Source organism: Cyanobium sp. ATX-6F1, from assembly GCF_047395825.1.
Taxonomy (GTDB): domain Bacteria; phylum Cyanobacteriota; class Cyanobacteriia; order PCC-6307; family Cyanobiaceae; genus ATX-6F1.
This window is the reverse complement of the sequence record NZ_JBCEBF010000001.1, coordinates 1623219-1680723: the sequence shown is the minus strand read 5'-3', so window position 1 is coordinate 1680723 and position 57505 is coordinate 1623219. Positions and strand designations below refer to the sequence as shown.

The 57505-nt window shown below is 67.9% G+C and carries 33 protein-coding genes, 2 tRNA genes and 33 pseudogenes (2 of these 68 only partly in view); 38 read left to right on the top strand and 30 right to left on the bottom strand.

Annotated features, from left to right (window positions below):
• The 4 genes and pseudogenes from AAF143_RS09635 to rpsT all read right to left on the bottom strand — a co-directional run.
• Window positions 1–1334: pseudogene (locus AAF143_RS09635) on the bottom strand (DNA-directed RNA polymerase subunit gamma) (its annotated part extends 570 nt beyond the left edge of the window); the annotation flags it as partial.
• 80 nt (window positions 1335–1414) lie between these two features.
• Window positions 1415–4703, bottom strand: a pseudogene (gene rpoB / locus AAF143_RS09630) (DNA-directed RNA polymerase subunit beta).
• A 208-nt stretch (window positions 4704–4911) separates the two neighbouring features.
• Window positions 4912–5732 (bottom strand): annotated as a pseudogene (locus AAF143_RS09625) (TatD family hydrolase).
• Between the two features lie 96 nt (window positions 5733–5828).
• Complete coding sequence (rpsT, locus tag AAF143_RS09620; protein WP_414026857.1) at window positions 5829–6137, bottom strand: 30S ribosomal protein S20; 309 nt, start codon at window positions 6135–6137, stop codon at window positions 5829–5831.
• 256 nt (window positions 6138–6393) lie between these two features.
• Here rpsT and AAF143_RS09615 point away from each other — a divergent pair.
• The 3 genes and pseudogenes from AAF143_RS09615 (at window position 6394) to AAF143_RS09605 (ending at window position 7603) form a co-directional block, all read left to right on the top strand.
• Window positions 6394–6785 (top strand): annotated as a pseudogene (locus AAF143_RS09615) (histidinol dehydrogenase).
• A pseudogene (locus tag AAF143_RS09610) lies at window positions 6739–7164 on the top strand (histidinol dehydrogenase); the annotation flags it as partial. The pseudogenes AAF143_RS09615 and AAF143_RS09610, both read left to right, overlap by 47 nt.
• A gap of 73 nt (window positions 7165–7237) precedes the next feature.
• A complete protein-coding gene (locus AAF143_RS09605; RefSeq protein ID WP_414026856.1) occupies window positions 7238–7603 on the top strand; it encodes a histidinol dehydrogenase in 366 nt (121 codons plus the stop codon).
• Between the two features lie 10 nt (window positions 7604–7613).
• Here AAF143_RS09605 and rpiA read toward each other — a convergent pair.
• Together rpiA and AAF143_RS09595 are read right to left on the bottom strand one after the other, a co-directional pair.
• Window positions 7614–8329, bottom strand: a pseudogene (rpiA, locus tag AAF143_RS09600) (ribose-5-phosphate isomerase RpiA).
• Window positions 8330–8366: 37 nt separating this feature from the next.
• A pseudogene (locus AAF143_RS09595) lies at window positions 8367–9449 on the bottom strand (trypsin-like peptidase domain-containing protein).
• Window positions 9450–9768: 319 nt separating this feature from the next.
• On the opposite strand from AAF143_RS09595, the gene AAF143_RS09590 reads away from it, so the two are divergent.
• From AAF143_RS09590 to AAF143_RS09570, 5 genes and pseudogenes are all read left to right on the top strand, one after another.
• On the top strand, window positions 9769–10005 hold the full coding sequence (locus AAF143_RS09590; protein ID WP_414026918.1) for a hypothetical protein: 237 nt from the start codon (window positions 9769–9771) through the stop codon (window positions 10003–10005).
• 136 nt (window positions 10006–10141) lie between these two features.
• Window positions 10142–10615: a ribosome maturation factor RimP gene (gene rimP, locus AAF143_RS09585; RefSeq protein WP_254988502.1), complete on the top strand. Its 474-nt coding sequence runs from the start codon at window positions 10142–10144 to the stop codon at window positions 10613–10615.
• A 43-nt stretch (window positions 10616–10658) separates the two neighbouring features.
• Window positions 10659–12038, top strand: a pseudogene (gene nusA / locus AAF143_RS09580) (transcription termination factor NusA).
• A gap of 27 nt (window positions 12039–12065) precedes the next feature.
• Window positions 12066–12282: pseudogene (locus AAF143_RS09575) on the top strand (YlxR family protein); the annotation flags it as partial.
• A gap of 118 nt (window positions 12283–12400) precedes the next feature.
• Entirely contained in the window at window positions 12401–12649 is a 249-nt protein-coding gene (locus tag AAF143_RS09570; protein ID WP_414026855.1) for a translation initiation factor IF-2 N-terminal domain-containing protein, read from the top strand.
• A 402-nt stretch (window positions 12650–13051) separates the two neighbouring features.
• On the opposite strand, the gene AAF143_RS09565 is transcribed toward AAF143_RS09570, so the two are convergent.
• The gene (locus AAF143_RS09565) at window positions 13052–13243 is read right to left on the bottom strand and encodes a hypothetical protein (protein ID WP_414026854.1); all 192 of its coding nucleotides are present in this window, start codon (window positions 13241–13243) and stop codon (window positions 13052–13054) included.
• Between the two features lie 1427 nt (window positions 13244–14670).
• On the opposite strand from AAF143_RS09565, the pseudogene AAF143_RS09560 reads away from it, so the two are divergent.
• The 3 genes and pseudogenes from AAF143_RS09560 to AAF143_RS09550 form a co-directional block, all read left to right on the top strand.
• A pseudogene (locus tag AAF143_RS09560) lies at window positions 14671–14814 on the top strand (hypothetical protein); the annotation flags it as partial.
• Window positions 14815–15025: 211 nt separating this feature from the next.
• A complete protein-coding gene (locus AAF143_RS09555) occupies window positions 15026–15676 on the top strand; it encodes a hypothetical protein (protein ID WP_414026853.1) in 651 nt (216 codons plus the stop codon).
• 337 nt (window positions 15677–16013) lie between these two features.
• A complete protein-coding gene (locus tag AAF143_RS09550; protein ID WP_414026931.1) occupies window positions 16014–16436 on the top strand; it encodes a hypothetical protein in 423 nt (140 codons plus the stop codon).
• On the opposite strand, the gene AAF143_RS09545 is transcribed toward AAF143_RS09550, so the two are convergent.
• The gene (locus AAF143_RS09545) at window positions 16366–16620 is read right to left on the bottom strand and encodes a DUF3493 domain-containing protein (RefSeq protein WP_094561566.1); all 255 of its coding nucleotides are present in this window, start codon (window positions 16618–16620) and stop codon (window positions 16366–16368) included. The genes AAF143_RS09550 and AAF143_RS09545 overlap by 71 nt on opposite strands.
• Window positions 16621–16669: 49 nt before the next feature.
• Here AAF143_RS09545 and AAF143_RS09540 point away from each other — a divergent pair.
• A tRNA-Thr gene (locus tag AAF143_RS09540) sits at window positions 16670–16741 on the top strand.
• Window positions 16742–17342: 601 nt separating this feature from the next.
• Here AAF143_RS09540 and psbA read toward each other — a convergent pair.
• Window positions 17343–18420: pseudogene (gene psbA, locus AAF143_RS09535) on the bottom strand (photosystem II q(b) protein).
• 280 nt (window positions 18421–18700) lie between these two features.
• Between psbA and AAF143_RS09530 the strand changes: the two are divergent.
• Together AAF143_RS09530 and AAF143_RS09525 are read left to right on the top strand one after the other, a co-directional pair.
• On the top strand, window positions 18701–19051 hold the full coding sequence (locus AAF143_RS09530; RefSeq protein ID WP_094561168.1) for a hypothetical protein: 351 nt from the start codon (window positions 18701–18703) through the stop codon (window positions 19049–19051).
• A gap of 57 nt (window positions 19052–19108) precedes the next feature.
• Window positions 19109–19501 carry a hypothetical protein gene (locus tag AAF143_RS09525; RefSeq protein WP_094561167.1) on the top strand — a complete coding sequence of 131 codons (393 nt, stop codon included), beginning with the start codon at window positions 19109–19111 and terminating at the stop codon, window positions 19499–19501.
• Here AAF143_RS09525 and AAF143_RS09520 read toward each other — a convergent pair.
• Window positions 19480–20445, bottom strand: coding sequence for an aspartoacylase (locus AAF143_RS09520; RefSeq protein WP_094561166.1), 966 nt, complete (start codon window positions 20443–20445; stop codon window positions 19480–19482). The genes AAF143_RS09525 and AAF143_RS09520 overlap by 22 nt on opposite strands.
• Window positions 20446–20587: 142 nt before the next feature.
• Here AAF143_RS09520 and AAF143_RS09515 point away from each other — a divergent pair, with 142 nt between their 5' ends.
• The 6 genes and pseudogenes from AAF143_RS09515 to AAF143_RS09490 all read left to right on the top strand — a co-directional run bounded on the left by AAF143_RS09515 (window position 20588) and on the right by AAF143_RS09490 (window position 24916).
• Window positions 20588–21502, top strand: a complete 915-nt coding sequence (locus tag AAF143_RS09515; RefSeq protein ID WP_414026917.1) for a glutathione S-transferase C-terminal domain-containing protein — start codon at window positions 20588–20590, stop codon at window positions 21500–21502.
• A gap of 14 nt (window positions 21503–21516) precedes the next feature.
• Window positions 21517–22169: pseudogene (locus tag AAF143_RS09510) on the top strand (DUF2301 domain-containing membrane protein).
• A 62-nt stretch (window positions 22170–22231) separates the two neighbouring features.
• Window positions 22232–22345: pseudogene (locus AAF143_RS09505) on the top strand (ATP-binding cassette domain-containing protein); the annotation flags it as partial.
• Between the two features lie 20 nt (window positions 22346–22365).
• Window positions 22366–23523: pseudogene (locus tag AAF143_RS09500) on the top strand (ABC-F family ATP-binding cassette domain-containing protein); the annotation flags it as partial.
• Between the two features lie 361 nt (window positions 23524–23884).
• Window positions 23885–24070 carry an ABC transporter C-terminal domain-containing protein gene (locus AAF143_RS09495; RefSeq protein ID WP_414026916.1) on the top strand — a complete coding sequence of 62 codons (186 nt, stop codon included), beginning with the start codon at window positions 23885–23887 and terminating at the stop codon, window positions 24068–24070.
• Between the two features lie 627 nt (window positions 24071–24697).
• Window positions 24698–24916 carry a CP12 domain-containing protein gene (locus AAF143_RS09490; RefSeq protein WP_254927535.1) on the top strand — a complete coding sequence of 73 codons (219 nt, stop codon included), beginning with the start codon at window positions 24698–24700 and terminating at the stop codon, window positions 24914–24916.
• 24 nt (window positions 24917–24940) lie between these two features.
• Here AAF143_RS09490 and obgE read toward each other — a convergent pair whose 3' ends face one another.
• Entirely contained in the window at window positions 24941–25951 is a 1011-nt protein-coding gene (obgE, locus tag AAF143_RS09485; RefSeq protein WP_094561161.1) for a GTPase ObgE, read from the bottom strand.
• Window positions 25952–25989: 38 nt separating this feature from the next.
• On the opposite strand from obgE, the pseudogene AAF143_RS09480 reads away from it, so the two are divergent.
• Window positions 25990–27217, top strand: a pseudogene (locus AAF143_RS09480) (ABC transporter ATP-binding protein).
• 6 nt (window positions 27218–27223) lie between these two features.
• Here AAF143_RS09480 and AAF143_RS09475 read toward each other — a convergent pair.
• The 5 genes and pseudogenes from AAF143_RS09475 to AAF143_RS09455 all read right to left on the bottom strand — a co-directional run bounded on the left by AAF143_RS09475 (window position 27224) and on the right by AAF143_RS09455 (window position 32096).
• A pseudogene (locus AAF143_RS09475) lies at window positions 27224–29630 on the bottom strand (endonuclease MutS2).
• A gap of 130 nt (window positions 29631–29760) precedes the next feature.
• A pseudogene (locus AAF143_RS09470) lies at window positions 29761–29991 on the bottom strand (VOC family protein); the annotation flags it as partial.
• A 77-nt stretch (window positions 29992–30068) separates the two neighbouring features.
• Window positions 30069–31069: pseudogene (gene hemB, locus AAF143_RS09465) on the bottom strand (porphobilinogen synthase).
• A gap of 25 nt (window positions 31070–31094) precedes the next feature.
• A pseudogene (locus AAF143_RS09460) lies at window positions 31095–31843 on the bottom strand (J domain-containing protein).
• 79 nt (window positions 31844–31922) lie between these two features.
• On the bottom strand, window positions 31923–32096 hold the full coding sequence (locus tag AAF143_RS09455) for a DnaJ domain-containing protein (RefSeq protein ID WP_414026852.1): 174 nt from the start codon (window positions 32094–32096) through the stop codon (window positions 31923–31925).
• Window positions 32097–32499: 403 nt separating this feature from the next.
• On the opposite strand from AAF143_RS09455, the gene AAF143_RS09450 reads away from it, so the two are divergent.
• Window positions 32500–32733 carry a hypothetical protein gene (locus AAF143_RS09450; RefSeq protein ID WP_414026851.1) on the top strand — a complete coding sequence of 78 codons (234 nt, stop codon included), beginning with the start codon at window positions 32500–32502 and terminating at the stop codon, window positions 32731–32733.
• Between the two features lie 609 nt (window positions 32734–33342).
• A pseudogene (locus AAF143_RS09445) lies at window positions 33343–34502 on the top strand (THUMP domain-containing class I SAM-dependent RNA methyltransferase).
• A gap of 153 nt (window positions 34503–34655) precedes the next feature.
• Here AAF143_RS09445 and AAF143_RS09440 read toward each other — a convergent pair.
• Window positions 34656–35072, bottom strand: coding sequence for a phage holin family protein (locus AAF143_RS09440; protein WP_094561155.1), 417 nt, complete (start codon window positions 35070–35072; stop codon window positions 34656–34658).
• Window positions 35069–35491, bottom strand: a complete 423-nt coding sequence (locus AAF143_RS09435) for a glycine zipper domain-containing protein (protein ID WP_094561154.1) — start codon at window positions 35489–35491, stop codon at window positions 35069–35071. The genes AAF143_RS09440 and AAF143_RS09435 overlap by 4 nt, the downstream gene beginning before the upstream one ends.
• Window positions 35492–35589: 98 nt before the next feature.
• Between AAF143_RS09435 and smc the strand changes: the two are divergent.
• Window positions 35590–39196: pseudogene (smc, locus tag AAF143_RS09430) on the top strand (chromosome segregation protein SMC).
• Between the two features lie 149 nt (window positions 39197–39345).
• Window positions 39346–40307 (top strand): annotated as a pseudogene (locus AAF143_RS09425) (PRC-barrel domain-containing protein).
• A gap of 34 nt (window positions 40308–40341) precedes the next feature.
• Here AAF143_RS09425 and msrB read toward each other — a convergent pair.
• The 3 genes and pseudogenes from msrB to AAF143_RS09410 form a co-directional block, all read right to left on the bottom strand.
• The gene (gene msrB / locus AAF143_RS09420; RefSeq protein WP_094561152.1) at window positions 40342–40785 is read right to left on the bottom strand and encodes a peptide-methionine (R)-S-oxide reductase MsrB; all 444 of its coding nucleotides are present in this window, start codon (window positions 40783–40785) and stop codon (window positions 40342–40344) included.
• 28 nt (window positions 40786–40813) lie between these two features.
• Window positions 40814–42083, bottom strand: a pseudogene (locus AAF143_RS09415) (glycosyl transferase).
• A 25-nt stretch (window positions 42084–42108) separates the two neighbouring features.
• Window positions 42109–42190: transfer RNA gene (locus tag AAF143_RS09410), tRNA-Leu, on the bottom strand.
• 132 nt (window positions 42191–42322) lie between these two features.
• On the opposite strand from AAF143_RS09410, the pseudogene accC reads away from it, so the two are divergent.
• Window positions 42323–43672: pseudogene (gene accC / locus AAF143_RS09405) on the top strand (acetyl-CoA carboxylase biotin carboxylase subunit).
• Window positions 43673–43674: 2 nt separating this feature from the next.
• On the opposite strand, the gene AAF143_RS09400 reads toward accC, so the two are convergent.
• Window positions 43675–44019, bottom strand: coding sequence for a YggT family protein (locus AAF143_RS09400; protein ID WP_094561149.1), 345 nt, complete (start codon window positions 44017–44019; stop codon window positions 43675–43677).
• 90 nt (window positions 44020–44109) lie between these two features.
• Between AAF143_RS09400 and psbX the strand changes: the two genes are divergently transcribed.
• From psbX to AAF143_RS09375, 5 genes and pseudogenes are all read left to right on the top strand, one after another.
• Window positions 44110–44232 carry a photosystem II reaction center X protein gene (psbX, locus tag AAF143_RS09395; protein WP_094561148.1) on the top strand — a complete coding sequence of 41 codons (123 nt, stop codon included), beginning with the start codon at window positions 44110–44112 and terminating at the stop codon, window positions 44230–44232.
• Window positions 44233–44285: 53 nt separating this feature from the next.
• Window positions 44286–45177, top strand: a pseudogene (locus AAF143_RS09390) (Ycf66 family protein).
• Window positions 45178–45275: 98 nt separating this feature from the next.
• The gene (locus tag AAF143_RS09385) at window positions 45276–45509 is read left to right on the top strand and encodes a hypothetical protein (protein ID WP_414026849.1); all 234 of its coding nucleotides are present in this window, start codon (window positions 45276–45278) and stop codon (window positions 45507–45509) included.
• Window positions 45510–45538: 29 nt separating this feature from the next.
• Window positions 45539–45715, top strand: a complete 177-nt coding sequence (locus AAF143_RS09380; protein WP_414026848.1) for a hypothetical protein — start codon at window positions 45539–45541, stop codon at window positions 45713–45715.
• A gap of 132 nt (window positions 45716–45847) precedes the next feature.
• Window positions 45848–46258, top strand: a complete 411-nt coding sequence (locus AAF143_RS09375; RefSeq protein WP_414026846.1) for a TolB family protein — start codon at window positions 45848–45850, stop codon at window positions 46256–46258.
• Here AAF143_RS09375 and AAF143_RS09370 read toward each other — a convergent pair whose 3' ends face one another.
• From AAF143_RS09370 to AAF143_RS09360, 3 genes and pseudogenes are all read right to left on the bottom strand, one after another.
• On the bottom strand, window positions 46259–46450 hold the full coding sequence (locus AAF143_RS09370) for a chlorophyll a/b-binding protein (RefSeq protein ID WP_094561144.1): 192 nt from the start codon (window positions 46448–46450) through the stop codon (window positions 46259–46261). It abuts the gene before it with no gap.
• A 4-nt stretch (window positions 46451–46454) separates the two neighbouring features.
• Window positions 46455–48447, bottom strand: a pseudogene (locus AAF143_RS09365) (ABC transporter ATP-binding protein/permease).
• A 39-nt stretch (window positions 48448–48486) separates the two neighbouring features.
• Window positions 48487–48848 (bottom strand): annotated as a pseudogene (locus AAF143_RS09360) (histidine triad nucleotide-binding protein).
• A gap of 125 nt (window positions 48849–48973) precedes the next feature.
• Between AAF143_RS09360 and AAF143_RS09355 the strand changes: the two are divergent.
• Window positions 48974–50057: pseudogene (locus tag AAF143_RS09355) on the top strand (YifB family Mg chelatase-like AAA ATPase); the annotation flags it as partial.
• A gap of 39 nt (window positions 50058–50096) precedes the next feature.
• On the top strand, window positions 50097–50495 hold the full coding sequence (locus AAF143_RS09350; RefSeq protein ID WP_414026915.1) for a hypothetical protein: 399 nt from the start codon (window positions 50097–50099) through the stop codon (window positions 50493–50495).
• Between the two features lie 33 nt (window positions 50496–50528).
• Here the strand turns inward: AAF143_RS09350 and rpsU are convergent.
• The 4 genes and pseudogenes from rpsU to def form a co-directional block, all read right to left on the bottom strand.
• Window positions 50529–50700: pseudogene (rpsU, locus tag AAF143_RS09345) on the bottom strand (30S ribosomal protein S21).
• Between the two features lie 77 nt (window positions 50701–50777).
• Window positions 50778–51319 (bottom strand): annotated as a pseudogene (locus AAF143_RS09340) (DUF3747 domain-containing protein).
• Window positions 51320–51456: 137 nt separating this feature from the next.
• Window positions 51457–51654: a hypothetical protein gene (locus tag AAF143_RS09335; protein WP_094561141.1), complete on the bottom strand. Its 198-nt coding sequence runs from the start codon at window positions 51652–51654 to the stop codon at window positions 51457–51459.
• Between the two features lie 9 nt (window positions 51655–51663).
• Window positions 51664–52304 (bottom strand): annotated as a pseudogene (gene def, locus AAF143_RS09330) (peptide deformylase).
• A 200-nt stretch (window positions 52305–52504) separates the two neighbouring features.
• Between def and AAF143_RS09325 the strand changes: the two are divergent.
• From AAF143_RS09325 to AAF143_RS09305, 5 genes and pseudogenes are all read left to right on the top strand, one after another.
• Window positions 52505–54374, top strand: a pseudogene (locus tag AAF143_RS09325) (prolyl oligopeptidase family serine peptidase).
• Between the two features lie 337 nt (window positions 54375–54711).
• Window positions 54712–55449, top strand: a complete 738-nt coding sequence (locus AAF143_RS09320; protein ID WP_414026845.1) for a hypothetical protein — start codon at window positions 54712–54714, stop codon at window positions 55447–55449.
• Window positions 55403–55723 carry a hypothetical protein gene (locus AAF143_RS09315; protein ID WP_414026843.1) on the top strand — a complete coding sequence of 107 codons (321 nt, stop codon included), beginning with the start codon at window positions 55403–55405 and terminating at the stop codon, window positions 55721–55723. The genes AAF143_RS09320 and AAF143_RS09315 overlap by 47 nt, the downstream gene beginning before the upstream one ends.
• Window positions 55720–56115 (top strand): hypothetical protein, encoded by a 396-nt coding sequence (locus tag AAF143_RS09310; protein ID WP_414026842.1) that lies wholly within the window; start codon window positions 55720–55722, stop codon window positions 56113–56115. The genes AAF143_RS09315 and AAF143_RS09310 overlap by 4 nt, the downstream gene beginning before the upstream one ends.
• On the top strand, window positions 56115–57050 hold the full coding sequence (locus AAF143_RS09305) for a sodium/glutamate symporter (protein WP_414026841.1): 936 nt from the start codon (window positions 56115–56117) through the stop codon (window positions 57048–57050). The genes AAF143_RS09310 and AAF143_RS09305 overlap by 1 nt, the downstream gene beginning before the upstream one ends.
• Here the strand turns inward: AAF143_RS09305 and AAF143_RS09300 are convergent.
• Window positions 57047–57505, bottom strand: a pseudogene (locus AAF143_RS09300) (class II aldolase/adducin family protein); it runs 224 nt beyond the window's last position. The gene AAF143_RS09305 and the pseudogene AAF143_RS09300 overlap by 4 nt on opposite strands.

Here is a 57505-nt window from a genome sequence, read left to right as displayed (position 1 = left end):
TGCCGAGGCGGTGCAGGGTCGGAGCGCGGTTGAGCAGAATCGGATGCCCTTCGATCACCTCCTGTAACACCTGCATCACCTCATCATCGGCGCGCTGGATCAACTTCTTGGCGGCCTTGATGTTGTTGACGATGTTCTGGCGGATCAGGCGATGGATCACGAACGGCTGGAACAGCTCGATCGCCATCTCCTTGGGCAGACCGCACTGGTGCATCTTCAGCTTCGGACCCACCACGATCACGGACCGACCCGAGTAATCGACCCGCTTGCCGAGCAGGTTCTGACGGAAGCGACCCTGCTTGCCTTCAATGATGTCGCTGAGTGACTTCAGCGCCCGATTATTCGCACCCACCACGGTGCGACCGCGGCGACCGTTGTCGATCAAGGCGTCGACAGCCTCCTGCAGCATCCGCTTCTCGTTGCGGACGATGATTTCTGGAGCCAGGATCTCCTGCAGACGCGCCAGGCGGTTGTTCCGGTTGATGACGCGGCGGTAGAGATCGTTGAGGTCGGAAGTGGCGAAGCGACCGCCGTCGAGCTGCACCATCGGGCGGAGATCCGGGGGGATCACCGGGATCACATCCAGCACCATCCATTCGGGCCGGGCCCCGGTGGCGATGAAGTTGTCGATCACGCGCAGGCGCTTGATCAGCTTGGCCCGCTTCTGGCCTTTGCTGGCCGCGATGTCCTCCCGCAGCTGCTCAGCGGTTTCGTTGAGCTCGAGATCTTCCAACAGTTGCTTCAGCGCTTCGGCGCCGATGCCCACCATGGGCTCATTCTCGATCTCCGAATCCTCGGCGTAGATCTGATCTTCAATCTCCAGCCACTCATCTTCGGTGAGCAGCTGCTTGTAGGTGAGGTCCTTGTGGTCGCCCGGATCGAGCACCACATAGCAGTTGAAATAGACGATCTGCTCGACATCGCGCAGGGGCATATCCAGCAGTATCGCCACGTAGCTGGGAATGCCCTTGAGATACCAAACGTGGGACACGGGTGCCGCCAGCTTGATGAAGCCCATGCGGTGGCGCCGCACCCGGCTCTCGGTCACCTCCACACCGCAGCGCTCACACACGATGCCGCGGTGACGCACCCGTTTGTATTTGCCGCAGTGGCATTCCCAATCCTTGGACGGGCCGAAGATCTTCTCGCAGAACAGCCCGTCCATCTCGGGCTTCAGCGGTGCGGTAGTTGATGGTTTCGGGCTTGGTGACTTCACCCACCACCTGACCATTGGGCAGCGTGCGCTGCCCCCACTGCATGATCCGCTCAGGCGACGCCAAGGTGATCTTGACGTAGTCGAAGTGGTTTTCGGTGCGGAGGTTGCTGTTGGACATCGGCTTGGAGCTCGCGGAGATCGAGAGAGGAAGGAGTGGCACGGCAACGCCCAGAGGAGCGGTCCGCGATCAATCAGCGATCAGTCGTCGTCATAGTCCGCGACGCCGAGGGATTCGTAGGTGGGCCGGCTGGGGGTGCTGCGGCGGGGGTTGACGTCCTGCATCAGATCCACTTCTTCGCCGGCATCGGTGTACACGGCGATATCGAGACCAAGCGACTGCAGCTCGCGCATCAGCACCTTGAACGACTCGGGAGTGCCGGGGCGGGGAATCGGCTTGCCCTTGACGATGGCGTTGAGCGCCTCGTTGCGGCCCTGCATGTCGTCGGACTTGACGGTGAGCAGTTCCTGCAGGGTGTAGGCGGCGCCGTAGGCCTCGAGGGCCCACACCTCCATCTCACCCAGGCGCTGGCCGCCCTGCTGGGCCTTACCGCCCAGGGGCTGCTGGGTCACCAGCGAGTAGGGGCCGGTGGAGCGGGCGTGGATCTTGTCGTCCACCAGGTGCACCAGCTTGAGGATGTGGGCATAACCCACGGTCACCGGCTGGTCGAACGGTTCGCCGCTGCGGCCATCGATCAGCTGGATTTTGCCAGGGTTTTCCGGGTCGTAGACCCAATCCTTGCCAGGCAGCTTGGCCGCCTCTTCCAGGTAGGCCTGCACCGTCTGCTTGCTCTTCTCGGCACCGTGCATCTCGTCAAAGGGCACCACCTTGACGCGGCAGTCGAGGTGCGATGAGGCCCAGCCCATCAGGCACTCGAACACCTGGCCCACGTTCATGCGGCTCGGCACACCCAGGGGGTTGAGCACGATGTCTATGGGGGTGCCGTCAGGCAGGTAGGGCATGTCCTGCTGGGGCAGGATCCGGCTGATGATGCCCTTGTTGCCGTGGCGGCCGGCCATCTTGTCGCCCACCTGGATCTTGCGGCGCTGGGCCACATAAACCCGCACCACCATGTTGGCGCCGGGCGGTAGTTCATCGCCCTGCTCGCGGGTGTAGATGCGCACGTCCACCACGCGACCCCGCTCGGTGCTGGGAACCCGCAGGGAGTTGTCGCGCACATCGCGGGCTTTCTCACCGAAGATTGCGCGCAGCAGCTTCTCTTCGGGGGCTGGTCGGATTCACCCTTGGGGGTCACCTTGCCCACCAGGATGTCGCCGCTTTCGACATAGGCGCCGATGCGGATGATGCCCATCTCGTCGAGATGACCCAGGCTCTCCTCGGCCACGTTCGGGATTTCCCGGGTGATTTCCTCGGGTCCAAGCTTGGTCTGACGGGCCTCGATCTCGTACTTCTCGATGTGCACCGAGGTGTAGAGGTCGTCGTGCACCAGCCGATCGCTGAGCAGGATGGCGTCCTCGTAGTTGTAGCCCTCCCAGGGCATGTAGGCGATCAGCACGTTCTGGCCAAGGGCGATCTCGCCGCCCTCGCAGGCCGAGCCATCCGCCAGCACCTGGCCGGCAATCACCGTGTCGCCCTGGCGGACGATCGGGCGCTGGTTCAGGCAGGTGTCCTGGTTGGAGCGCTGGTACTTCTGCAGGTGGTGCACATGGTCGGTGCCCTGGTCATCGCGGATGACGATGGCGGTGGCATCCACAAAGGTGACCGTGCCGTTGACCCGGGTGATCGGCACCATGCCGGAGTCGCGGGCGACCTGGGTTTCCAGGCCCGTGCCCACCAGGGGACGCTCGGGGCGGAGCAGGGGCACCGCCTGACGTTGCATGTTGGAGCCCATCAGGGCCCGGTTGGCGTCGTCGTGCTCCAGGAAGGGGATCAGGGAGGTGGCCACCGAAATCACCTGCACCGGTGAAAGCTGCACGTAGTCCACCTGCTCGGGCGGCACCTTCTCAAAGTCCTGGCGATAGCGCACCGGCACCAGCTCGGCGGTGATTCGGCCGTCCGCGTCGGTCGGCACGTCACCGGGGGCGACGCGGCACTCGTCCTCCAGGTCGGCGGAGAGGTAGATGGGATCGCCACTCTTGTGGACGATGCCGTTCTCCACCTTCCAGAACGGGGTTTCGATGAAGCCGTACTCATTCACCCGGGCGTGGGTGGCCAGCGAACCGATCAGACCGGCGTTCGGACCTTCCGGCGTTTCGATCGGGCAGATGCGGCCGTAATGGGAGGGGTGGATGTCGCGCACGGCAAAGCCGGCCCGCTCGCGGGTCAGACCGCCTGGGCCGAGGGCACTGATGCGGCGCTTGTGGGTGAGCTCCGCCAGGGGGTTGGTCTGATCCATGAACTGGCTCAGCTGGCTGGAGCCGAAGAACTCCTTGATCGCCGCCACCAGGGGCTTGGGGTTCACCAGCTGGGCGGGGGTAAGGCTCTCGGTCTCACCAACCGTCATCCGCTCCTTGATGATCCGCTCGAGGCGATTCAGGCCGACGCGCACCTGGTTCTGCAGCAGCTCGCCGACGGAGCGGACGCGGCGATTGCCGAGGTGGTCGATGTCATCGAGGCAGGCACCGCCCACATCGAGCTCAAGGTTGATCAGGTAGTCGATCGTGCTCAGCACGTCCTCAGGGGTGATGGTGCGCACCGCATCGGGAATGGTGAGGCGCAGCTTTTTGTTAATCTTGTAGCGGCCCACCCGACCCAGGTCGTAGCGCTTGGGGTCGAAGAAGCGGCTGTGCAGCAGGGTCTGGCCGCCGCTGACGGAGGGGGCTCACCGGGACGCAGCTTCTTGTAGAGCTCAAGCAGGGCCTGGTCTTCTGAGGAAATGCCCTCGTCGTTGGCCGCCTCGATCGACTTCTGGTAGTACTCGGGGTGCCGCAGCTTGTCGAGCACATCGTTGTCCGACAGACCAATGGCCCGCATCAGCACGTGGGCGTTGATCTTGCGGGTCTTGTCGACGCGAACGTGCAGCAGGTCGTTCTTGTCAGTCTCGAACTTCAGCCAGGCACCGCGATTGGGGATTAGGCTAGCGTTGAAAGTCTTGCGGCCGTTCTTGTCCTGCTCGTCCTTGAAGTAGACGCCGGGCGAGCGGACGATCTGGTTGACGATCACGCGCTCGGCGCCATTGATGATGAACGTGCCGCGTTCGGTCATCAGCGGCAGTTCGCCGATGAACACCTCCTGCTCCTTGATTTCGCCGGTCTCCTTGTTGACCAGGCGGCAGGTGACATACATCTGGGACGCGAAGGTCGCGTCACGGCGCTTGGCCTCTTCCACATCGTGGCGGGGGCGCTTCAGGCGGTACTCGCTACCGATGAAGTGCAGCTCAAGCTTGCCGGTGTAGTCGGTGATCGGCGAAAAGCTCTCGAGCTCTTCGATCAACCCCTTCTCCAGGAACCATTTGAAGCTGGCGCGCTGCACCTCCACCAAATCGGGCAGGTAAGTAACGGTCTTAGCGACCTGGATCGCGCTGCTCATGCGGTGAACCTGCAGGAACGGGTGGGAAAGGACTGGCCGGTGGGGCACCCCATGGCGGGCGCTGCAGTCTTGACGGCCCGCAGCCGCCCACACAAACAGCCGCCCCCGAGCGGGGAACGGCTGCCCGAGGGGGCTTGCTCAACGGGATTGCTTCAAGACTGCAGACGTCGACAACAAGGAGCGCTTCCGCTTCCAGGCCAATGAAACATCATACATTGTGAAGCGGCAGTCGGAACAGCTCGGCCGCATTGGAAGTGCTGGTATTGGCCACTTGCGTGAGGGCTTCTCCCACGCAGCTCGGCCACCCGCGCCGCCACCGACGCCACGAACGCCGGCTCATTGCGTTTGCCCCGCCGGGGGACCGGCGCCAGAAAGGGGCAGTCGGTTTCCACCAGGTAGCGATCCGCGGGCACCTGCCGGGCACAGGCATGGGTGGCCTCCGCTTTGGGAAACGTGACGGTGCCGCTGAAGCTGATGTAAAAACCCAGCTCCAGAAACCCCTCCATTTCCTTGGGGTTGCCCCCCAGCAATGCATCACGCCGCGGGGCAAGCACCGCGCGCAGCCCGCTGGCGCAGCAGGGCCAACATCGGTTCGGCCGCATCGCGGCAGTGCACGATCACCGGCAGATCCAGCTCCACCGCCAGATCCAGCTGGGGCTCCAGCATGGCGAGCTGCTGCTCGAGGTTGTGGTCACGAAACAGATCGAGGCCCAGCTCACCAATGGCCACCACGCGGGAATCGGCCTGGGCGGCCTGGCGCAGCACGCCAGCGGTGTCGTCGCGCCAGTGCTCGGTATCGAGGGGATGGACTCCCACGGAATAGCGCAGCTCGGGAAAGCGATCGGCCAGGGCCCGGATCGCTGGAATCTCCGAAGGCTCCACGCAGGCATGAACCAGAGCCTGCACGCCGGCATCCCGCCAGCGCTGGGCCACCTCCTCGAGGTCCTCGTCGAAATTGCGGAACACGATGTGACAGTGGCTGTCGACCAGCGCCGCTGGAGTCACGGCTGTGGCTGGGCTCAGAGCCATGGCACAACAAAATCCTGGGAATGGCAACCATTGTGGCCATTCCCAGGATCTGCTGCCTCGGTGGGCACCGGAGGCTCAAGTTGTCGAGGCAGGAGCTCAGGCCCTGGCGGCCACCGCCGGCTCGATCACTTTTTTCACGGCCGCGCTGAGGCGCGACTTCTGGTTAGCACCGGTGTTGCTGTGCAGCACACCCACCTTCACGGCCTTATCAATCTTGCTGAAAGCGGCGTTCATGCTGGTCTGAACGGCCGTTTTGGCGGTTTCGCCAGGCTCCTGGCTGTAGGCGGTGCAGGCGGTGAAGCAGCGCTTCATCAAGGTGCGCAGGGCCGACTTGTAGTTGCGGTTGCGGAGGCGATTGCGCTCGGCAACTTCAATGCGCTTCTTCGACGACTTGTTATTAGCCACAGGCGGACGGACGCTGGATCGGCAAACGCGGATCCTACCGCCAGGCTGCCCAGCAACCTCCAAAACCTTGCCAAGGCAGTGCCGCACTAGCTTGTCGACGTGTTGCCGCCAGTCCTGACCCGTGGTCGCGTCGCCTACCGCTCTGTCGATCACCTGCCTGCGGGATGACGCCTCGTCCGTTGCCAGGCCCTCGGCCGGTGGCAGCCCAGCGGCCGAACGCCTAGCCGCCATCGCCGAACGCACTAGCGGCGGCCGCATGCAGGAGGAGATGGCCCGTGTGGAGGCGATCCTCACCCAGGTGCAGACCCAGGGGGATCAGGCCCTGCTGGAGCTCACCGAACGGTTTGATGGCGTGCGACCCGATCCGCTGCGCATTCCGCGCGAACGGCTGGCGGCGGCATGGCAGGCCACCCCGCGCCACTGCAGGAAGCCCTGCGCCTGGCTCACCAGCGAATCCTGGCCTTCCACCAGCAGCAACTCCCCGCCGACCTCGCCATCACCGGTCCCCACGGCGAACAGCTGGGTCGGCGCTGGCGACCGGTGGAGCGGGCTGGCCTCTACGTGCCGGGGGGGCGGGCCTCCTACCCCAGCACCGTGCTGGATGGAACGCCGTGCCGGCGCGGGTGGCAGGGGTGCAACGGCTGGTGATGGTGACGCCCCCGGCCCCGGGGGCGAACCCAACGCCACCGTGCTGGCGGCCGCCCATCTGGCCGGTGTGGAGGAGGTGTACCGGGTGGGGGGTGCCCAGGCAATCGGCGCCCTGGCCTACGGCACCGAAACCATTCCCCAGGTGGACGTGATCAGCGGCCCGGGCAACCTCTACGTGACCCTGGCGAAAAAGGCTGTATTTGGCCGGGTGGCGATTGATTCCCTCGCCGGCCCGAGCGAGGTGCTGGTGATCGCCGACCACACAGCCCCGCGTCGACCAAGTGGCAGCCGACCTGCTGGCCCAGGCCGAACACGACCCCTGGCCGCAGCCATCCTGCTCACCACCAGCGAAGCGCTGGCTGCGGCCCTACCCGCAGCGCTGGAGGCCCAGCTTGAAAACCACCCCAGGGCCGAGATCACCCGCACGGCCCTGAACGACTGGGGGCCTGATCGTGGTGTGCGACAGCCTCACCCAGGCGGCCCGGCTCAGCGACTGTTTTGCGCCCGAGCACCTGGAGTTGCTGGTCGAAGACCCGGAGCGCCTGGCCGAGCAGATCCAGCACGCCGGCGCCATCTTCATGGGGCCCTACACACCCGAGGCCGTGGGCGACTATCTCGCCGGCCCCAACCACACCCTGCCCACCTCAGGCACGGCACGGTTTGCCGGCGCCCTGAGCGTGGAGACCTTTCTGCGCCACACCAGTTTGATCCGGTTCAACCGGGAGGCCCTGGAGGCCACCGGGGCTGCCGTCATCAGCCTGGCGGAGAGTGAAGGACTCCACAGCCACGCCGAATCGGTGCGGCGCCGGCTGACGTGAGCGGGCTGGCCTAGCGCTTCACCAGATCACGCACCCGCGGCTGGCCATCAACGATTTCACCCACCAGCACCTGGTCGGTGATGTTGACGAACAGACCGTTCTCCAGCACGCCGGGCAGGTTGTTGATCGCCGCTTCCAGGCCCGCCGGATCGCTGATCCCGCCGGCAAATTTCACATCCAGCACCAGGTTGCCCTGGTCGGTCACCACCGGGCCGGCCTTCTTCACAGCCATGCGCAGCTGGGCATCACCGCCCATGGCGGCGAGCTCAGCCTGCACCTGACGCCAGGCGCCGGGCAGCACCTCCACCGGCAGCAGAAAGCCCAGGTTGAGCGTGTCGACAAGCTTGGCGGCATCCACCACCACCACAAAGCGCTCGGCGCGGCGGGCCACCAGCTTCTCCTGCACCTGGCAGGCGCCACCGCCCTTGATCAGCTGGAAGGAGGGATCGACCTCATCGGCCCCGTCGATGGCGGAGATCGATGCGCTCGATCGCATTGAGGCTCTTGAGCGGAATGCCCAGCTCGGCGGCCAGCACCTCCCCCTGAAACGATGCTGGTGACCCCCACCACATCGGTGAGTTCGCCGCTGTTGAGCTTCGCCCCGAGGGCCTGAATCATCAGGGCCGCGGTGGAGCCGGAGCCCAGGCCCACCACCATGCCGCTGCGGATCTGCTCGGTGGCAGCCGTTGCCACGGCCTGCTTCATCCGGTCCTGCAGGTCCGACATCCGGTGCTCCTCTCTCGGGCCGCGACCGTAGCAGCGTTCATCCGGTGTGGGGCAACGCCGCCGGCTTGATCGTGAGGCTGAGCTCCCGCTGGCCGCGGACCACGGTCAGCGGCAGGGGCTCTCCAACACTGCTGCGTTCCACCCGCTCAAGCAGGCTGGCCGGATCGGGCACCGGCTGGTCGGCGACGCCCACCACCAGATCGCCGCGACGCAAGCCCGCCGTTTCCGCCGGACTGGCGGGCAGCACCCGCTGCACCAGCGCCCCATCCCGCTCCGGAAGCTGCAACAGGGCGTCGGGGTCGCGGTTGTTGTCGCGGGCCCGACGGGCGGTGAGCGGCACCAGCTGCAACCCGAGATAGGGGTGCACCACCTCGGCCGCCGGTGCTGAGCTGGGCGGCCACCCCTCGGGCCAGGTTGATCGGAATCGCAAAGCCGAGGCCAGCACCAGGGCCTGAGCGGACGAGGGTGTTGATGCCGATCACTTCACCAGTGGCATTGATCAGCGGCCCCCGGAGTTGCCGGGGTTGATCGCGGCGTCGGTCTGGATCAGGTCGAGGCGCTTATCGGCGAAACCGAGGCTGTTGATGTTGCGGTGCAGGCTTGACACGATCCCCAGCGTCACCGTGCGCTCAAGTCCGTAAGGACTGCCCATGGCAATGGCCCAGTCGCCCACTTCCAGGGCTTCGGAATCCCCCAGGGGCGCGGCGCGCAGATCCCGGGAGCCAGGAATTTTGACCACGGCCAGATCGGTGACCGAGTCGGCCCCCACCACAGCCCCATCCACGTGCAGGCCATCGGCCAGGGTCACCTCAACGCTGTCCACCTGGTCGACCACGTGGGCATTGGTGAGCACCAAGCCCTTGCCGGCATCGATCACCACCCCGGAGCCCTGACCCCGCTCGCGCATGCTGCCGGAGGGATCGCCAAACAGGTCGCGCAACAACGGATCCAGCAGGGCGGGATCAAAGGGCTGGCGGGCCACCTCCCGCTCGGTGTCGATGCGCACCACCGCGGGGGCCACGGCCCGGGCCGCATCAGCCACAAAGCTATGGGGACTGGTGGGCACCAAGGGACTGGTTGGAACCACGGGACTGGTTGGCACCACGGCAGTGGCGGGCATCTCCAGGGCCAGGGCTGCAGACTCGCCACCCCCCAACCGGCCTCCCAGGCAACCATCAGGCCAACTGCCGAGCCCAGCCAGAGCAGGGGAACCAGCAGCACGGAGCAAACCCTCACCCACTTCATCGACAACCCATTCACGGAAAAGGGGCAGGAGCCCTGCAATCGCGGCTCCAAGGCTAGGGACGCCGCCAACACAGCAGAGTGAACTGAGGCAGGCCCATCCGCCTAAGTTGGCGTTTGATCGCATAGGCGGCCATGGCAGCAATCCCCCCGGCACCCGCCAGCGCTGCACGCTCTGCCAGGTGGAGATCCAGGGCATGGTTGGCGGCAACGACCTGGTGCATTTCAGCCAGGGCGCCCCGGGCACGCGCGCCAAGCTCTGGGCCAGGGTTTGCCAATACCTGCGCACCGCCGAGCAGAAGGGCCAGTGCCTCAACCAAGACGCCGGCCAGCGCGGCACCGTGCAGCCCAGCGACTACTTCGCCGAAGCCCCGGTGATTGAGATGCCTCCCTTGGGCGGCATGGGGCCTGGGACGGACCATCCCCTAGGGTGATGGCTTGCCCGGCGGGCAATCCCAATCGTCACGGTTCAGCTTTGCGCCCAAGGGCGCATGCAACGGACCGTGCAGATGGGCAGTTTTCCAGACTGCAAAAGCCGGCGGGCCTCCTGCCCCCAGCCCCACTGCAGCGTTGCCCCACCCCCTCCTGCCCGATCTGGAGCGCCTGGCCCAAGCGGCTGTGGCGCAATCCGGCTTCGCGCTCAAGGGCGTGCATCTGTTCACCCACCGCATCCCCATGACGGTGCAGGTGCTGGTGCAACGCGCCGATGGCAGCGACATCAGCCTCGATGAGTGCGCCTCCCTGAGCGCGCCCCTCGGCGAGGCGATTGAAGCAGCCGAGCTCCTCGGCGACGCCTATGTTCTGGAGGTCAGCAGCCCTGGCGTCAGCGACGATCTGCACGACGACCGGGATTTCCGCAGCTTTCGCGGATTTCCAGTGGCCGTGCACTGCCGCGATAGCAAGGGCCTTGAAGTGCGGCGCGAAGGGCTCCTGCTAGGGCGCGATGCAACGGATGTGCACCTCAACATCCGCGGCCGCACCCAGCGCATCCCGCGGGACTCGGTGATCAGCGTCTGCCTGGCCACCCCGACCCAGCCCACCTGATCCGCCTCTTCACCGCTCCCTGACCATTTCTCACCCCTGATCCATGGCCCTGGTTTTGCTCCCCGGTCTGAACAACCTGATCGAGGACATCAGCGACGAGAAGAAATTGCCACCCGCCGTTGTGGAGGCCGCCCTGCGTGAAGCCCTGCTCAAGGGCTACGAGCGCTATCGCCGCACCCTGTATTTGGGAATCAGCGAAGACCCTTTTGAGGAGGACTACTTCTCCAACTTCGACGTCGGCCTCGACCTGGAAGAGGAGGGCTACCGGGTGCTGGCCTCGAAAATCATTGTCGAGGAGGTGGAGAGCGAAGACCACCAGATTTCCCTGGCCGAGGTGCAACAGGTCGCCGATGACGCCCAGATCGGCGACACCGTGGTGCTCGACGTCACCCCGAAAAAGAAGAGTTCGGCCGCATGGCCGCCGCCACCACCAAGCAGGTGCTGGCCCAGAAGCTGCGTGACCAACAGCGCCGCATGATTCAGGAGGAATTCGCCGACCTCGAAGACCCCGTGCTCACGGCCCGGGTGATCCGCTTCGAGCGCCAGAGCGTGATCATGGCTGTGAGCAGTGGCTTGGGCCGGCCCGAGGTGGAGGCTGGAGCTCCCCGCCGCGACCAACTACCCAACGACAACTACCGCGCCAACGCCACCTTCAAGGTGTTCCTCAAGGAAGTGAGCGAGGTGGCCCGGCGAGGCCCCCAACTGTTTGTGAGCCGCTCCAACGCCGGCCTGGTTGTGTACCTGTTTGAGAATGAGGTGCCCGAGATCCAGGAGGGCTCGGTACGGATCGTGGCTGTGGCGCGGGAAGCCAATCCCCCTCCCGCTCAGTGGGGCCGCGCACCAAGGTGGCCGTGGATTCCGTGGAGCGCGAAGTCGACCCAGTGGGTGCCTGCATCGGCGCCCGCGGTTCCCGCATCCAGCAGGTGGTCAACGAGCTGCGCGGCGAGAAGATCGACGTGATCCGCTGGTCGCCCGACCCGGGCCAATACATCGCCAACTCCCTCAGCCCGGCGCGAGTGGAGATGGTGCGACTGGTGGACCCGGAAGGCCAGCACGCCCACGTGCTGGTGCCCCCTGACCAACTCAGCCTCGCCATCGGCCGCGAAGGGCAAAACGTGCGTCTGGCGGCCCGCCTCACGGGCTGGAAGATCGACATCAAGAACGCCAGCGAATACGACCAGTCCGCCGAAGATGCCGTGGTGTTCTGAGCTGATCGCCCAGCGCCAGGAGGAGGAGGCTCTCCAGGCCGAAGCCGAAGCCCGTCTGGAGATCGAGCAGGCGGCCCGGGCCGAGGAAGACGCCCGCCTGCGGGTGCTCCACCCCCTGCCCGAAGATCGAGGAGGACCTTGGCGAAGACGGCCAAGATTTTGCTGCCGAGGAGGCCGTCGCACAGGAGACCCTCGCAGAGGATGAGGCCCGGTGACGCCCCGGATCGTGCTTCGGGCGCTGTGTGGCCTGTCGTGCGCTGCTGGATCGCCAGCAGCTCTGGCGGGTGATCCGGCTGGCCGAAGGAGGAATCGGATTGGACCAGGGCATGGGCCGCTCGGCTTACCTCTGCCCCAATCCGGTGTGCCTGGAAGAGGCCAGACGACGCAAGCTGTCCGCAACGGGCCCTGCGCTGTCAGGTTTCAGATTCCATCGTTGAAACCCTGCAAAAGCGCCCTAACACTCCGGCGCTGATCTCGCCTCTAAGGCAAGATGAACATTGGCCGCAGAGTGTGCGTGCGGCCTGCGTGCCCCTTGGCCCCGCTTGGCGGCCCTGGGCCCCGATCCATGGAGACCTGAATGACCAGCAGCGGCAAAGTCAGAATTTATGAGCTGTCCCGGGACATGGGCCTGGAGAACAAGGACGTGCTCGATGCCGCCGAGAAGTTGGGGGTTGCGGCCAAGAGCCACAGCAGCTCGATCAGCGACGACGAAGCGTCCCACGGATCCGCTCCCCTGATCGAGGCGGGCAGCAACGGCAACCGGGCGCTGCTTCGCCCCCACCGCCCCGACGAAGGCGATTCTCTCGGTCAAGAAGGCCACCAATGATGCTGCCGAGGCGTCCAAGCCTGCCGCCGGCCCGAGGCCAGCGACCCCAACCCAAACGGCCGCAGCACCGCCCATGGCCGCGAGCCAGCCATGCCCCCGGCCCGGCCCGTGGCGGCCAAGCCAGCCAACCAACCGCCTTCCTCAAGCAAACCGGCCGCTCCCAGCAAGCCTGCAGTGGTTAGCAAACCAACCGTGGTCAGCAAGCCTGCGGCGGCAAGCAAGCCCCCGCACCCAGCAAGCCCGCGGCACCGGCCCGGCCTGCGGCGGCGCACCGAGCAAGCCGGTTGTGATTGCCTCCAAACCCGCTCGCCCCGGCACCCCACCCCCAGCCCGCCCAGCAGCGGCGGCTCCCACGCCAAGTCGGAGACCTGAGCTGCCCGTTCGACCTGCCCCCAGCAAGCCTCAACTGGTGGGACGTCCCACCAGCGCCCCCACCAGCGCCCCCGCCGGCGCTGGCAGCGGCACCAGCAGCCGCCCCGCCTCTCCGGCGGGCCGCCCGCCAGCTGAGCCAGCGGCCGGCACCACCCCAGCGGGCTGGAGCTCCGGCCCCTGTTCGCCCCGGCAAGCCAGGGGCACCAGGTCGTCCCGGCCCAACCCCTCTCGAGCTGGTCGGCAAACCGATTCGCCGCGATAGCGCCGCCCCCGGAGCCCCTGGGCGCCCCGCCGCCCCGGGCCGCCCAGGCATGCCCGCCGGCATGCGCAAGCCGATGGCCCTGGCGAGCTGATGCAGCTCCAGAAGCCCTCCGGCCGACCCACTGCTCCACCGCCACGGCGCCCCGGGGATCGAACCGAAGCCGGCGCACCGTCAAGCCCGGGCACGCCCGATCTGGTGCGCCCCAGCGCCACCCCACCGGCCGCACCGCGGCGGCCTGGCTTCCGGGCCCCACGCCCGCTGGTGCAGCAGGACGCCCCCGCCGACCCGACTGGGACGACAGCGCCAAACTGGAGGCGCTGCGCAGCGCCGCGCCGCAAAGCAGCGCACCAAGGTGCACATCATCGGCGAAAACGATGATGCGCTCACCGCCGAAACCGGCGGCTACGCGGGCGAGCAGGAAGCCTTCGTGCTGCAGGCCAGCCTGGCCCGCCCCGCCAAGCCCCGCACCGCCTCCACCCCTGCCGCCAAGCCCATTGCGGCGATGCGGAAGCGCGAAGGAAACCACCCGTCAGCGGCAGCGCCGCCGCGCCATGGAATTGCGGGCCCTCCGCGAAGCCAAGGCCGTGCGGCCCGAGATGCTGATCGTGCCGGAGGGCAACCTCACGGTGCAGGAGCTGGCCGAGAAACTCGGCGTTGAGAGCTCCGGAAATCATCAAGAGCCTCTCCTTCAAGGGGATCATCGCCACGGTCACCCAAAGCCTCGACCTCTCGACGATCGAGCGCGGTGGCCGAAGAATTCGGCGTGCCGGTGCTCGAGGACGACGTCGAGGAAGCCGCCGCCAAGACAGTGGAAATGATCGAGGGAGAGTGACCGCGATTACCTGATCCGTCGCCCGCCTGTGGTCACCGTGATGGGCCACGTCGACCACGGCAAGACACGCGCTGCTCGACGCCATCCGCACCACCCGCGTGGCCGCCGGCGAGGCCGGCGGCATCACCGCACATCGGTGCGTATCAGGTGGAGATCCCCCACGCGGGCGAGCAGCGCAAGATCACCTTCCTCGACACGCCGGGCCACGAGGCGCTTCACGCCATGCGGCGCCCGCGGCGCCAAGGCCACCGACGTGGCCGTGCTGGTGGTCGCCGCCGACGACGGCGTGCGTGCCGCAGACCCAGGAGGCGATCCAGCCACGCCACGGGCGGCCGAGGTGCCGCTCGTCGTCGCCATCAACAAGATCGACAAGGAAGTGCGCCTCCCCCGACCGTGTGAAGCAGGAGCTCTCGGCCCTCGAACTGGTGGCCGAAGACTGGGGCGACACCGTGATGGTGCAGGTGAGCGCCATCAAGGGCGAGAACGTCGACAAGCTGCTGGAGATGATCCTGCTGGTGACGGAGGTGGAGCGCCCTCCAGGCCAACCCGGATCGGATGGCCAGGGGCACCGTGATCGAGGCTCACCTCGACAAGGCCAAGGGACCAGTGGCCACGCTGTTGGTGCAGAACGGCACCCTGAAGGCCGGCGACGTGCTGGCGGCGGGTCCGGTGCTCGGCAAGGTGCGCGCCATGGTCGACGACACCGGCAAGCGCGTGAAGGAAGCCGGCCCCTCCTATGCCGTCGAAGCCCCTCGGCTTCAGCGGAAGTGCCCACCGCCGGCGACGAGCTGGAGGTGTACCCCGACGCAGGAAGACCGCCCGCTCCGGTGGTGGGCGATCGGGCCAACGAGGCCCGCGCCACCCGCCCGGCCCAACGTGATGCGCCTCCCGCCGGGTGTCCCTGGCTTCGATGTCGGGCCAGGCCAGCGAAGGCGAGCTCAAGGAGCTCAACCTGATCCTCAAGGCCGATGTGCAGGGCTCCGTCGAGGCGATCCTCGGCTCCCTCTCGAGCAGCTGCCCCAAGGCGAAGTGCAGGTGCGGGTGCTGCTCTCGGCTCCGGGCGAAATCCACCGAAACCGACGTCGACCTGGCCGCCGCCTCGGGCGCGGTGATCGTCGGCTTCAACACCTCGATGGCGCCAGGGGCCAAGCGAGCCGCCGATGCCACCGGCGTCGACGTACGCGACTACGACGTCATCTACAAGCTGCTGGAAGACATCCAGATGGCCATGGAAGGCCTACTGGAACCGGAGCTGGTTGAGGAGTCCCTGGGCGAAGCCGAGGTCCGCGCCGTGTTCACGATCGGGCGCAGTGCGGTGGCCGGTTGCTATGTCACCACCGGCAAGCTGCAGCGCGCAACTGCAAGGTGCGGGTGTGGCGCGGCAAGGAGAAGGTGTTCGAGGGCGACCTCGACTCCCTGCGTCGCAACAAGGACGACGTCAAGGAAGTCGCCACTGGCTTCGGAGTGTGGCATCGGCACCGATCGCTACACCGGCTGGCAGGAAGCGGATCGCGTCGAGGCCTACAAGCTGGTCACCCAGCGCCGCACCCTCAGCACCTGAGCCCTGTGAACCCTGCAGCGAGCTCCTGCTCTGGCTCCAGCTCGTGGCCCTCGGGGCCATTCCGCTGGAGCTGCTGGGGCTGCTGCTGGTGCTTGCTGGCGCGGATCCCGGCCCTTTGCCTGGCCTGAGCGCCTGCTGGCCTGGGCCATCGGGGCCCTGGGGCCCGCCATCGTGCTCTGGCAGCGTCCTGCTGACGTTTGCTCACTGCTGCTGGTCCAGGTGCCCGTGAGAGCGCGCAGCGGAAGCCCAGCGCAGCCTGGCTGCCCTGCAGGTCCGCTGCCCGCAAAGGTGGCCCTAGTGCTGGCAGCGGCGGCCCTGCTGCCCCTGTTCTGGGTGGATGGATCAGCACGCCGCCCTGGCCTCCCCCTCGCCCCTAGCGGCCAGCCCCCGTTTTGTTGGGCTGCTGTTGGCCTGCCCTCTGCTGGCCCTGATGCTGTGGCAGTGGCAACAACTGAGCCAGGCGATCGGGCTGCTGGAGCCGGAGCCCAGCCGTGCACTCGCCACCTGCGTGCCCCTCACCCCCGTGCAACTGGAATCCGAGCGGCTGTGCTTGGGGTCGCCGCTGCTGCTGCTGAGCCCCCTGCAAATCACCAATCCCACTCCCGCCCCAACCAACGCCCACCGCGTCGGAAGTGACACCCTGAGCCTGAGCCGGAGCCTCCAGCGCCAACCTCCGCTCCTGAGCCGTGCTAGCTGGTGGCACGGTTGCGATCGAACCAGAGCAACCCACCGAAGAGGGCGAAAGCGCCGATCTGGATGAGGAGATCACCTGAGGGCACGTCAGCCCCACTCGCTGATCGCATCGCCATCGTCGCCAACCCCACCGCCCCCGAGGCCGCTAGGGCAAGCCACACCGCACGGCGCAGCCCCCGCCACGGAGTGCGAGCCTCCAGCAACAGTCGCTCCCTCAATGCGGGATCAATCGATTCAGGCTTGGATCCCATCGTCACGCACCGCTTCAGGCTGACCGCTGAATGCTAATTTCAACAGAATGCCGGTGTAGCTCAGGGGTAGAGCAACTGATTCGTAATCAGTAGGTCGTCGGTTCAAATCCGATCACCGGCTTGATCCACACAGAGAAAGTCGAGCAGTCGCAATCGAAAGAGCCCTCTGGCAGATGAAGCCAGGGCTTTTGAGCAGAGGGCCCCAGCCAAGCTGCCTGCTTACCGAAATGCAACGCCAGGCGCAAGCTGGTCTGACTTCAGCTCATCAAAAAGAAAAGCTTCTTCACCATTCAGAGTACGAAAAGCCAGCAGCACTCAGAATTTAAATCTTTCAAAAGCCGATAATGATCGCGTCAAAATCACTAGAAGCAAAGAGTACCCAAGAAAACTGATATCCATTCTCCTTGCTCACTAACCCCAAGAAAACAGCAGAAGGCCCGTCGACTTCCAGCTGCCCACTGTGCCGCGAGCTGTATCCCCGGCGCCGCAGCGCGGTGATCTGGCGGAAGGCCTGATCCCGATCCCCAGGTGGTGTATTCAAAGCCGCTGTTGCGGTTGTGAAACAGCCTGTGCAACAACGCCACAACCACATTCACATCCATCTCCGCACCCACACTCAGATCGATATCCACATCCATCTCCCATGAAAAAGCCCCCTCCGAGGAGGGGGCTTGAGGGATTCCGTTGTTGTGAGCGTCACCGCCTCAGCAGAGGCTGTTGCCTCAGCCGATTGCCGGTGCGGTCAGAGCCACGGGGGTGGCTTCTGCAGCTGCCAGGTCGAGCGGGAAGTTGTGAGCGTTGCGCTCGTGCATCACTTCCATGCCCAGGCCTGCACGGTTCAGCACGTCTGCCCAGGTGTTCACCACACGGCCTTGGCCGTCGAGGATCGACTGGTTGAAGTTGAAACCGTTCAGGTTGAAGGCCATCGTGCTCACGCCCAGGGCGGTGAACCAGATGCCAACCACAGGCCAGGCAGCCAGGAAGAAGTGCAGGCTGCGGCTGTTGTTGAAGGAGGCGTATTGGAAGATCAGGCGACCGAAGTAACCGTGGGCAGCCACGATGTTGTAGGTCTCTTCCTCTTGGCCGAACTTGTAGCCGTAGTTCTGGCTCTCGCTCTCGGTGGTCTCACGCACCAGGCTGCTGGTCACCAGCGAGCCGTGCATGGCGGAGAACAGGCTGCCGCCGAAGACGCCAGCCACACCCAGCATGTGGAAGGGGTGCATCAGGATGTTGTGCTCAGCCTGGAACACCAGCATGTAGTTGAAGGTGCCGGAGATGCCCAGGGCATGGCGTCCGAGAAGGAGCCTTGACCGAAGGGATACACCAGGAACACAGCAGAAGCAGCAGCCACAGGTGCGCTGTAAGCAACGCAGATCCAGGGGCGCATGCCGAGGCGGTAGGACAGTTCCCACTCGCGACCCATGTAGGCGTAGATGCCGATCAGGAAGTGGAAGACCACCAGCTGGAAAGGACCACCGTTGTACAGCCACTCATCGAGGCTGGCGGCTTCCCAGATGGGATAGAAGTGCAGGCCGATGGCGTTGCTGGAAGGCACAACAGCACCAGAGATGATGTTGTTGCCGTACATCAGGGAGCCGGCGACGGGCTCACGGATGCCGTCGATGTCGACGGGGGAGCGGCGATGAACGCCACGATGAAGCAGATGGTGGCAGCCAGCAGGCAGGGGATCATCAGCACACCGAACCAGCCCACATAGAGGCGGTTGTTGGTGGAGGTGACCCACTCGCAGAACTGGTTCCACGCAGAAGCGCCTTGGCGCTGCTGAATTGTGGTTGTCATGAGAACGAGAGAAGGGTGTTCCAGAGGAACGGGTATGGAAGGCGGGAATCCGATCTGCCGAAAGGGCAGAAGCGAAAACAGCCGGACGGAATCCCGTCGCTCGCAACTGTAACGGAAGATTGCGGTGATGGTGAGAAAGCCGCGGCCTGGATGCCGCAGGGCTGCTGATGACTCTGATTAGCGCAGCTGATGGGTGGCGATCCTGGCGGGCTATGGCGGCAATCCGTAGCCAGCCGCTGCTGCCACTGCTAGGAGTTTCCTGCACAGGACCTTCTCCGGCATGGCACTGCCCTCCACGCTTCAAGCCCTGCCCATCCGTGCCGCCCTGGTGGCGCTGGCCAGCACCGCACTCCTGATCGGGGGCTGTCAACGGCAACCGTCTGCCGAACTGCAGCGGGTGCTTCAGCGCCAGGAACAACTCGAACTCAAGATTCAGCAGCTGGAGCAGAAGCTCAACGCCGTGACCCCGGGCAACGGGGCGGATCCAGCCGGCAAACCTCCAGCTGGGGCGATCAAGTCGCTCACGTACCGCAGCGGCACTCAAGACGACCGGCTCCGCATCTACTGGGCCGACGGCACCACGAGCGATTTGCCCTGCACCAAAGAGCAGTCGACCCTGGTGTGCGGTTGATCCCGCTTGACAGGAGTGGGGCCCCAGGTTGAGCTAGCCCACAAAAGCCCTGAATCCATGCGCTCCCCTCTTGCTGCCGCGGCGATGTTGCTCGGCCCAGGCCTGTTGGCCGGCGGCCTGGCGCTGCAGGCGCCCCTGGTGGCGCAGGCCCAGGCCGATGCCCCCGTGCCCTTCAGCGCCGTGCGGGCCCTCAACCTGGCGCGCAACACAGCCATCCAAAGCAACGGAGGCCTGAGCGTGTACCGGCCAGCGCAATGCATGTACGAAACCGCCAGCGCCGGCAACCAGTGCCTGATCAGCAACACCAACGAGGGCTATCTCTTCCGCTTCCTTGGTGGCGCCCCTGGCTGGCAGCAACTGGACCTGGCCCCCAGCGTGGAAACCGAGATCCGTATTTCCACAGATGGCCGCAGCGTGCTCGGCGTTGATTACAACGGCGTCCCGCGCTGAGCCAGCTTGGACGCCACAGCCGAAAGGGCTGCAGACCAGGCGGCTGAGACCGGCCAGCATTCACGACGAGTGAGGCTCAGGGCAATGCCCTTCTCGCCGTAGGCCGCTTCATTGACGAACACGGGCCAAACGGGCTGGCCCTCCAGGCCAGGGGGCGGCTCAAAGCTGAGGGTCGTCCCACCCGGATCGGCAAACACCGGATCACCCGGATGCAGCGGTTGCCAGTCGCGGTGCTGCAACGCCGGATGCAGGCAGGCCTTGGGCGTGCCATCGGGGTGACGGGGCAAATCCAGGCTGCCCAGATGGCGATGCACCACCAGCTCCGCCGGCAGCCGCAGCGTTCCCCGCTGCGCCGCTGCCAACACCGCCAAAGCCGCCTCCACCCCCAGCTGGGTTTGGCGGCAGATCTGGGCCTGGATCACCCCCTGGGGCACCGGCCCCACTTCGATCACCAAGCCACAGGGCCAGCGCTCCACCAGAAAGCCTGTTTGGGCTGCATCGGCTTCGTGCAGGTAGATCGGCAAGCCCAGCAGCCCCTGAATGCCGGCCGCCAGGGCCAGATCGGCCGAACGCCGGCCGTAGATCACCAGCGCGTTGCCCATGGCACTGGTGGTGCTGTGCAGATCCAGTGCCACCAGGCAGGGGTCTTCGGCCTCTGGGCCATGGCTGGCCACCAGCTCCCGGGCGCGCTGCAGATCCGCCCCATCCTGGGAGACATCCGCCAACAGCTCCGCAGCAAAACAGCGGTTGAGATCGCGTTCGAGGTAGCGACGATTGCGGGCATGGGCGGCGGGGTTGCCGATCACCAGCTCCAGGTCGAGGCCGTGGCGCGGCAGGGCTTCTGGGTGGCGGCGCCAGTGCTCCAGCAGCCAGGGGGCATTGCGCTCATTGCCATGGGTGCCGGCCACCACCAAGACCTTGGCCGGCGCTGAAATCGGGCTCATCGGGGGATGGCTGGTGCCAGGCGCTGGATTTCGGGGCCAGCCTGACGCAGATTCAGACCCTTGCCGCTACCGCAACCATGGCCCCTCCTGCCCCCTGGTGCGCACGGCCCGGGCGCTCTGGCACTGGCAATGGCGTCAGCTGATGGGCGGCCTGGGGCCCGCCGATGCCGATGGCAACTACCGCCGGCCCGCCGGGGCCTTCATCGCCCTGCCGCCGCTGCCCAGCGATGCCGCCGCAGCCGATGGCCATGTGCTGATCGTGGGCCGCAGCTGCCCCTGGGCCCACCGGGCCTGGCTGGTGTGGAGCCTGCGCCAACTGGCGTCCAGCATCACCCTGGTGGTGGTGGATCCCGATCCCGAGGAAGGCCGCTGGCGCTTCGCTGAGCCCTTCGAGGGCTGCACCACCTTGATCGAGCTCTACCGGCGCTCCGGGGCCGATCCCGGGCAGCGGGCCACGGTGCCAGCGCTTTATTCCCGCCGGGAGCGGCGCATCCTGGTGGGCGAAAGCGCCCGGCTGATCGAGCTGCTCAACCGCTGGCCCTGCCCCGACGGGACCAATCTGGAGCCCCCCGCCCAAGAGGCCACCACCACGCACTGGCGCGAACGGCTGCAGAGCGCTGTCAACGATGGGGTGTACCGCTGCGGCTTCGCCCGCAGCCAGGGCGCCTACAACCGGGCCGAAGCAGCGCTGTTTGCGGCACTGAGCGACGCGGATCGGGCCCTCGAGCAGACGCCCTGGCTGAGTGGGGCCGAACTGAGCCTGGCCGACGTGGTGCTGTTTCCCACGTTGATCCGCCTGGAGTTGGTTTACGCGCCCCTGTTTGGCTGCAGCCGCCTGCCCCTCTGGCAGCTGCCGGCCCTATGGGACTGGCGGCAGCGCTTCCACGGGCTGCCCGGCGTGGCCAGCACCTGCTGGCCACAGGCCTGGCGCCGCGACTATTTCGGAGCCCTGTTCCCCCTGCATCCCTCCGGAATCATTCCCGCCGGGCCACCGCTCGCCACACTGGTGTCAGGCCGCCCCGTTCCAGGGGCCTGGGCCGATCCAGTTGATCCGTGATCCAGGGCACCACCATGAGCGATCCGGTGTTTGAGGGGGTGTACGGCCCCTACACCATCGATGCCACCGACCGGCGCGAGGTGCTCGGCTATCGCCTGGCCCTCACCGCCGTGGCCGTGGGCCAGGCGGGGTTGCTGCTGCAGTGGCGTCAGCTGGGGCCGGGACTGGTGTGGCCATGGATGCTGCTGATGGCAGCGGGGCTGGGCCTGGCCCTGCGCTGGATTCACATCTACCTGGTGCCGCTGCACCGGGCATTGCAGCTGTTCTGGCTGCTCGGCTGCATCGGAGCACTCGCCCTGGCGGCCAGCCGCGGCCCCGAAGGCATGCTGCCGGCCCTCGCCAACCAACGCCTCTGGGTGCTGGCGATCGGCCCCTTCTTCGCCGCCCTGGCGGGGTGGGTTTCAAGGAATTCTTCTGCTTCCGCCGGCCCGAGGCGATCGGGGTGACGCTGCTGCTGCCGCTGGCCCTGCTCGGCCACCTCAGTGGCCTGCTCCAGCCTCCGATCAGCACGGCCTTGCTCGGCCTGGAAAGCGCTTTGCTGCTGGTGCTGTGCCTGCGCAAATTCCCCATGCCCGCCGCGGCCGACGTGGGTGACAAGAGCGTGTTCGTGTATCTCAAGGCCCAGGCTGCAGGCGGGGCTGACCCCGCAGCCGGAGTGGCGCCTTGAGCCTGATCAGCCTGGTGGAGGCCGGCAAGGATTTCGGCATCCGCACCCTGTTTGAGGGCCTCACCCTGCATATCGGCGAGGGGGAGCGGCTGGGGCTGATCGGCCCCAACGGCGCCGGCAAGAGCACCCTGCTGAAGGTGCTGGCCGGCCATGAGCCCCTGGGCAGCGGCCAGCGGCGCTGCGCCCCCGCACCCGGGTGGTGCTGGTCGACCAGGAGCCGGAACTCGACCCAGCGCACACCTTGCTGGAACAGGTGTTTGCCGGCAGCGGCGAGAAGATGGCCCTGTTGCGGCAACACACAGCCCTCAGCCAGGCCGTAGCCGACAGCCCCGACAACGCCACCGCCCTGGCCCGGCTGAGCGACCTGCACGGCCGCATGGACCAGCTCAACGCCTGGGGCCTGGAGCAGCAGTGCCGCGAGGTGCTGGAGCGGCTCGGCATCGCCGACATCGACCGCAAGGTGGGCGACCTCTCCGGCGGCTACCGCAAGCGGGTGGCCCTGGCCGCCGCCTTGGTGGCCGAGCCGGACCTGCTGCTGCTGGATGAGCCCACCAACCACCTCGACGCCAACGGCGTGGAGTGGCTGCAGAGCTATCTCGACCGCTTCCCGGGCGCCCTGGTGCTGGTGACCCACGACCGCTACGTGCTGGATCGGGTCACCCGCCGCATCGTGGAGGTGGATCGGGGCCTGGCCCGCAGCTACGCCGGCAACTACGCCACCTACCTCACCCACAAGGCCGAGGAGGAGGCATCAGAAGCGGCATCGGCCGCCAAGTTCAAGGGCACGCTGCGGCGAGAGCTGGCCTGGCTGCGGCAGGGCCCCAAGGCCCGCAGCACCAAGCAGAAAGCGCGGATCCAGCGCATTGAGGCGATGCGGGAAGCTCCCCAGCGCCAGAGCCGTGGCCAGGTGAGCCTGGCCACCACCAGCCGGCGGCTCGGCAAGCGGGCGATCACCGCCGAGGAGCTGGGGGTGAGCGCCGGTGAGGGCCCCGCAGCCCGGCCGCTGCTGCGAGCCTTCAGCTACGACTTCAGCCCGGAGGACCGGATTGGCATCATCGGGCCCAACGGCGTGGGCAAGTCGAGCCTGCTGGAGGTGATCGCCGGGCGGCGCCAACCCAGCAGCGGCAGCCTGGAGCTGGGCTCCACCGTGAAGCTGGCCTACTTCGACCAGCACAGCGACGTGCTGCTCAAACCCGACCAGAAGGTGCTGGAGGTGGTGCAGGCCGCTGCCAGCCGGGTGTCGGTGGATGGTGAAGAGCTGAGCGCCTCCCAGCTGCTGGAGCGCTTTCTGTTCCCGCCGGCCCAGCAGCACCAGCCGGTCGGCAAGCTCTCCGGCGGTGAGCGGCGGCGGCTGCACCTGTGCCGGCTGCTGATCGAGGCGCCCAACGTGCTGCTGCTTGACGAGCCCACCAACGACCTCGATGTGCAAACTCTGGACGCGTGCTGGAAGACTTCCTTGAAGACTTCCGCGGCTGCGTGGTGGTGGTCTCCCACGACCGCTACTTCCTCGATCGCACTGTGGACCGGCTGTTCTGCTTCGAGAACGGCGAACTGCAGCGCTTCGAGGGCAACTACAGCGCCTACCTGGAGGCCAGCGCCGCTCGCCAGGCCCCATCCCAGGCGTCCGCCGCACCTCAGGCGCAAAGCCCACCCCCAAAACCGCGCCGGCCGGGAGCACCCAGCCACGGCGCCGCAGCTTCAAGGAAACCCGCGAATTGGCCGACCTGGAGACCAACCTGCCGCAGTGGGAGCAGCAGCGCCGCGCGCTGGAGCAGGCCCTGGCCAGCGGGGGCAGCGACTACACCGCCCTGGAGGCGCTCACCCACGACCTGGCCCAGCTGAGCGAGCGGATCCACGCGGGCGAAGAGCGCTGGCTGGCCCTCAGCGAGCTAACGGGGTGAGGGCGTTGCCATCGCCGCAGCCGAGCGGCGCCGGCGGTGGGGATGGGCCATCTCCAGGGGCCCTCAGTGGCGCCGCGCTGTCGCGGCGGCAGGCCACAGACCGGGCCGGCCGGTTCTGGCAGAAGCCAGGGCTGGCGACGCACCCGGGCGCCGTGGGCCTCGGCCTCCTTCATGGCGGTGGGCTTGTAGTCGTCGGCCGCGCGGTGGGTGGCCATTTGGTCACCCATGCGCCGCAGATAGAGATCCTGATACCAGGTGATCAGGCCATGCTCATGGGCCTCACAGACGGCCTGCAGGGAGGGAAAGCGCTGACTCACCAGGCCACTAGGCGCACATTGTTTCCAATCCAACACATCGTCAAAGCTCAGGCCCCGCCGCCACTGGCGTTGCTCAGAGAGGTAGCAGTGCTCCTCAGGACCGTTGATCCAGAACAGACGCCCGTTCTCATCCATGAAGTGCCGACCGCGCCGCTGCTTGATGCGTGCCATGGGGATCCCCCGCAATGCGCTTTTCCTGCTGCTAGCCACGCCTGGGCAGATCCGCAGCAAGCAACAGAAAGGCGCAAGGTGGTTCGGCGCCCGTATGGTGAGCCGCGGTGAGTTCCGGCCTTAGGCAGCCGGTATCCGAATGAAAAGCATCGACGAGCACATCCAGAAGGACCAGAGCGAGATCGAAGCCGCCCGGGCCGCTGGCGACCTGGGCAAAGTGCGACACCTGGAAGAGGAGCTGCAGGGCCTCCAGGAGTTCAAGGAGCACCACCCTGAAGACAGCCACGACCCCACGCCGCTGGAAGTCTTCTGCGACCTCAACCCCTCCGCTCCTGAGTGCCGCGTGTACGACGACTGAGCACCCCTTCGGCCTCGGTACCGATCAGACCTGAGCAATCCCGAGCTGCTGCCACACCGCGGCCAGCAGCTCGGGCAAATTTTTCGAAGCCGCAGCTGAGATGGCCAGAACGGGCGGACCTCCACGGGCCTGCACGTGTTGGCGCAAACCTTCGAGCTCAGCCTCCAGCGCAACGGGGTCGAGCAACTCGATCTTGTTGAGCACCACCAGCCGAGGCCGTTGGTCCAGGCCGTGGCCGTAGGCCGTCAGCTCCCGCTCCACCACCTGAACATCGGCCAGCACGTCGTCGACGCTGGCATCGATCAGATGGATCAGGAGCCGGGTGCGCTCGATGTGGCGCAGGAAGTCGTGGCCGAGGCCGGCACCCTGGGCCGCTCCGGCGATCAGGCCAGGGATATCTGCAAACACGGTGCCATCACCGCTGGGCCGGCGCACCACCCCCAGGTTGGGCACCAGGGTGGTGAAGGGATAGTCGGCGATCTTGGGCCGGGCCGCCGAGAGCACGGAAATCAAGGTGCTCTTGCCGGCGTTGGGCAGGCCGATGATCCCCACCTCCGCCAGCAGCTTGAGTTCCAGCTGCAGCATCCACTCCTCACCCTCCTTGCCCTCGGTGAACTTCTCAGGCGCCCGGTTGCGGTTGCTGAGGTAGTGGGCATTGCCGAGGCCGCCGCGGCCGCCCAACGCCACCAACAAGGCATCGCCGGGATCGGTGAGGTCGCCGAGCAGGATGGTTGTGCGGGCGTCGCGCACCTCCGTCCCGCAGGGCACCTTGATCACCAGGGGATCGCCGCTGGCGCCGGTGCAACGGTTCGGGCCACCCCGCCGGCCATCGATGGCCGCGAACAGGCGCTTGTACTTGAAATCCAGCAGGGTCTGGAGGTTGGCATCCGCCACCAGCAGCACGTCGCCGCCGCGGCCGCCATCTCCGCCGGAAGGCCCGCCCGCCGGCACATATTTTTCGCGGCGGAAGGCCACGATTCCGTCGCCGCCCCGGCCGGCCTTGACCGCGATGCGGGCCTGATCAATGAATTGCATTGGGGCAAACCTAGGATCGCGCCGTCTGAAGGGCCGTTTTGGCAGAGGTTCGCTTCGAGCAGGTCAGCAAGACCTACCCACCCCGCAGGGGAAGCGATCCGGTGGAGGTGCTGCAGGCAGCTGGATCTGCAGATCCAGGACGGCGAATTTCTGGTGCTGGTAGGGCCTTCGGGCTGTGGCAAGAGCACCCTGCTGCGGCTGCTGGCGGGCCTAGAGCAGCCCAGCCACGGCGAGATCTACGTCGGCAACCGGCCCGTCAGCCAGCTGCGTCCAGCCCAGCGGGACGTGGCCATGGTGTTTCAGAGCTACGCGCTCTACCCCCATCTCACGGTGGGCGGCAACATCGGCTTCGGTCTGCGCCGCAGCCGCCACCGCACCGCCCTGCAGCAGCTGCAGGACAGCCTGCACCTGGCCTCCCGGCGGCTGCCCGGGCCCCTGCAGGTGCGCTCCCGGCGGGAGGAGCGCATCGCCCAACGCATCGCCGAGGTGGCGGAGACCCTGGAGCTTGACCACCTGCTCGATCGCCTGCCCAAGGAACTTTCCGGGGGCCAGAAGCAGCGCGTCGCCCTGGGCCGCGCCATCGCCCGCCAGCCGGCGGTGTTCCTGATGGATGAGCCGCTCAGCAACCTCGACGCCAAGCTGCGCACCGGCACCCGCACCCAGATCGTTGAGCTGCAGCGGCGGCTGGGCACCACCACCCTCTACGTGACCCACGACCAGGTGGAAGCGATGACGATGGGACACCGAATTGCCGTGCTCAACGCCGGTCGGCTGCAACAGCTGGGCACGCCGATGGAGCTCTACCAATGGCCCGCCAACCTGTTCGTGGCCCAGTTCATCGGTAGCCCCGCGATGAACCTGCTGCCGGTGGAGGCGATCGGCGCCGGCCAGCTGCAACTGGGCAGCCGCAAGCTGGCGGTGGAAGGCCCCCTGGCCGAGGTCCTGGCCGCGCGGGCCGGGCAGGAGCTCACCGGCGGACTGCGGCCCGAGCACTTCCGGCTGGCACCCGCCACCAACCGCAACCTGCGGGCCGAGGTGAGCCATGGCGAAGCCCTCGGCAACGAGCAGCTGCTCACCTGCCGCCTCGAGGAGGGTGATCACCTGGTGCAGGTGCGGGTCGGCCCCGAAGACAACCTGCCGCCCGGATCCACGCTGCACCTGGATGTCGATCCCCGTGGCTGGCGCCTGTTCGATGCCGCCGGAGATGCCCTACCCCTGATAGCCCAACCCGCCACCGCGGAGCCGCGCTTGCCCTCGTTTGGCTAGAGGGCTCTACTTCACGTAAATCACGCTGCAGCCCGGGCCGCCGTCGCCCTGCTCGGCATCGCTCACCCGTTCCACATAGGGCACGGTGGTGAGCCACTGGCGCAGGCCGCGTTTGAGCTTGCCGGTGCCAATGCCGTGGATCACCCACACCGGCCCATTGGCGCCGCGCAGCCGCTCCTCCACCGCCGCCTCGGCCTCGTGCACCCGTAGGCCCCGCACATCCACCGTGTTGCCCTCGGTGCGCACGTCGGGGCCACGGCCGCCCAGCCCCGCTGCCCCTTGACCTGCACCCGCACCTCCGGCGGGCTGGGTTTCTCGCCATGGAGGCCCTCAATACCCGCCAGCTCCAGCGTCAGCCGCATCACCCCACAGCGCACGGTGAGTTCGCGACCGTCATCGGCCAGGGCCAGCACCTCTCCAGCCTTGCCCCAGCGACAGCACCCGCACCCGATCGCCCACGGCGGGCATCCAGCCGCGGTGCTCCCGCCGCTCCGGGGCGGGGCGGTGCTGCTGCTCCAGGGATTTGAGGCGTTGGCCGGCCTGACGGGCGGTTTCACCCAGTTCAGCGCGGCTGGCATCGTGGCCCTGGCGCAGACGGCGGATGATCCGTTTCACCTCGTTCTGCCCCTGGCGGATCGAGCGCTCCAACTGCTGGCGCCGCTGCTCCTGCAGCTCGGCACTCTGCTGGGTTTGCTGCTGCCAACGCAGCAGCAACTCCTCATGCAGCAACTCGGTGCGGGCCAGCAGGGCAGCAGCCTCCTCGGCGGCCTCCTGCTGACGCTGGCGCTGGTCTTCCAGACCCGCGATCACCTGGTTCACCTCGCCCTCGCCGAGGGGCTCCAGCTGGGCGGCGGCAAGCTCGAGCACAGCCTCCCCCAGGCCCAACCGGCGGGCGATAGCCAGAGCGTTGCTGCGGCCCGGGATCCCCCACTGCAACCGGTAGGTGGGGGAGAGGGTCTCCACGTCGAAGGCCACCGAAGCGTTCTCGAAACGGGGATCGTTGTATTTGAGAGCTTTGAGCTCGCCGAAGTGGTGGTGGCGATCGTCAGGCGGGCGCGATCGGCCAGATGCTTCAGCAAGGCCGTGGCGAGGGCCGAGCCCTCCAGCGGATCGGTGCCGGCCCCCACCTCATCGAGCAGTACCAGGGCCGCGCCGGATGGGGTTGCCGCCGCACCGGCACCATCGGGCAGGGCATCGAGGATGCGGGCGATCCGGCGGATGTGGCCGCTGAAGGTGGAGAGGTTTTGCTGCAGCGATTGCTCATCGCCGATGTCAGCGAGCACCTGGGCGCACCAGGGCAGCCTTGGCGTGCCGCTGCAGGGCAGAAACAGCCCGGCGCGGGCCATCAGCGCCGCGAGCCCCACGCTCTTCAGGGTGACGGTCTTGCCACCGGTGTTGGGGCCGGTGATCGCCACCACCCGCAGCTCCGGTGCCACCACCAGGCTCACTGGCACCACCGGATGGCCGCCCTGCCGCTTGTGCTGCCAGAGCAGCAGCGGGTGGCGCAGCTCGCGCAGCTCAAGGGGGCCTCCGGCTCGGCCGCCAGCTCGGGCCGCACCGCCCCCAGCCACTGGCCATAGCGGGCCCGGGCCACACCCGCGTCCAGTCGCAACAGCACCTGTTGCAGCCCCGCTAGGGCCTCAGCCTCCTCCCCCACCTGGGCGCTCAGGGCCATCAGCACCTGCCGTTCCAGCTCCCGCTCACGCCCCTCCAGGTCGCGGATGCGGTTGCCCAGGGCAATCACAGCCTGGGGCTCGATGAACACCGTCTGCCCCGACGCCGAACTGTCGTGCACCAGCCCCGGCACCTGGCCGGCGGCACCGGCCTTCACCGCCAGCACCGGCCGGCCATTGCGCTCGGCTACCACTGTGTCCTGCAGCAGCGAGCCCAAGCGGCGCAGCAGCTCCTGCAGCCGCTCCCGCCGTTCCGAACGCACGCCAAGCAGCTGCCGGCGCAGCCCCTCCAGGGGCGGGCTGGCCCGATCGGCCACCCGGCCGCCCTCCTCCAGGCAGAAATGCAGCCGCTGCTCCAGCTCCGGCAGGGTGCGCAGCTCAGCCACCAGGGCCGAGCACTCCGGCCTCAGCTCTGAATCGTCGATCTGCCGCCGCAGCCGGCGCGCCACCGCCAGGGTGCCGGCCAGGGCCAGCAGGTCTTCGCCGGCCGCGGTGCCGCCCTTGGCGCAGAGGGCCACCAGCGGCGCGATGTCGGCGACGCCCTGGAAACTCAGCCCCCTCCAGCAGGCCATCGAGCCCCAGCAGCTCGGTGGTTTCCGCCAGCAGGCTGCGGCTGGCGGCCAGTGAAGCCGGCAGGGGCAGCTCCAAGCAGGCGCGCCGGCCGGGGGCGTGCTGGCAAAGCTGGCCAGCTGCTCCGCCAGCCGCGGCCACTCCAGCAGCTCCAGTGCGTCCTGTTGAATCGGAGCTGAGGGGTCGGCGAACGTCGTCACCCGGCCAGGTTGGAGGGGATACCGCCGGGGGCTCGTAGAGCATCTCCAGCCAATTGCCTTCCGGATCCTGCAGGTAGAAGCTGGCAGTGCCGTCGCGGTGGTCGTGCACCGGGCCGCAGGCTTGGCCGGCAGCCACCAGCTGGGCGTGCACCGCATCCACCTCAGCCCGATCACGGAAATGGAAGGCGAAGTGGGGGCCTGCCGCCTTGTACTCCGGGCTCAGCAGAGCGATGCCGCGGCCGCCGCCGGGCCACTCCAGGTAGGCCCAGTCGGGGGCATCCCAGGTGAGTTGCAGGCCCAGCCTTAGGTAAAAGGCCTTGGCGCGCTCCATGTCCTGCACCCGCAAGGCCACGTGGCCAAGGGTGTGGGCGGCAGGGCTGGGAGCAGGGGTCATGGGGGTCAAGTGGGTCAGCCCTGGCGCAGCCACTGGGCTGCATCACAGGCGTGATACGTAAGGATCAGATCAGCGCCGGCCCGCTTGAAGCAGAGCAGGGTTTCCAGCACCACCGCCCGCTCGTCGATCCAGCCCTTCTCGGCGGCAGCCTTCACCATGGCGTATTCACCGCTGACGTTGTAGGCGGCGATCGGCTGCTCCGATTCGCCTCGCAGCCGGTGAATGATGTCGAGATAGGCCAGGCCGGGCTTGACCATCAGAATGTCGGCCCCCTCGCTCTCATCGAGCTGGGCCTCGAGGATGGCCTCGCGGCCATTGGCCGGATCCATCTGATAGGTGCTCTTGTCGGTGGGAATGGGCTTGCCGGCGGCCGCGCGGGGGCCGAATCCAGGGCTTCGCGGAAGGGGCCGTAGTAGGCGGAGGCGTATTTGGCCGTGTAGCTGATGATCCCCACGTGCTCGAAACCCTCCTCATCGAGGGCTTCGCGGATGGCGCCAACGCGGCCATCCATCATGTCGCTGGGGCCGATCAGGTCGGCACCGGCCCGAGCCTGGGCCACCGCCTGCTTGCAGAGGATGGCCACGGTGTCGTCGTTGAGCACCACCCCCTCCTCGCTGACGATGCCGTCATGGCCGTCGCAGGAATAGGGGTCGAGGGCGACGTCGGTCATGATCGCCATGCCGGGATGCTCCTGCTTGAGCCGGCGGATGGCACGGGGGATCAGACCACCCTCGTTGAAGCATTCGGCGCCGTCCTCGGTTTTAAGGCCATCGGCCACCTTCGGGAACAGCACGACGCAGCGGATGCCGAGATCCCAGGCCCGGCCCACTTCCTGCACCAGTCCTTCGAGGCTCCAGCGCATCGCACCGGGCATGGCCCCGATCGGCTCGTTGGTGGCACCCTCATGCACGAAGAGGGGATAGATGAAATCAGCCGCGCTGAGGTGATGCTCCCGCACCATCGCCCTCAGGGCCGGCGTGCGGCGCAAACGGCGGGGACGGTAAGTGAGCTCCATGACGGCGGTGTGGCTAGGGCGGATCCTAGAGACGGGCCGCCTGGATCCACCCCGCCCGAGGATCGGCGCTGCGGGCGGCCCGCAGCTGCTCCAGCAACTGGCGCTCCTGGGCACTGAGCTGGTCGGGCAGCTTGAGCACCGGGGTGAGCAGCAGGTCGCCGCGGCCCTCCTTGAGGGGCCAACCCTTGCCCTTGAGCCGCAGGCTGCGGCCCAGGGTCATGCCGGGCGGCACCTGCACGGAGGCCTCGCCATCGGGGGTGGCCACCCGCACCTCGCCGCCAAGGGCCAGCTCATCGAGGCTCAGGGGCAACTCGGCCCGCAGCTGATCGCCATCGAGCTTCCACACCGGATGGTCCTGCAGCTGCAGGTTGAGGTAGAGATCGCCGCGGCGTCCCGTGCCGGGCTGCAGTGGTTGCCCTTGCCCTTGAGCCGCAGCCGGCTGCCGGGCTTAACCCCGGGTGGAATGCGCACCTGCACGCGCTCGTCGTTCACCGCCAGGGTGCGCTCCGAGCCGCGGAAGGCATCGGCAAAAGAAAGGCTGATGCTGGCCTCAGCATCGAGATTGATCGGAGCGCCACGGCCAGCCCCACCGGGTCCCCCGAAACCTGGTCCGCCAAAGCCCGGTCCACCAAAACCGCCGGGAAAACCGGAGCCAAAGCCAAAGCCACCCGGTGCCCCGCCACCGCCGCCCGGGCCGCCGAAGCGTCCGAGCAAATCGTTGATGAAGTCGTCAAAGTTGCCGTAGCGGCCGAAATCCACATCGACGCCACCCATACCGGAGCCACCACCAGCCTGGCTCCAGTACTGGCCGAACTGCTCGTAGCGGCGGCGCTTGTCGGGGTCGGAGAGCACCTCAGTAGGCCTCGCTCACCTCCTTGAACTTGGCCTCGGCCCCCGCATCACCGGGGTTCACATCCGGGTGGTACTGACGGGCCAGCTTGCGAAAGGCACGCTTGACCGCATCGGCATCGGCACCGCGCTCGACCCCAAGCACCTTGAAGTAATCGCGGTAGCCGTTTGCGCTCATCGACCAAGGCTCCACCGCTGGCGACCAGTGTCTCAGCCGCGAGGGGGATTCGCAGGCGCCTGGAAGGGCGGAAGGCCGAACGCCACACCGAAAACAAGGCCAGAGAACAGGCCTGTGGTTTTGCTCACATCCGGGTGAAAACGCCGCGCAATCGCCCTACCCTCAAACCCTCCCCTGCTCCGTTCATGGCAGCTTCCAGCTCCCTGCGCTCCGGCCTGCTGATTGCCCTGAGCACGGCGCTGCTGGGCTTTGCGGCCACGGCCAGTGCCGGCAGCGGCGCCAATGCTCCGGCCGCCTCCACCACCCCCACCCTTGGGGAGGCGCTGGCAGCCTCCACCCCTGAGCAGAAGTCCCTCAGCGCCCATCTGCACGCCAAGGGCGCCATCTTCTACGGAGCCTGGTGGTGTCCCGCCTGCTTCCAGCAAAAGAATCTGTTTGGCAAAGAAGCTGGCAACCGCCTCCCTATGTGGAGTGCGACAAAACCGACGACGGCCGGGCTGTGTGCACGGCCGCCAAAATCCGCGCTTTTCCCACCTGGGAGCTGGCCGGCAAGCCACGCCTCGAAGGGGTGCAGACCATCGAAGAGCTCAAGGTGTGGAGTGGCTACCAGAGTGGTGGCGACCACAGCCAGCATTGATCCTGGCGATAGGCCGTTAGAGGGCTGGCAGCGAATCCGCGGGACGGGAACGATCAAGCGGAGCCTGCCAGCGCGAGCGCTGCAGATCCCAAACCGCCAGCAGGACCGCTAGCGACACCAGCGCTGCCAAGGCCATTCCCAGGGACAAGCGGTTGGGGTTCGCCCTGATGCGCCGCCGCCTAGACGGCTGGGCCCTGCCCAACGGGCGGGCACAGCGTCCACACACCAGTCGTCCAGCCAGGCCACGATCCGCCTTAACCGACCAACTGCCGCAGTGGGGACATGCCATCGCTCAGCCAATGAAAAGGCCCCTTCCAGGGCCCATGGGTCATTTGGGTGATAAGGCTGACCTCACCCCATCTCCCTTAAAGGGTCAGGCAGCCACAGGGGCGGTCTGACGGGAGAAACGAACGATGTTGTTCGCTGTTACGTGTTTGCTCTTACCGAGCAGGCTTCAGTCACCCTCCTCATACCCCGTCGAAACCATTGCAGCCCCATGAAGTGGAGCTGAGCGGAATCGAACCGCTGTCCGAAGCACCGGTGTGGATCACCTAGTCCGGCCGAAACCGGACTCATGCATTGTGGCAGCAGCCAAAGGTGGACGCAGGGGTGGGCATCACCGAACCGATCAACGGCGGACCAATCCATGGCGTGGCAGTGGTGCCACCGGGCCTCGAAAACGCCGCGGCGTCCGAGCTCACGGCCTTGGGCTGCCGAGCCGTTTCACCCTACTCCGGGCCGTGCGCTTCCAGAGCGATCTGGCCGGCTTCTACCGTTTGCACCTGCAAGCCCGCCTGCCCTTCCGGCTGCTGCGCCAGCTGGCCCACTTTCCCTGCAGCAGCAAAGACGAGCTCTATGACGGCGTGCAGCGCGCCGTCGACTGGAGCCGCTGGCTGCCCCCCGGCACCAGCTTCCGGGTGGATGCCACCGGCACCGCCCCCGGCCTCAACCACAGCCACTACAGCGCCCTGCAGGTCAAAAATGCCCTGGTCGACCTGCAACGCCAGCAGTGGGGCGCCCGCTCCTCCGTCGACCTCGACGATCCCGATCTGGCCCTGCACCTGCACCTAGGCGGGGGCGAGGCGAACCTCAGCCTTGATGGCAGCGGCGGCAGCCTGCACCGCCGCGGCTACCGCGCCGCCATGGGCCTGGCTCCGCTGAAGGAAAACCTCGCCGCCGGCCTGATCGCCCTCACCGGTTGGGATGGCAGCGTGCCCCTGGCCGATCCCCTCTGCGGCTCAGGCACCCTGCTGATCGAAGCGGCACGGCTGGCCCTGGGGCTGGCGCCGGGGCTGGGCCGGCACTTCGCCCTGGAGCGCTGGCCCGACTTCGACCCCCAGCTCTGGCAGCAGGAGCGACAGGCCGCCACCGCCCTGGCCCTCGCCAGCGTCGATCCCCTACCGCCAATCGTGGGCATGGAGCAGGATCCCGCCGTGCTGGAGCAGGCACGCAGCAATGCCAAGGCCGGCGGCGTGGCCGAGGCGCTCGATCTGCGCCTGGGCGACTGCCGCGATTTTCAGCCGCCCGCGGGCCCCGGCATCCTGGTGTGCAACCCGCCCTACGGCGAGCGCATCGGCGAACGGGACGCCCTCGAACCGCTCTACGCCGATCTGGGCCGAATGATGAAGGAGCGCTGCAGCGGCTGGAGCCTGTGGCTGCTGAGCGGCAACCCCGAGCTCACCGGCGCCCTGAAGATGAAGGCCAGCCGTCGCATTCCGATCAGCAACGGCGGCATCGACTGCCGCTGGCTGCACTACGAGATCCGCTGACTCAGGGCTTGTAGTTAAGGGGCTTGTGAATCAGGGCCTGTGGATCAGCTCCCCAAAGAGGCCACGGGCCCAAACGGGTTTCAGAGGTTGTTGAACAAGTTGTTCATCACTTGCAAAACAGCGATTCAAGCCACCCACCCCGGCACCCCCAGCTCAGCGGCCCAGGATCGCGCGGGTGGTTTTGCTGAGGCCGGCGGTGGTCTGGGGCAGATAGGGGCCCTTGACCAGCTGGCCGCCCACCCGCACAAACACCCCGGCCAGCACCAGATCCAGAGCCGCCACGGCCAGAGCAGCGTGGATCCAGCTGAGCCCCTGGGCCTCACGCAGCCACAGCAGCAGGGCCAGCTCGGCGCCGATCAGGGCCAGCAGCAGCAGGGCCAGTCCCCCGCTGAGCAGCAGGGCGCCACTGATCAGCCGCCGCTTCTCCCGGTCCACCTCCTGCAGGGCGATCCGCACATGCAGATCCATCACCGAGGTCATCAGGGCGCCGACCCGACCGGCCGCCACCCTCGCCACGCCGCTGCGCGCCTCCCGCTCCTGGGAAGGCCCCGGCTCGTTCTGATCCGTCATGCCGAGCGCCGGCCCGAAGCCAGCAGCAGACCCAGCAACACGCCCACGCCCGTGGCGATGCCGATCGCCATCAGCGGACGCTCCCGCACGGGCTTCTCAATGCGGGGTCGCAGTGAGGCATTCAGCTCATCGAGCAGGCTCTCGAGCTGGGCTTCCATCGGCGCCAGGTTGTCGGCCAGGCGGCTGGTCTGGTCACCGGCCACCTCCAGCAGCTCCAGCAGCTGGTCCTTCACAACCGTGGCGGTGCGGCCGCTTTGGCTCGCGATCACCTCCACCACCTCATCAAAGCTGCCCCGGGTGGCCTCGAGGGTCTGACGGGCCACGGCGGGCCACTCCCGCTGAATGGTGGGAATCAGGGTCTCAAATCGGTCGCGGAAGCCCTCGGGGCTGGCAACGCGGGGAGGCGTCTCGGCGGTCATGGAGAGAGAGGCGACAACGCAACGCAGCCCTCAAGCTAAGGAGGGGTTGAGCTTTCGAAACCCTCCGCTACATTTCTGCTGCTCGGCGCACGGGCCTGTTGGTTCACATCAATCAGGTCGAGCTCACCCATTTCAAGTCCTTTGGCGGGTCGATGACGATCCCGCTGGAAGAAGGATTCACGGTGGTGACCGGGCCGAACGGCTCCGGCAAGAGCAACATTTTGGATGCGGTGCTGTTCTGCCTCGGCCTGGCCAGCAGCCGCGGCATGCGCGCCGACCGCCTGCCCGACCTGATCAACAGCGCCATGTTGCGCGCGGGCAAGGCCGCCGAAACGTCGGTGAGCGTGCGCTTCGACCTCAGCGAATGGCAGCCCGATGAGGCGGAAACGGGGCTGGAGCCGCCCGAGGAGGGCCCCTGGATCAAGCCCGGGCAAACCGAATGGACCGTGAGCCGGCGCCTGCGGGTGGCGCCGGGCGGCACCTACGCCAGCAGCTTCAGCGCCGATGGCGTGCCCTGCAACCTGCAGCAACTGCAGAGCCAGCTGCGGCGCCTGCGGGTGGACCCGGAGGGCAGCAACGTCGTGATGCAGGGCGACGTGACCCGAATCGTCTCGATGAGCGCCCGCGACCGGCGCGGGATCATCGATGAGCTGGCCGGCGTGGCCCTGTTCGACAGCCGCATCGAACAGACCCGCGGCAAGCTCGACGAGGTACAGGAGCGCCAGGAGCGCTGCGCGATCGTGCAGCAGGAGCTGCTCAGCTCCCGCCAGAAATTGGAGCGCGACTGCGCCAAAGCCCGCACCTACCAAGACCTGCGCCAGCGCCACCACAGCGGCCGGCTGCAGGAGCAGGTGCTGGCCTTCGAAGCCGCCCAGACTGGCCTGGCGGCCCTGCTACGCCGCCGCGAAACCCTCACCGCCCAGCAGCTGAGCGAGCGGGAAGCGATTGCAACCGGTGAGGAGGCACTGACCGCCGCCGCCACCGCCCTCGAGCAGCTTCAGGCTGAGGTGAAGGCCCTCGGCGAAGACCAGCTCCTGGCCGTGCAGGCCGAGTTGGCGGGTCTGGAGGCCAGCGGCCGCGAACTGGCCCGCCAGGCCGAGAAACACCAGCTCGACGCCGAAGCCCTGCAGCGCCAACGCCAGGAGCGGGCCCACAGCCAGGGCGACCTGCGCGAGCAACAACAGGCCCTCGACGACAGCGCCGACCAGGCCGAACTCGATGCCGCCGAGGCGACCTGCCGCAGCGCCGAAGCCGCCGTGGAACTTTCCCGCCGCCGCCTGGGCGAGGTGGCGGGCCGCTCCGGCAGCTGGATGGAGGAGCAGCAGCAGCGCAGCCTGGCCCGCCAGCAACTGGCCGACCAGCTGGGCCCCTGGAAGCGGAGCGCCAGCAGCTGCAGGAGCGGCTGCGGCAGCACCAGGAGCGGCTGGCCGAACTGCAGAAGGAGGAGCAGCAGGAGGGCCTCAGCCATCGCAGCGGCCAACAGCAGCTGGAGGCCACCGAGAGCGCCTGGCAGCAGGTGCTGGAGGCCACCCGTCAGGAGCAGCAGCAGGTGCAGGAGCTGGCCGAAGCCCTGGCCCTGCAGCAGCGCACCCGCAGTCGCTTGGAGCAGGAGCAAGCCCAGCTGGAGCGGGAGATCGCCCGGCTCGACAGCCGCCGCGAAACCCTGCAGGAAAGCCGCGGCACCGGCGCCCTGCGGGTGTTGCTGGAGGCCGGCCTCGACGGCATTCACGGGCCCGTGGCCCAGCTGGGCGAGGTGGAGGAGCGGGTGCGCCTGGCGCTGGAAGTGGCCGCTGGCGGGCGGCTGGGCCAGGTGGTAGTCGACGACGACCGCATCGCCGCCCGGGCGATCGAGCTGCTCAAAACCCGCCGGGCTGGCCGGCTCACCTTCCTGCCGCTCAACAAGATCCGGGGGGCTCCGGCGGCGGTGCCAGCTCAGGAGCGGCACTGCAGCGGGGCGGCGCTGGGGCCGGCGGCACCGGACTGATCGGCAAGGCGGTGGATCTGGTACGTCACGAGCCCGTCTATGCCGAGGTGTTCCGCTACGTCTTCGGCGACACCCTGGTGTTCGACAGCCTGGCCAACGCCCGCCGCGAGCTGGGCAGCTGCCGGGCCGTGACCCTCGATGGCGAATTGCTGGAAAAGAGCGGCGCCATGACCGGCGGCAGCCTGCAGCAGCGCGGCGGCCAGCTCAGCTTCGGCCGCGCCCAGGAGGGCGACGAGGCCGCTCCCCTGCGCCAGCGGTTGCTGGAGCTGGGCGAGAGCCTGCTGGCCTGCCGCCGCAAGGAGGCCGAGCTGGGCCAGCGGCTCGAGGCCCTGCGCCCCCAGCTGCTGCAGCACCAGCAACGGCAGGCGGCCCTCGAGGCCGAGCGCAGCGCCGCCCAGCGCACCCTGGCCCCCCAGCTGCAACGCCAGCAGCAACTCGGTAGCCGCCTCAGCCAGCTCCAGGCCACCCTGCATGCGGATCTGCAACGCCAGCAGGAGCTGGAGGCGCTGCTCATCCCCCTGCAGCAGCAACGCGCCGCCCTCGAGCAGGCCGGAAGCCGCGGTGCAGGCCTCCGGCGATGCCGCCCGCTGGCAGGGGCTGCAGAGCGAACTGGAAGCCGCCGACGCCGCCCTGGCTGCCGCCCGGCGCCAACGCGATGAACTCCTGGCCGCCCGCCGCGAACGGGCCCTCGCCGCCGAGCGGCTGCGCAACCAGCTCGAGGCCCTCGCGGCCGATGAGCAGCGGCTGGTGAGCGCCGTCAACGCGCTGGTGGCAGAGCGGGCCCGCTGGAAGGAACAGCACCAGGCCGACCAGGAGCGCCGCAGCACCCTCGAAGCCCAGCAACAGGAGCTACAGACCCGTTTCGGCGAGCGGCGCCGGGCCCGCGATGCGGCCGAAGCCCAGCTGGCAGCCCAGCGCCAGGCCCTGCAACAGCGGCAGTGGGAGGTGCAGCGCCTGGGCGAGGAGCTGGAGTCGCTGGCAGAGCAGCTGCGCGGCGACCAACTGCGCCTCGCCCAATTGGAGCGGGAGCTGCCCGATCCCCTGCCGGAGATCCCCGAGGAGGTGCGCGAAGCCGGGCTGGAGGCTCTGCAGACCGAGCTCCGCAGCCTGCAGGCGCGGATGGAGGCCCTCGAACCGGTGAACATGCTGGCCCTCGAGGAGCTGGAGCAACTCGAAACCCGGCTGGCGGAGCTGGAGGAGCGGCTGGAGGTGCTCAGCAAGGAGCGGGAAGAGCTGCTGCTGCGCATCGAAACCGTGGCGACCCTGCGCCAGGAAGCCTTCCTGGAGGCCTTCACGGCGGTGGATGGCCACTTCCGCACGATTTTCGCGGGTCTCTCCGACGGCGAAGGCCATCTGCAGCTGGAAAACCCCGAGGCTCCCCTGGAGGGCGGCCTTACCCTGGTGGCCCACCCCAAGGGCAAGGCGGTGCGGCGCCTCAATGCCATGAGCGGCGGCGAGAAATCCTCACCGCCCTGAGCTTCCTGTTTGCCCTGCAGCGCTTCCGCCCGTCGCCCTTCTATGCCCTCGACGAGGTGGACAGCTTCCTCGATGGGGTCAACGTGGAGCGGCTCGCCGCCCTGATCGCCAGCCAAGCCGACCAGGCCCAGTTCATGGTGGTGAGCCACCGGCGCCCGATGATCGCCGCCGCTACCCGCACCATCGGGGTCACCCAGGCACGGGGCGCCCACACCCAGGTGGTCGGGTTACCGCCCGCCGCCTGAGCCACCGCCCCCTTCCCCGTCGAGCCAGGTGGGCCACAATGGGCCGACTGGGCCACGGGCACGACCCTTTCATTGACCTCCTCCATTCCCCCTCTGCTGATCTCGGAGCAGCCGCGCCGAGCGATCGCCTCTGGTTGCGCTCCGAGCTGATGGGCACCCAGGTGATCACCCGCGACACCGGCCGGCGGCTGGGGTGGTGGGTGAGGTGGTGGTGGACATCGACCGGCGCGAGGTGGTGGCGCTGGGCCTGCGTGACAACCCGCTCACCCGTTTCTTGCCGGGCCTGCCGCGCTGGATGCCCCTCGATCGGATTCGCCAGGTGGGCGACGTGATCCTGGTGGATTCTGCCGATTCGCTGGCGGAGGGTTTCAACCCCGACCGCTACGGCAAGGTGATCAACTGCCAGGTGATCACCGAGGCGGGCGACCAGCTGGGACGGGTGCTCGGCTTCAGCTTCGACATCGAAACCGGCGAGCTGGCCACCCTGGTGATCGGCGCCCTGGGGGTGCCCCTGCTCGGCGAGGGCGTGCTGAGCACCTGGGAGCTCACGGTCGAGGAGATCGTCAGCAGCGGTCCCGATCGAATCATTGTTTACGAGGGCGCCGAAGACAAGCTCAAGCAACTGGGCTCCGGCCTGCTCGAGAAGCTCGGCATCGGCGGGCCCAGCTGGGAGCAGGAGGAGCGGGAGCGCTACCGCAGCGGCATGGTGCCGGTGGAAAACCAGTTAGCCCCGGGTCAGCCGGCGGTGCAGGAACAACGCCGCATCCAGCCGGCCACCAGCCGGGCCATGGAGCCCGAAGAGGAGCTTGATTACGTCGAGCTCGATGCCCAGCGTCAACGGGAGCCGCTGCGCCAGCGCCGCTACCTCGATGAGGAGGAGTCCCGCTACGAGCAACCCCGATACGAAGAACCCCGATATGAGGAGCCCCGATATGAGGAGCGCCGGCGGCCGCTCGAGCCCGAACCCATCGCCCCAGAAATCCGCGCCTCCGAGCCCCGCCCCGTGGAGAGGCGGCCCCTGGAGGCCCGTCAACCGGAACGTCGTCCAGCCCCCACGCCTACGCGCGAACCGCTGGACGTGGACGCCGAGGACCTGGCCGACCCCTGGTGAGGGGCTGCGCTGAATCGTGCCCCTCAGCCGCCGCTCAGCGCTCGCGGAATGCCAGCGACGCTGAGTTGACACAGTGGCGCTGGCCTGTGGGGGCCGGCCCATCATTGAACACGTGACCGAGGTGGGCGTCACAGTTGGCGCAGCGGATTTCGGTACGCACCATGCCGTGGGAGCTATCGGTGTGGGTGCTGATGGCCCCCGGCTTCACCCCATCCCAGAAGCTGGGCCAGCCCGTGCCGGAATCAAACTTGGTGGCACTGCTGTAGAGCTCGGCATCGCAGCAGATGCAGTGGTACATCCCGTTGCCCTTGTTGTTCCAGTAGGCACCGGTGAAGGCCCGCTCGGTGCCGCCCTGGCGCGCAATCCGAAACTGCTCGGGGGTGAGCTTCTGGCGCCACTGCTCCTCGCTGGCCCCGCGGGCCAGGCCGCTGTCGAGGCCGCAGGCCGAAGGGTCGGGGGTGCTGGCGGCATCAGCCATAGGAACGATCAGAACGCTGGTGGCAACCCTAGGCACCTGGGCCGGGGCCCCTCGCGTCAGGGGGCAGCAGTTCCTGCACCAGGGCCGCCAGGCTGGCCACCGCCCCGGGCTGGCCGCGCAGGCTGCGCAGATCGGCCCTCATGCCCTCCAGGCGTTCGGGTGCCGCCAGCCAGTCGGCGGCCTCAGCGGCAATGCCCTCCGGCGTGATCCCCCCACCCGCTCGGGCACCAGCATGCGGCCGGCGGCAATGTTGGGGGAGGCCAGAAAACCCCGGTGCCGCAGTCGCCAGGCCGTGAGCAGCACCCCAAACAGCCAACGCAGCAGCGGCAGGCGCCCCAGCAGGCCGGCCAAGCCATCCCAGGCCTGCATCACGTGCAGGTGCTGGGTGGGCACCAGCACCAACATCGGCACCCCCAGCGCCGCCAGTTCCGCCGTGTTGGCCCCCACGGTGGTCAGGGCCAGGGCGCATTGGCTCAGGGCACTGTGGGCTGGATTTTCAAGCACCAGCTGCAGGCGGGTGCCGGCCTGCGTCTCCAGTAGATCGGCACCCAGCAGCCGGGGCACCCCGGATCGGTAGGCCCGGGCGATCGGATTGGCCGCACCGGCCTGGGCGAGCAAATCCTCCACGCTGGTGGTGGGGGCCAGGGGCAACAGGAAACGGCAGTCCGGTCGTAGCGCCGCCAGGCGATCGGCCGTCTCCAGCAGGAACGGCACGCCCACACGCAATTTGGCCCGCTTGGAGCCCGGCAGCAGGGCGACCCACTCGCCCTCGGGAAGCGGCGCATCGCTGCGGGCCGACTCCGACAGATCAGCCATCAGATCGCCGACCACCGTGCAGCGCTCGGCCCAGCGCGGCGCCAGCCGACCGGCCGCCAGGGGCCCCATCGCCGCAATCCGATCGTTCCATCCGGGCCATCGGGCCACCCATTCGGCATAGGTGAGGTGCCGGTAGCCGAGGCGCGCCGAGAGCAGCACCGTCCAGAACTGATCCCCCCTAAAAACACCACCACCCCCTGACGGCTCCAGGGGCCGAAGCGCCGGGGTTGCAGCAACAGCTCCCAAAACTGCCGAGCCGGCACGATGCGCTCGAACAGCCCCCAGCTTCCGGCGGCGTGATGTTCCCGGCCGGTGCCATTCGGGCAGGGCACCAGCACGAGCTGCAAGCTGCAGGCGGCTCCAGCAACGGCCGGCCGCAGCGGCATCAAGCGCTGCAGGCGCAGGGCCAGGGGTCGTACCCAGGTGGAGAGCTCACCGGGCCCGTTGCTCACCAGCACGATCGACACCGGTGCCGGATGCATCAGCTGGGAGAGCCGGAAAAAGAAATGCGGATGACGAGACTTGAACTCGTAAGGCCGAAGCCACACGCCCCTCAAACGTGCGTGTCTACCAATTCCACCACATCCGCATGTGGTACGGATCGCTGGAGGCGCTCCGGTCCGAGCAATATACCCATTGCCCCTCCGGGAACCCCCTGGAAAGCGGGCTCTAGCAGCACTGATACAGTCCGCATTGGCCTGGTTCTGCTGAGTCGTCGCGGATGTCCATCGGCAAGTTGCTGATCGCCAACCGTGGCGAAATTGCCCTGAGGATCCTGCGCACCTGCCGGGAGCTCAGCATCCCCACCGTGGCGGTTTACAGCACGGTGGACAAGAACGCGCTGCACGTGCAGCTCGCTGATGAAGCGGTGTGCGTGGGCGAGGCGCCCAGCAGCAAGAGCTACCTCAACATCCCCAACATTCTGGCGGCGGCCACCTCCAGAGGTGCCGACGCCATCCACCGGCTACGGCTTCCTGGCCGAAAACGACCGCTTCGCCGAGATCTGCGCCGACCACGGCCTCACCTTCGTGGGCCCGTCGCCGGAGGCGATCCGCTCGATGGGCGACAAGTCCACGGCCAAAGCCACCATGCAGCTGGTGGGCGTGCCCACCATCCCCGGCAGCGAAGGGCTGTTGCAGAGCGTGGACGAGGCCCGCCGGCTGGCGGCTGAGATGGGCTACCCGGTGATGATCAAGGCCACCGCCGGCGGCGGCGGCCGGGGCATGCGCCTGGTGCCCGGGCCCGAGCAACTCGAGAGCCTGTTCAAGGCCGCCCAGGGCGAAGCCGAAGCAGCCTTTGGCAACCCGGGGCTCTATATGGAGAAGTTCATCGACCGGCCCCGGCACGTGGAAGTGCAGGTGCTGGCCGATCGCCACGGCAACGTGGTGCACCTTGGCGAGCGCGACTGCTCGATCCAGCGCCGCCACCAGAAGTTGCTGGAAGAGGCCCCAAGCGTGGCCATCAACGCCGACCTGCGCCGCCAGATGGGCGAGGCCGCCGTGGCCGCCGCCCGCACCATCGGCTACGAGGGCGCCGGCACCGTGGAATTCCTGGTGGACCGCAGCGGCGCCTTCTACTTCATGGAGATGAACACCCGCATCCAGGTGGAGCACCCGGTCACCGAAATGGTCACCGGGGTCGACCTGATCGCCGAGCAGCTGCGCATCGCCGGCGGCGAACCGATCTCCGTGACCCAGGAGCAGATCAAGCTCTGCGGCCACGCCATCGAAGTGCGCATCAACGCCGAAGACCCCCGCCAAAACTTCCGCCCAGCCCCCGGCAAAATCACCGGCTGGCTCCCCCCGGCGGCCCCGGCGTGCGGGTCGATAGCCACGTGTACACGGGCTACGAGATTCCGCCCTTCTACGACTCGCTAATCGGCAAGGTGATCGTGTGGGGTACGGATCGCGAACACGCCCTCAAGCGGCTGCGGCGGGCCCTCTCCGAGTGCGCCGTCACCGGCATTCCCACCACGATCGAGTTCCACCTGCAGCTGCTGGACCGGCCAGAATTTCTGGCCGGCGACGTGCACACCAAATTTGTTGAGCAGGAGATGCTGCCCCCGGCCTGAACTCAGCCGACCAAACCGGCCTGGGCCCGCATCAGCACCTGGCTGACCAATCCCTGCTGGCCCACCAACAGCTCGCGCACCAGGCTCAGCAGGCCTACCCACACCACCGGGGTGACATCCACCCCGCCAATCGGCTGGATGAGGCGCCGCGTGGCAGCCAGCACGGGCTCGGTCGGGGCGCCGACCAGCCGCATCGCACCGCGGCTCAGATCCACCTGGGGGTACCAGGTGAGCACAATCCGGAACAGAAACAGCAGGGTCCAGAGCGCCAGCCCCAACCCCAAAACCAGGTGCAGCCCTGACAGCACCGGCAACCAGGACGGGGACGTGGGTGGCAGGGCCGTCACAAAGCTCTAAGCAGCTGGGCCTGCAGCGTAGGAAGCCGCCGCCACTGCTTAGGATTTCGCGACGCTTGATGCCTGAGAGCTGGCCCCGCCATGACGCCTTCCCTCGCCAACTTCCTGAGCAGCCTCGTTGCGGGTGCAGTGATCGTGGTGGTGCCGATCACCATCGCCCTGGTGTTGATCAGCCAGAACGACCGCCTCGATCGCAAGCTCTGATCCCCCTGGCCTGGCTGCCTACAGTGGCGCAACGGTCCGACGGGTGAAACACCGTGGTTAATGCCAGCCTGAATTGGGCCAGCATCGTGGGCATCGTGCTGGCGGTAGGCGGTGCGCTGCTCTACTTCATGCGCAGCTTCAAGCCCGCCCTCGCACGCGACTACGACGTCTTCTTCGCCGCGGTGGGCCTGCTTTGTGGCGGCATCCTGTTTTTCCAGGGATGGCGCCTCGATCCGATTCTGCAGTTCGGCCAGTTTCTGCTCGCCGGCACCACCGTCTTCTTCGCCTACGAGAGCGTGCGGCTGCGGGGGTGACCACTGAGCAGGCCCGGCGCTCGTCCTACTTCGACGACGACGAGCCGGTGCCGGCGCCAGGCCCCTATCGCCCGCGCATGGGTGGACGCCCCTGGGGCGAGAGCGACGTGGATCGCTTCGATGAGCCCCAACCGCTACGCCGGCGCATTCCTACCCGCGAGGATGAGTCCGACGACGACGACTTCTACCGGGCCCGCCGCCCCAGCCGGGCCGCCATCCCCGAACGGGCCGCCAGCCGTCGCTCCGCCCAGGATGATTGGGCCCCCCAGGCCCAGGCCGGCGAAAGCGCAGACCGCCCTGACCGCAGCCGCTACAGCGCCGCCGGCAGCACCACGCGCCCTGCTGCTGATTTTGGTGCCCGCCGGCGCGAACGCGACGGTGCTGCTGAGCCCCGGCGCGGCAGCCGACCGGTGGCCGCCAGCGAGGCGATGCCCCGCTCAACCCGACGCCCCACCAGCCCCGAAGGCGCTGGTCCCTCCATGGCCCCTCCGTCCCGTGGGCCTGCTGGTGTGCCCCAGGGTTCGCCGATCAGCAAGGCTGAGTCCATCAGCGACGCCGACTTCACCCCGGTGAAGCCCCCACCAGTGCCGAGCCCCGCCCGCGGGACAACAGCTCCCGCTTCGACGACTGACCGCCTCCGCTGCGAACCGTCGGCCTGGGCCAACTCGGCCCTCCTCCATCACGCTGCGGCAGCAGCTGACTTCTGGACTGGCGGCTGGCCTGATGTGTGTGCTGGCAGGCTGTGACGCCGGGGCTTGGTTGCCACGCCGCAACGCCGGACCCGCCGGGGTGCTCAGCGCCACCAGCCGCCAGGAGCCTGCCCTCAGTGGCCAGGGACGCTGGCTGGCCTCTGTGGTGGAGCGCGGCGGTCGCGCCACGCTGCTGCTGCAGGAGCAGCCCAGCGGGCGGGTTGTGCAGCTGCGCCACTTCCAGAATCACCAGCCCCACAGCTCCCCTCGCTGAGTTGGAACGGGCGCTATGTCGCCGCCCTGGTGCAGCAGGGCAACCAGCGGCTGCCGCTGATCGAAGACCGGGCCACCGGGGCCCTGCATCGGCTGCCCTTGCCCGCCGATCGCACCGCCGTGCGGCTCAGCCTGGCGCCGGAGGGCGCCGGCTGGCCGTGCAGGTGGCCCAAGGAGGCCAGTGGCGGGTGCAGCTGTTTGACCTGAGCAACCTGCTGGAGCCCGACCTACCCGGCGGCATCGCCCTCCAAGGCGGCGGGCTGGATACACCCCGATGAAATCGCTCTGCCCACCACCGTGCTCGCCCTACTGCTGGCTGGCTGCCTGGGCCCAGTGCCCATGCCGATCGGGCCGCTCAACGGCCGGATCGAAGCCCTGGGCGCCAACCGCGATCCAGCTCTGTCGGGACGCTGGCTCGCCCTGATCAGCGGTCGGGGCGGGCGTGAACAGGTGCAGCTGCTGGATCTCGAGCGCCAGCAGCCCGTGCCCGTGCCAGGGCTCAACCGGGCCGATGCCCAACCGGTGAGTGTCAGCATCGATGCGGCCGGGGAGCGGATCGCCCTGGTGCGGCAGCTCGAAGGACGCACCGAGTTGGTGCTCTACCGGCGCTCACTGCAGAGCCTGCAGCCCATCGCCATGGTGCCGAGCGGCGTTCCCCGCCAGGTGCAGCTCCAAGCGGATGGCCGCCAACTCGCCGTGCAGGTGAGCCGGGGCGGCCTCTGGCAGGTGGACCTGGTGCAGATTCCCTGATCAGGGGATCAGGCCAGCCCAGCGCAGGAAGGTGTCGCCGCTGAGGGCTTCGATCAGCAGCACAGCCGCAAAACCCACCATGGCGAAGCGGCCATTGACCCGCTCGGCGTAGCCACTCCAGCCAAAGGCCGGCACGTCTTGGGTGGTAGCACTGGTGGTGGTGGCACTGGTGGCCGGGGTCGCATCAGGCATCGGATCAGGCGTGGCGGCCAACGTCATAGCCGGCCGCGGGCAACAGGCGCCAATTGCCACAGCCATCCAGCTCCAGCACGGTGTCGTGGAAGGCGGTGAGGGTGGGGCGGTGTCCCACGCTCACAAAGGCCATGTCGCGCTCGGCTAGCAGGGCGTAGAGGTGACGCTCGGTGGCCACATCCAGGGCACTGGTGGCCTCATCGAGCACCACAAACCGGGGGAATTGAGCAGCAGCCGGGCGAAGGCCAGGCGCTGCTGCTCGCCCAGGGACAGCAGCCGGGGCCAGTCCTGAATGATGTCGAGATCGGGATAGCGCTGCACCAGGTCGGGCAGCCGCACCTGCTCGAGCACGTGGCGCAGCTGGTCGTCGCTGAACCGATCCGGCTGCAGGGGGTAACAGAGCTGTTCCCGCAGGCTGCCCAGCAGCATGTAGGGCTTCTGGGGGATGAACAGCAGCTCCCCTTCGTTGGGCCGCTCCACCCGGCCGGCCGCCGGCGGCCACAGCCCGCTCACCATGCGAAGGAAGGAGGTTTTGCCGCAACCAGAAGGCCCCACCACCAACAGGCGCTGGTGGCGATCCACTTCGAGGGCTCAGATCACGGATCAGGGTGCGGTTGGTGCGAGGCGGCACCAGATCCACGTGGCTCACCAGGATCGTGCCGTCGTCGCGACCGCGGCTGGTGGCGGCGAGCTGCACCGCCAGGGCCGCTGCTTCCGTGCCGATGGAATCCACCTTGCCCTGGAAGCCCTCCAGACGGCTGATCGAAGCGGAGAACGCGGCCAGTCGATCGATGTTATTGACGATGTAGCTGACCGAAAACAGCACCTGACTGAAGGCGATGCTGGCCTGGCCAAACACACCGAAATCCACCTCCTTGGCGAAATAAATCGGCGCGATCACCAGCCAGGGCAGAAAACGGGAGAAGTAGTCGTAGGAGCGCTGGATCACACTGATCAGCGCTTCCCAGATGATCAGGCGGTCGTAGTTGCGAATCGCTCCACCCAGCCGGCGCTCCGCCTCCCGGGCTTCCTGCTGTTCACCGCGATAGAAGGCAATCGACTCGGCATTGTCACGAATGTGGACAAGCCCGTAGCGAAAGTCGGCCTCAAGCTTGAGCTGCTGATAGTTCAGGTTCACCAGCTTGCGGCTTGCAAACACAATCAGGGCCGTACCACCCACGGAGTAAACCAACAGCACCAGCGCCAACTGGTCGCTGATGGTCCAGAGCACGATGATGAAACTAACGAAGGTCAACAGCGCCGAGATGATCTCAACGGTGACACTCAGACTCGTACCAGTGAAGCTTGCCGTGTCCTGGGAAATCCGTTGATCAGGGTTGTCGATTTCCTCCAGCGATTCGTCATTCGGGTTGAGAACGTAGTAGGCACGGTTGGACATATAGCGGCCCAGCAGACGCCCACTCAACCATTCCCGCCATAGCAGGCCGAGCTTCGGGATCAGATAGCTCTGAATCGCCCGGATCGGCAAGGCTAAAACCAGGCAGAAGGCGTAGATAGCAACGATCTTCCAGAATTCTTCTGCGTTATAAGCAACCAGAGCATTTTCAATGTTGCGAGCAATAAAGCTAATGCCCACATTGATGCCATTGATCACCAGGATCAGCAAGGTGATCACCCCCATCAGCAGCCACGGCAGCCAGCGCCCCTGGCGCAACTTGCTGCGCAGGGCCACAAAACAGCCCAGGCCCCCGGCCAGCAGCACCATCACCAGCGGGCCGATCGGGCTGCGCCAAATGGCGGCCACCTGCTCGGGCACCCGCGGCAGGAAACGGCTGCGCAGCTCGAGGGATCAGGGCCCCGCTCAGGGCCAACACACCGGTCAGCAGCAGCAGGGTGCTGCCGACCACCACGGCGAGCAAGGCCACCACAAGCAGCAAAAACTGCCAGCCCTGGCTGTCGTCCACCGGCAGGAAGTAGGGCTGGGCCAGGCGTTGCAGCTTGGCCAGCTGAACGCGAAGGGCCTTGAAGGGATTCATGGAGCGGATCAGATCAGAGCATCGTGGCTGGGCCGGCAGCTAGCCCGGCGGCCAGGCCAGGGGACGCCCACCCATCACGTGCACGTGCAGGTGAAACACGGTTTGACCCGCCTCGGCGCCACTGTTAATCACGGTGCGGAACGACTCCAGCCCCTCCTGGCGCGCCACCCGCGCGGCCACCAGCAACAAATGGCCCAACAACAGCTCATGCTCCTCCGAAGCCTCAGACAGCTGGGTGATGGGCTCGCGGGGGATCACCAGCACATGCACCGGGGCCTGGGGGCCACATCGCGAAAGGCCAGACAGTGCTCGTCGGCATACACCTGATCACAAGGGATCTCACCGCGCAGGATGCGCGCAAAGATCGTGTCAGTCGGGGCCGGATCGGCGGAGCTGGCCATCGCTGCAGGGGGCGTCGCGGAGTGGTCGGGGTGAGACAGCTCGGGCACTAACGCTGTAGTGGCCGAAGGCGTGATGTTGGCACGGTGCAAGACCGCGTCTCTGCGAGGAGCTGGACGCCAGACCCGTGCTGGTGGAGGTGGATCTCGCCCCGGGATTGCCGGGCCTGCAGCTGGTGGGCCTGGCCGACGCAGCGGTGCAGGAGGCCCGGGAGCGGGTGCGCTCCGCCCTGCGCCACAGCGGCCTGAAGGTGCCCCTGACGCGGGTGGTGGTGAACCTGGCCCCAGCCGACCTGCGCAAAGAGGGGCCCGGCTTCGACCTGCCGATTGCCCTGGGGCTGCTGCTGGCCAGTGGCCAGCTGGGCGAGGCCTGCTGCGATGGGGTGTGGAGTGCTGCAGAGCTGGGCCTCGACGGAGCGCTGCGCCCAATCCGGGGTGTTCTCGCCATCGCCATCGCGGCCCGCCAGCATGGCGCCAGGGCCCTTGTGGTGCCAGAGGCCAATGCCTGGGAGGCCGCCCTCGTGGAGGGGCTGCAGGTGTGGGGGGCGAGCGATCTGGGCCAAGTGCTCTGGCGGCTGCAGCACCCCAAAGCCCCCAATCAAGCCTGCAAAGGATCCTCCACCCGCCAGCTGGCCTCGCCCGAGCCGGCGGCCAAGGATCTCGCCGACGTCAAGGGACAGGCCCATGGGCGCCGTGCCCTGGAGATCGCTGCTGCCGGAGGGCACCATCTGCTGCTCTGCGGCCCGCCTGGCAGCGGCAAAACGATGCTGGCCCAGCGCCTTACCCGGCTGCTGCCGCCCTCGATCCCACAGAAGCCCTCGAGCTGACGGCGATCCACTCGGTGGCAGGATTGTTGGACAGCAGCCAGGGCCTGCTGCAAACCCGCCCCTTTCGAAGCCCCCACCACAGCTGCTCCGCCCCGGGGCTGATCGGCGGCGGCGCCCAGCCCCGGCCTGGGGAACTGGCCCTCGCCCACCATGGGGTGCTGTTTCTCGATGAGCTGGCCGAATTTCGGCGGGCAGTGCTCGACCAACTGCGCCAGCCCTTAGAAGACGGAGAGGTGTGGATCCACCGCGCCCGCCAACGCACCCGCTTCCCCTGCCGGATCACCCTGGTGGCCGCCGCCAACCCTGCCCCTGCGGCTGGTTTGGGGATCCGGAACGCAGCTGCACCTGCGGCGAAGGGCAGCGGCGGCGCTACTGGGGCCGGCTATCCGGGCCGCTGCTGGATCGTATTGATCTCCAGGTGGTGATGCGCCGGCCATCCAGCGAAGCCCTCACCGCCCCCTTCCGCAGCCAGGGGGGCACTGAAGGCCCGGCAGCCGGCAAGACGACCGATGCCAAGGCCGAATCAACGGCCGTCGTGCGGGCACGGGTGCAACGAGCCCGCTTGCAGATGTCCAGCCGCAACCCCTTGGGCTGCACCAACAGCCGCATCCCCGGAGGGCAATTGGAGCAGGTGGTGCAGCTCGACAGCGAGGCCTTAAACCTCTGGGAAGGCGCTCTTCAGCAGCGGCAGCTGAGCGCGCGCGCCGGAGCGCGGCTGTTGCGGGTCGCCCAAACAATCAGCGACCTGGCCGAACAAGAGCGGATCAGCGCAGAGGCCATTGCCAGAGCGCTGACCTACCGCTCCTTTGACCAGGGGCATTGATCGAGAGAGGGGGCTGCTCCGGCTCCGCGCCAATCAGCGGCGGCGGCGGCGCTGCTGGGCCTTGCGCTTGTACTTCTCAACGGGGGTCTCGTGGTGCCGCAGACAGCTTGAGGTCGGCAAAGATGCCCGCCTTGGACACCTGGCGCTTGAAGCGGCGGAGGGCCGATTCAATCCCTTCGTTTTCGCCGACAGTGACCTGGGTCATGAAGCGCTGCATTGCTCACAGAGTTGGCCAATGTAGCAACCGCTTGTCCCAGGGCCCGCTCGAGGCACAGGCCAGACTCAGTCGCCAGCGGCACCACCAGAAGCCGGGCGGGCGGAGGGAGCAGCCTGCTGAGTCAGGGCCTCGGGCCAGGCTTCGCGGTAGATGTACACGTGGCCAAGGGCTCGGCCGCCATAGGCCCGGCGCTTGAGCTGCCAGCCTGGTTCAAACACCAGCTGCAGGAAACCGGTGCCTGGACCCTGGGTCCGGGCTACCACCATTTCTGGCCCCGCGCCGACCTTGGTAGGGAAGGCCAGAAGAACGTTGTCGTTGCTCTGGCGCACCACTGGAGCCGATAGCTGGCGGCCAGATCGTCGCCCCCAACCCGCACCGAGTAGCCATTGGCGTCGATGAAGCGGCTGCAGATCCCGCTGAAATCAAATGTGGCCAACAGGGGTTCGACGGCCGCAGGCGCCCCGGGAGCAACCACAAAACAGGGGCGAGTGGGCTTGAGCTGTTCGTAGATGTTGAGCTGGGCGCGGGTGCCATCCCCGATCGGCGCCGCCACCAGCACGAAGCGCTCCTGACTCAGGTCGACCGCCTCAAACAAGGCGCTGGCCATCGCCGGACTGACGCTGCCAGCACTCAGCACAGCCGCACAGGCAGCCAAGGGAGCGAACGGGCGCGCAGAACTGGCAATCGCATCACGGCATCCGGGAACTTGGTGAACGCAATCGTATGCAAAGCGGCCGGCCAGAGCTAAGCCGGCTTGTTGATACGGATGGCCAGCACCAGCGCCACCACGGTGCCCGGCAGGCTCATGCCCAGGATCCAACGGGTGGTGGACACCCCAAGGTCGGGATCGCCATAGGCCAGCTCAAACACCGACCCGGTTGAAGCAATTCCCAGCAGGCACGCCAAGGCCAGGAACAGGCCAGCCAGCGGTTTCATCGGCATGGGTCGTGGTTAGCGAATGGAGTGGACGTCGGCACGCTGGAAGCCCTTCTCCTGAAGGCCCTCATTGAGGCTGAGCTCATCGGTGACCCGATCGACGAACAGCACCCCATTGAGGTGATCCATCTCGTGCTGGATGCAGCGAGCCAACAGGCCATCGGCCTTGACCCGTTGGGGCCGGCCCATCTCGTCGCGGTAGCTGACCTCAACGGCAGCCGGACGCACCACGTTGAGATAGACCCCGGGGATGCTCAGGCAGCCCTCCTCATAGGTCTCGATGGCGGCCCCGAAGGAGCCGATCTCCGGGTTGATCAGCACCATCGGCGGCGTGGCGGCATTTTCGGGATCCAGATCGATCACAAGCAGCTGCTTGTGCACCCCCACCTGGGGGGCGGCCAGGCCAATGCCGTGGGCGCTGTACATGCTGCGCAGCATGTCGCGGGCCAGATCCCGCACACTCTCATCCACCTTGCTGATGCGCTTAGCAGGGGTGCGGAGCACTGCATCGCCAAGGGTGTGGATGGTGAGGGGAGCTCATCGAGAGCCACCTTGGGCACCTGAACACTGCGGGTGGCCTGCACGGCGGAGCGAGCCATCTGGGCAAAGCTGCCGGCGGAACTGCGGGCCAACGGGATACTTAAAACGTTGCACATCATCCTAAGGCGGCCGGCCGGAGTCCCTGGCTGAACGCCTGGTGGGCCCTGGCCGGCAAGCCCTGTGAAACGCCCTGTGAAACGCTCTGTCAAACGCTTTTCAAACACAGCCTCAAACGCTCCCCCGCTCAGCTCCGTTGAACCCAACCTCGAGCACCACGTTGAGCACTGCCGTGACCCGCACACGCCGCTCTGAACCCTTGGCCGCGGCGCTGGTGGAGGGACGCACCCCCAGCCTCAAGGAACCGCTGCTCCGCGATGGGCGGCTGCTGTGGCTGGAACAACGCCCCCAGGAGCAGGGCCGCACCACCTTGATGCTGCGGCCGGCGGCGGGCGGGGTCGCGGTCGAGCTCACCCCGAGCCCCCACAACCTGCGCAGTCGGGTTCACGAATACGGCGGCGGTGTCTATGCCGTTGGGGGCAACGATCTGGTGTTCGTCGACGACAGCGACCGCTGCCTCTGGCACCTGAATCTGCCCGGCGCCCCGCGGCGGCTCACCACCCCTGGGCCACGGGCCTTCGCCGATGGACTGATCGATGCTCCCCGCCGGCGCTGGCTCGGCGTGATGGAAGCCGAGGGCCGCGACCAGCTGGTGGCGGTGCCCCTGGCCGGCGGCGAGCCGCAGCGGTTGCATCAGCCGGCCGACTTCTGCGGCTACGCCGCTCTCAGCCCTGATGGCGGCCAGCTGGCCTGGGTGGAGTGGCAGCAGCCGTTCATGCCCTGGCAGCGCAGCCAGCTATGGCTTGCAGCGGTGAATGACGACGGCACGCTGGAGGAGCCCCGGCCGGTGGCCGGCTCCGGCCCCAACGCCACTGACACCGACACTGACACCGACGCCGCAGCGATCTCGGTGTTTCAGCCCCTCTGGATCAGTCCCAGCGAGCTGGTGGTGGCCAGCGACGCCTCGGGCTGGTGGAACCTGCAGCGACTCGACACCGCCAGCGGCGCCTGGCAGCCCCTGCTACCGCTGGAGGCCGAATTCGCCATGCCCCAGTGGGTGTATGGCATGCGCACCACCGCCTGGGACGGCCAGCAGCTGATCGCCGCGGCCGCTCAGGAGGGGGCTTGGCAGCTTGGGCGGGTGCATCTGACCCCAGACCGGGTGGGCACGCCGGCCGCCTGGGAGCCCCTGGACCAGCCCTTCGACGATCTGGCCGGCCTGAGCGCCGAGAGCCGGGACGCTGGTGGCACTCGCCAGCAACCCCACCAGTCCGGAGGGGCTGCTGGAGCTGAAACTCGACACAGGCGTTTGGCGTCACACGCCGGTGGCCCCCTGCCCGCTGCAGCCTGAGGCGATCAGCCAACCCGAGCCACTCTGGTTTGCCGGCCACGGCGGGGCGCCCACCCACGCCTGGTTTTATCCCCCGGCCGACGGCGCCCACGCCGAGGCGCCCCTGCTGGTGAAGGGCCACAGCGGGCCCACCGCCATGGCGCGGCGGGGCCTGAGCCTGGGGATTCAATTCTGGACGTCGCGCGGCTGGGGCGTGGTGGATGTGAACTACGGCGGCTCCACCGGCTTCGGGCGGGCTTACCGCGAGCGGCTCGATGGCCAGTGGGGCGTGGTGGATGTGGCCGATTGCGCCGCCGCCGCCCAGGCCCTGGTGGCGGCGGGGCAAGCCAGCCCTGCGCGCATCGCCATCGAAGGCGGCAGTGCCGGCGGCTTCACCGCCCTGGCCGCCCTCTGCTTCACAGACGTTTTTCGCGCCGGCGCGAGCCGCTACGGCGTCACCGACCCCAGCGCGTTGGCGAGCGAGAGCCATCGCTTTGAAGCCCGTTATCTCGATGGCCTGATCAGCCCCTGGCCCGAAGCGCGCGCCGCCTACGAAGCCCGCTCACCCCTGGCCCACGCCGATCAGATCCGCTGCCCGGTGGTCTTTTTCCAGGGTCTCGACGACCAGGTGGTGCCGCCCGAGCAGACCGAGCGCATGGCGGCGGCACTGGAGGCGAACGGCATCCCGGTGGAGGTGCACCGCTTTGCCGGCGAGGGCCACGGCTTCCGCAGCGGCAGCGTGCGGATCCAGGTGCTCGAGGCCACGGAGGCGTTCTTCCGTCGCCACTTCCAGCGATGAGCGCCCTGCACGGCCCCCTGCTGCTGGCCCTGGCAATGGCGGTGCTGGGGGCTGGTGGCGCTGGGACGGGCGATCGGTCCGGCCCTGGGGCTGCAGCGGATCGGCCTGCCGGCAGCGCTGGTGGCCGGCGTGCTGGGGCTGCTGCTGGGCCCCTATGGCCCCTGGCCGGTGCTGCCGGCTCCGGTGGAAACGCTGTGGGCGCGGTTGCCGATGGTGCTGCTCACCTTTGTGTTTGGCACCTTGATGCTGGGCCGGCCCCTGCCGGATCTGGCCAAATTGTGGAAGCCGGCGGCCGCCCAGACCCTGCTGGGCCTGACGCTGGGCTTCCGGCCAATACTTGGTGGGCGCCGTGGCGGTGCTGCTGGTGCTGGGCCCCTGGCTGGGGGCCGATCCGCTGATGGCCTGCCTGATCGAGGTGGGCTTCGAAGGCGGCCACGGCAGTGCCGCGGTGATGGGGCCGATCTACGCCGATCTGGGCTTTGCCGGCGGCACCGACCTAGGCCTGGCCATGGCCACGGTGGGGCTGCTCAGCTCCACCGTGGTGGGCGGCCTGCTGGTGGTGTTGGCTCAGGGGCAGGGCTGGCTGCTGGCCGCCGAGGCCGGCGCACCGCTGTGTGTGCTGCCCGAGCCCACCGCGGCTGCGGTGGCGGCAGGCCCCAGCTGGGCGGAGCGCCTGCGCCAGCTGGCCACCAACCTGGCTCTGGTGGGCATCGCCGTGGGCATCGGCGTGGTGCTGCTGGCAGGGCTGGAGCGGCTGGCCGAACCCACCGGTGGCGTGCTGCGCACCGTGATCGATGCGTTGCCGGTGTATCCCCTGGCCCTGGCGGGTCTCGCTGCTGGTGCGCTTGGCGCTGGAACGCAGCGACCGGGCCGAGCTGGCCATGCCGGCCCTGCAGAACGGCCTGGGCGCCCTGGCCACCGACCTGCTGATTGCGGCGGCCACCGCCGGGCTCAACCTGCCGCTGCTGCGGGCCAACTGGCTGCCGCTGCTGGTGCTCAGCGGTTTTGGGCTGGCCTGGAACCTGCTGGTGATCCTGGTGCTGGCGCCGCGGATCCTGCCGGCGGGCTGGTTTGAGCGGGCGGTGATCGAATTCGGCCAGGCCACCGGTGTGGCGGCCAGTGGCCTGCTGCTGCTGGGCATGGCCGACCCCGATGGCCGCAGTGAGGCGATCCCGGCCTTTTCAATCAAGCAGCTGCTGCTGCAGCCGGTGCTGGCCGGCGGCGTGGTCACGGTGGCGGCACCCCTGGCGCTGCACAGCTGGGGCTTGCCGCTATGGGGCGGGGTGTGCCTAGGGCTCACGGTGCTCTGGGGCGGCCTGGCGCTGGCATTGGGAGCGGGCCGGCCATGAAATTGTTTGATGTGCTGCTGGCCTTCGCGGCCCTGAGCCTGTTGCTGCTGCTGGCCACGGCTCTGCGCCAGCGGCTGCGGATCCTGCAGCGGCTGGGCCTGCCGGAAGCCCTCATCGCCGGCCTGCTGGGGCTGGCGATCGGGCCCTTCAGCCCACTGCGGCTGTTTCCCGAGCGGGTGACTGCGGTGTGGAGCCAGACGCCGGGCGTGCTGATCACGGTGGTGTTTGCCACGTTGTTTCTGGGCCAGGCCCTGCCCAGCCCGCGGCAGCTGTGGCAGCGCAGCGCCAGCCAGGTGGCCTTAGGCATGGTGCTGGGCTCTCGGCCAATACCTGGTGGGGGGCTTGGCGTTGCTGCTGGTGCTCGAGGCCGCTGCTGGGCACCAACCCGCTGATGGCCTGCCTGATCGAGGTGGGCTTCGAGGGCGGCCATGGCACCGCCGCCGGCATGGGGCCGAGCTTTGCCGAGCTGGGCCTGGCCAGTGGCGAGGCCCTGGGGCTGGCCATGGCCACCGTGGGCGTGTTGGCAGCGGTGCTGCTCGGCAGCACCTTGGTGGTGATCGGCCGGCGGCGGCGCTGGCTGGTGAGCACGGGCGCGTCGGGGGCTTCGGCCGACCTGGCCCTCGAGGAAGAGGCTGTCCGCCGGCCGCTGCTACCGGCTGGCCCTTCGCCCACGATCGATGCACTCACCGTGAACCTGGCCCTGATCGGCGCGGCGGTGGGGCTGGGGGTGCTGCTCAAGGAGGCGCTGGTGGCCAGCTGGCCGCTACTGAAGGCCTTGCCGCTGTTTCCGCTGGCGATGGTGGGCGGGCTGATCGTGCAGCTGCTGCTGCAGCGGGCCGGCAAACCCCAGCTGGCCAGTGCGCCACTGCAACACAGCCTGGGCGCCCTGGCCATGGATCTGCTGATCACCGCCGCGATGGCCAGCCTCAACCTGCCGCTACTGGAGGAGGCCTGGCTGCCGTTTGTGGTGCTGGCGCTGCTCGGGCTTACCTGGAACCTGGCGGTGTTCTGGTGGCTGGCACCGCGGCTGTTTGCCGATGCCTGGTTTGAGCGGGGCCTGGCGGATTTCGGCCAGGGCACCGGCGTGACCGCCACAGGGCTGCTGCTGCTGCGCATGGCCGATCCCTACGGCCGCAGCGGCGTGCTGGAAGCGTTTTCGTTCAAGCAGCTGGTGTTTGAGCCCTTTCTGGGTGGCGGGCTGGTGACCGCCCTCGCACCCATTGCCCTGGTGAGCCTGGGCCTACCGCTCTGGACCGCCCTGGCGGCCCTGCTGACGCTGGCGGCCCTGGGACTGGGGCTGGCGATGCGGAAACAAGCCCAGGGCTAACCCGCAGCTCCGAGGGCCCCGTAGTGGCGCAAGCGCATCTGCTCGGCCACCCGTCCCATTTCGGCTTCGCTCAGGAGCGGCGGCTCGCCCAGCTGCAGCGCCGCCAGATACATCTGCGCCAGGGTTTCCACCTCGATCGCCAGGGCCAGGGCCTGCGCCAGCGTGGCGCCCAGGGTCACCTGGCCGTGGTGCGCCAGCAGACACGCCTGGCGGTGCTCCAGGGCCTGCCCCGCCAGATCCGAGAGTGCCTGGCTGCCGAAGGTGGCATAGCCGCCGCAGCGGATGTCGGGCCCGCCGGCCTGCACCACCATGTAGTGGAAGGGTGGGATGCCGCGGCCATGGCAGGCCAGCGCCGTGGCGTGGATCGAATGGCAATGCACCACGGCCTGGATCTCCGGCCGCTGGCCCAGCAGATCGGCATGCAGGCGCCACTCGGAGGAGGGGCTGCGGCCAGG

Coding starts and splice junctions, on each gene's coding strand:
- AAF143_RS09590 (WP_414026918.1), top strand. CDS start 9,769: ATGGTTGGCGGCAACGACCTGGTGCATTTCAGCCAGGGCGCCCCGGGC.
- AAF143_RS09570 (WP_414026855.1), top strand. CDS start 12,401: ATGACCAGCAGCGGCAAAGTCAGAATTTATGAGCTGTCCCGGGACATG.
- AAF143_RS09555 (WP_414026853.1), top strand. CDS start 15,026: ATGTCGGGCCAGGCCAGCGAAGGCGAGCTCAAGGAGCTCAACCTGATC.
- AAF143_RS09550 (WP_414026931.1), top strand. CDS start 16,014: ATGGATCAGCACGCCGCCCTGGCCTCCCCCTCGCCCCTAGCGGCCAGC.
- AAF143_RS09545 (WP_094561566.1), bottom strand. CDS start 16,620: ATGGGATCCAAGCCTGAATCGATTGATCCCGCATTGAGGGAGCGACTG.
- AAF143_RS09530 (WP_094561168.1), top strand. CDS start 18,701: ATGGCACTGCCCTCCACGCTTCAAGCCCTGCCCATCCGTGCCGCCCTG.
- AAF143_RS09525 (WP_094561167.1), top strand. CDS start 19,109: ATGCGCTCCCCTCTTGCTGCCGCGGCGATGTTGCTCGGCCCAGGCCTG.
- AAF143_RS09520 (WP_094561166.1), bottom strand. CDS start 20,445: ATGAGCCCGATTTCAGCGCCGGCCAAGGTCTTGGTGGTGGCCGGCACC.
- AAF143_RS09515 (WP_414026917.1), top strand. CDS start 20,588: ATGGGCGGCCTGGGGCCCGCCGATGCCGATGGCAACTACCGCCGGCCC.
- AAF143_RS09490 (WP_254927535.1), top strand. CDS start 24,698: ATGAAAAGCATCGACGAGCACATCCAGAAGGACCAGAGCGAGATCGAA.
- obgE (WP_094561161.1), bottom strand. CDS start 25,951: ATGCAATTCATTGATCAGGCCCGCATCGCGGTCAAGGCCGGCCGGGGC.
- AAF143_RS09455 (WP_414026852.1), bottom strand. CDS start 32,096: ATGAGCGCAAACGGCTACCGCGATTACTTCAAGGTGCTTGGGGTCGAG.
- AAF143_RS09440 (WP_094561155.1), bottom strand. CDS start 35,072: ATGACGGATCAGAACGAGCCGGGGCCTTCCCAGGAGCGGGAGGCGCGC.
- AAF143_RS09435 (WP_094561154.1), bottom strand. CDS start 35,491: ATGACCGCCGAGACGCCTCCCCGCGTTGCCAGCCCCGAGGGCTTCCGC.
- msrB (WP_094561152.1), bottom strand. CDS start 40,785: ATGGCTGATGCCGCCAGCACCCCCGACCCTTCGGCCTGCGGCCTCGAC.
- psbX (WP_094561148.1), top strand. CDS start 44,110: ATGACGCCTTCCCTCGCCAACTTCCTGAGCAGCCTCGTTGCGGGTGCA.
- AAF143_RS09375 (WP_414026846.1), top strand. CDS start 45,848: ATGCCGATCGGGCCGCTCAACGGCCGGATCGAAGCCCTGGGCGCCAAC.
- AAF143_RS09370 (WP_094561144.1), bottom strand. CDS start 46,450: ATGCCTGATGCGACCCCGGCCACCAGTGCCACCACCACCAGTGCTACC.
- AAF143_RS09350 (WP_414026915.1), top strand. CDS start 50,097: ATGCGCCGGCCATCCAGCGAAGCCCTCACCGCCCCCTTCCGCAGCCAG.
- AAF143_RS09335 (WP_094561141.1), bottom strand. CDS start 51,654: ATGCCGATGAAACCGCTGGCTGGCCTGTTCCTGGCCTTGGCGTGCCTG.
- AAF143_RS09310 (WP_414026842.1), top strand. CDS start 55,720: ATGAAATTGTTTGATGTGCTGCTGGCCTTCGCGGCCCTGAGCCTGTTG.
- AAF143_RS09305 (WP_414026841.1), top strand. CDS start 56,115: ATGGCCTGCCTGATCGAGGTGGGCTTCGAGGGCGGCCATGGCACCGCC.